54 protein-coding genes and 5 pseudogenes (1 of these 59 cut by a window edge) are annotated in these 57,671 nt (G+C 58.9%); 22 read left to right on the top strand and 37 right to left on the bottom strand.

The genetic code is table 11. The annotated features are described in order from the left end of the window. From RBB80_RS15315 to hfq, 7 genes and pseudogenes are all read right to left on the bottom strand, one after another. A protein-coding gene (locus RBB80_RS15315; protein ID WP_433969162.1) for a F0F1 ATP synthase subunit gamma crosses the window boundary here: on the bottom strand, window positions 1-302 show its beginning. It extends 790 nt beyond the left edge of the window; the window shows 302 of its 1,092 coding nt (coding positions 1-302); the start codon lies at window positions 300-302; its stop codon lies beyond the left edge, outside the window. A 3-nt stretch (window positions 303-305) separates the two neighbouring features. Then, complete coding sequence (gene atpA, locus RBB80_RS15310) at window positions 306-1,853, bottom strand: F0F1 ATP synthase subunit alpha (protein ID WP_433969161.1); 1,548 nt, start codon at window positions 1,851-1,853, stop codon at window positions 306-308. 62 nt (window positions 1,854-1,915) lie between these two features. Beyond that, window positions 1,916-2,454: pseudogene (gene atpH, locus RBB80_RS15305) on the bottom strand (ATP synthase F1 subunit delta). Continuing rightward, window positions 2,454-3,176 carry an ATPase gene (locus tag RBB80_RS15300; protein ID WP_433969160.1) on the bottom strand — a complete coding sequence of 241 codons (723 nt, stop codon included), beginning with the start codon at window positions 3,174-3,176 and terminating at the stop codon, window positions 2,454-2,456. The pseudogene atpH and the gene RBB80_RS15300 overlap by 1 nt, the downstream one beginning before the upstream one ends. Then, a complete protein-coding gene (locus RBB80_RS15295; RefSeq protein WP_433969159.1) occupies window positions 3,173-3,640 on the bottom strand; it encodes a hypothetical protein in 468 nt (155 codons plus the stop codon). Before RBB80_RS15295 ends, RBB80_RS15300 begins: the two co-directional genes overlap by 4 nt. Window positions 3,641-4,009: 369 nt before the next feature. Continuing rightward, the gene (gene hflX / locus RBB80_RS15290) at window positions 4,010-5,389 is read right to left on the bottom strand and encodes a GTPase HflX (RefSeq protein ID WP_433969691.1); all 1,380 of its coding nucleotides are present in this window, start codon (window positions 5,387-5,389) and stop codon (window positions 4,010-4,012) included. Window positions 5,390-5,467: 78 nt separating this feature from the next. After that, the gene (gene hfq / locus RBB80_RS15285; RefSeq protein WP_433969157.1) at window positions 5,468-5,791 is read right to left on the bottom strand and encodes an RNA chaperone Hfq; all 324 of its coding nucleotides are present in this window, start codon (window positions 5,789-5,791) and stop codon (window positions 5,468-5,470) included. Window positions 5,792-6,037: 246 nt separating this feature from the next. Here hfq and RBB80_RS15280 point away from each other — a divergent pair. Next, window positions 6,038-7,203, top strand: a pseudogene (locus RBB80_RS15280) (DegT/DnrJ/EryC1/StrS family aminotransferase). A 176-nt stretch (window positions 7,204-7,379) separates the two neighbouring features. Here RBB80_RS15280 and RBB80_RS15275 read toward each other — a convergent pair. Then, complete coding sequence (locus RBB80_RS15275; RefSeq protein ID WP_433969156.1) at window positions 7,380-8,666, bottom strand: SH3 domain-containing protein; 1,287 nt, start codon at window positions 8,664-8,666, stop codon at window positions 7,380-7,382. 190 nt (window positions 8,667-8,856) lie between these two features. After that, window positions 8,857-9,909 (bottom strand): lactonase family protein, encoded by a 1,053-nt coding sequence (locus tag RBB80_RS15270; protein WP_433969154.1) that lies wholly within the window; start codon window positions 9,907-9,909, stop codon window positions 8,857-8,859. Between the two features lie 247 nt (window positions 9,910-10,156). Here RBB80_RS15270 and RBB80_RS15265 point away from each other — a divergent pair, with 247 nt between their 5' ends. Continuing rightward, window positions 10,157-11,071 carry a M28 family peptidase gene (locus RBB80_RS15265; RefSeq protein WP_433969153.1) on the top strand — a complete coding sequence of 305 codons (915 nt, stop codon included), beginning with the start codon at window positions 10,157-10,159 and terminating at the stop codon, window positions 11,069-11,071. Window positions 11,072-11,350: 279 nt separating this feature from the next. On the opposite strand, the gene RBB80_RS15260 is transcribed toward RBB80_RS15265, so the two are convergent. The 5 genes from RBB80_RS15260 to RBB80_RS15240 all read right to left on the bottom strand — a co-directional run bounded on the left by RBB80_RS15260 (window position 11,351) and on the right by RBB80_RS15240 (window position 14,952). Further along, the gene (locus tag RBB80_RS15260) at window positions 11,351-12,817 is read right to left on the bottom strand and encodes a catalase (protein WP_433969151.1); all 1,467 of its coding nucleotides are present in this window, start codon (window positions 12,815-12,817) and stop codon (window positions 11,351-11,353) included. Window positions 12,818-12,874: 57 nt separating this feature from the next. Further along, window positions 12,875-13,303 carry a Fur family transcriptional regulator gene (locus RBB80_RS15255; protein WP_433969149.1) on the bottom strand — a complete coding sequence of 143 codons (429 nt, stop codon included), beginning with the start codon at window positions 13,301-13,303 and terminating at the stop codon, window positions 12,875-12,877. A 67-nt stretch (window positions 13,304-13,370) separates the two neighbouring features. Then, entirely contained in the window at window positions 13,371-13,802 is a 432-nt protein-coding gene (locus RBB80_RS15250) for a DUF2203 domain-containing protein (RefSeq protein WP_433969147.1), read from the bottom strand. Next, window positions 13,799-14,221: a quinolinate synthase NadA gene (nadA, locus tag RBB80_RS15245; RefSeq protein WP_433969145.1), complete on the bottom strand. Its 423-nt coding sequence runs from the start codon at window positions 14,219-14,221 to the stop codon at window positions 13,799-13,801. The genes RBB80_RS15250 and nadA overlap by 4 nt, the downstream gene beginning before the upstream one ends. Before the next feature lie 53 nt (window positions 14,222-14,274). Further along, complete coding sequence (locus tag RBB80_RS15240; protein WP_433969144.1) at window positions 14,275-14,952, bottom strand: quinolinate synthase NadA; 678 nt, start codon at window positions 14,950-14,952, stop codon at window positions 14,275-14,277. Window positions 14,953-15,297: 345 nt separating this feature from the next. Between RBB80_RS15240 and RBB80_RS15235 the strand changes: the two genes are divergently transcribed. From RBB80_RS15235 to RBB80_RS15225, 3 genes are all read left to right on the top strand, one after another. Continuing rightward, the gene (locus RBB80_RS15235; RefSeq protein ID WP_433969142.1) at window positions 15,298-15,825 is read left to right on the top strand and encodes a Sec-independent protein translocase subunit TatA/TatB; all 528 of its coding nucleotides are present in this window, start codon (window positions 15,298-15,300) and stop codon (window positions 15,823-15,825) included. Next, window positions 15,818-16,606, top strand: coding sequence for a twin-arginine translocase subunit TatC (tatC, locus tag RBB80_RS15230; protein WP_433969140.1), 789 nt, complete (start codon window positions 15,818-15,820; stop codon window positions 16,604-16,606). Before RBB80_RS15235 ends, tatC begins: the two co-directional genes overlap by 8 nt. Before the next feature lie 68 nt (window positions 16,607-16,674). Next, the gene (locus RBB80_RS15225; RefSeq protein WP_433969138.1) at window positions 16,675-17,622 is read left to right on the top strand and encodes a M28 family peptidase; all 948 of its coding nucleotides are present in this window, start codon (window positions 16,675-16,677) and stop codon (window positions 17,620-17,622) included. Between the two features lie 48 nt (window positions 17,623-17,670). Here the strand turns inward: RBB80_RS15225 and RBB80_RS15220 are convergent, their stop codons facing one another. Continuing rightward, window positions 17,671-18,222, bottom strand: coding sequence for a DUF3761 domain-containing protein (locus tag RBB80_RS15220; protein WP_433969136.1), 552 nt, complete (start codon window positions 18,220-18,222; stop codon window positions 17,671-17,673). 207 nt (window positions 18,223-18,429) lie between these two features. Here RBB80_RS15220 and RBB80_RS15215 point away from each other — a divergent pair, with 207 nt between their 5' ends. The 4 genes from RBB80_RS15215 (at window position 18,430) to RBB80_RS15200 (ending at window position 20,293) form a co-directional block, all read left to right on the top strand. Next, window positions 18,430-18,633: a hypothetical protein gene (locus RBB80_RS15215; protein WP_433969134.1), complete on the top strand. Its 204-nt coding sequence runs from the start codon at window positions 18,430-18,432 to the stop codon at window positions 18,631-18,633. A 124-nt stretch (window positions 18,634-18,757) separates the two neighbouring features. Further along, a complete protein-coding gene (locus RBB80_RS15210) occupies window positions 18,758-19,693 on the top strand; it encodes a TerC/Alx family metal homeostasis membrane protein (protein WP_433969132.1) in 936 nt (311 codons plus the stop codon). Between the two features lie 65 nt (window positions 19,694-19,758). Further along, window positions 19,759-20,019, top strand: coding sequence for a hypothetical protein (locus tag RBB80_RS15205; protein WP_433969130.1), 261 nt, complete (start codon window positions 19,759-19,761; stop codon window positions 20,017-20,019). Further along, window positions 19,961-20,293 carry a hypothetical protein gene (locus tag RBB80_RS15200; protein WP_433969129.1) on the top strand — a complete coding sequence of 111 codons (333 nt, stop codon included), beginning with the start codon at window positions 19,961-19,963 and terminating at the stop codon, window positions 20,291-20,293. The genes RBB80_RS15205 and RBB80_RS15200 overlap by 59 nt, the downstream gene beginning before the upstream one ends. Window positions 20,294-20,317: 24 nt before the next feature. Here RBB80_RS15200 and RBB80_RS15195 read toward each other — a convergent pair whose 3' ends face one another. The 3 genes and pseudogenes from RBB80_RS15195 to RBB80_RS15185 form a co-directional block, all read right to left on the bottom strand. Then, window positions 20,318-20,584 (bottom strand): hypothetical protein, encoded by a 267-nt coding sequence (locus tag RBB80_RS15195; RefSeq protein ID WP_433969128.1) that lies wholly within the window; start codon window positions 20,582-20,584, stop codon window positions 20,318-20,320. A gap of 51 nt (window positions 20,585-20,635) precedes the next feature. Beyond that, window positions 20,636-21,709: an L-aspartate oxidase gene (locus RBB80_RS15190; RefSeq protein ID WP_433969689.1), complete on the bottom strand. Its 1,074-nt coding sequence runs from the start codon at window positions 21,707-21,709 to the stop codon at window positions 20,636-20,638. Window positions 21,710-21,735: 26 nt separating this feature from the next. After that, window positions 21,736-22,208, bottom strand: a pseudogene (locus tag RBB80_RS15185) (FAD-dependent oxidoreductase). Between the two features lie 58 nt (window positions 22,209-22,266). Between RBB80_RS15185 and aroB the strand changes: the two are divergent. Continuing rightward, window positions 22,267-23,379, top strand: a complete 1,113-nt coding sequence (gene aroB, locus RBB80_RS15180) for a 3-dehydroquinate synthase (RefSeq protein WP_433969126.1) — start codon at window positions 22,267-22,269, stop codon at window positions 23,377-23,379. A gap of 15 nt (window positions 23,380-23,394) precedes the next feature. After that, entirely contained in the window at window positions 23,395-24,171 is a 777-nt protein-coding gene (ubiE, locus tag RBB80_RS15175) for a bifunctional demethylmenaquinone methyltransferase/2-methoxy-6-polyprenyl-1,4-benzoquinol methylase UbiE (RefSeq protein ID WP_433969125.1), read from the top strand. Between the two features lie 11 nt (window positions 24,172-24,182). Here the strand turns inward: ubiE and RBB80_RS15170 are convergent, their stop codons facing one another. Continuing rightward, window positions 24,183-24,683 (bottom strand): nuclear transport factor 2 family protein, encoded by a 501-nt coding sequence (locus RBB80_RS15170; RefSeq protein ID WP_433969123.1) that lies wholly within the window; start codon window positions 24,681-24,683, stop codon window positions 24,183-24,185. 141 nt (window positions 24,684-24,824) lie between these two features. Between RBB80_RS15170 and RBB80_RS15165 the strand changes: the two genes are divergently transcribed. The 8 genes from RBB80_RS15165 to RBB80_RS15130 all read left to right on the top strand — a co-directional run bounded on the left by RBB80_RS15165 (window position 24,825) and on the right by RBB80_RS15130 (window position 32,672). Then, window positions 24,825-26,207: an MFS transporter gene (locus RBB80_RS15165; protein WP_433969121.1), complete on the top strand. Its 1,383-nt coding sequence runs from the start codon at window positions 24,825-24,827 to the stop codon at window positions 26,205-26,207. Further along, window positions 26,207-27,661, top strand: coding sequence for a cation diffusion facilitator family transporter (locus RBB80_RS15160; RefSeq protein WP_433969120.1), 1,455 nt, complete (start codon window positions 26,207-26,209; stop codon window positions 27,659-27,661). The genes RBB80_RS15165 and RBB80_RS15160 overlap by 1 nt, the downstream gene beginning before the upstream one ends. 407 nt (window positions 27,662-28,068) lie before the next feature. Continuing rightward, window positions 28,069-28,443: a hypothetical protein gene (locus tag RBB80_RS15155; RefSeq protein ID WP_433969118.1), complete on the top strand. Its 375-nt coding sequence runs from the start codon at window positions 28,069-28,071 to the stop codon at window positions 28,441-28,443. A gap of 109 nt (window positions 28,444-28,552) precedes the next feature. Then, complete coding sequence (locus tag RBB80_RS15150) at window positions 28,553-28,828, top strand: carboxypeptidase-like regulatory domain-containing protein (protein WP_433969117.1); 276 nt, start codon at window positions 28,553-28,555, stop codon at window positions 28,826-28,828. Next, window positions 28,714-30,030 (top strand): TonB-dependent receptor plug domain-containing protein, encoded by a 1,317-nt coding sequence (locus RBB80_RS15145; RefSeq protein ID WP_433969687.1) that lies wholly within the window; start codon window positions 28,714-28,716, stop codon window positions 30,028-30,030. The genes RBB80_RS15150 and RBB80_RS15145 overlap by 115 nt, the downstream gene beginning before the upstream one ends. After that, window positions 29,945-30,871, top strand: coding sequence for a TonB-dependent receptor domain-containing protein (locus RBB80_RS15140; RefSeq protein ID WP_433969686.1), 927 nt, complete (start codon window positions 29,945-29,947; stop codon window positions 30,869-30,871). The genes RBB80_RS15145 and RBB80_RS15140 overlap by 86 nt, the downstream gene beginning before the upstream one ends. A 236-nt stretch (window positions 30,872-31,107) precedes the next feature. After that, entirely contained in the window at window positions 31,108-31,944 is an 837-nt protein-coding gene (locus tag RBB80_RS15135; RefSeq protein WP_433969115.1) for a PASTA domain-containing protein, read from the top strand. A 206-nt stretch (window positions 31,945-32,150) separates the two neighbouring features. Continuing rightward, a complete protein-coding gene (locus tag RBB80_RS15130; protein WP_433969113.1) occupies window positions 32,151-32,672 on the top strand; it encodes an ion channel in 522 nt (173 codons plus the stop codon). Between the two features lie 101 nt (window positions 32,673-32,773). Here RBB80_RS15130 and RBB80_RS15125 read toward each other — a convergent pair whose 3' ends face one another. The 5 genes and pseudogenes from RBB80_RS15125 to aroC all read right to left on the bottom strand — a co-directional run bounded on the left by RBB80_RS15125 (window position 32,774) and on the right by aroC (window position 37,090). Then, window positions 32,774-33,034 (bottom strand): hypothetical protein, encoded by a 261-nt coding sequence (locus RBB80_RS15125; RefSeq protein ID WP_433969111.1) that lies wholly within the window; start codon window positions 33,032-33,034, stop codon window positions 32,774-32,776. Next, the gene (locus tag RBB80_RS15120; protein ID WP_433969109.1) at window positions 33,031-34,221 is read right to left on the bottom strand and encodes a transcription antitermination factor NusB; all 1,191 of its coding nucleotides are present in this window, start codon (window positions 34,219-34,221) and stop codon (window positions 33,031-33,033) included. Before RBB80_RS15120 ends, RBB80_RS15125 begins: the two co-directional genes overlap by 4 nt. Next, window positions 34,218-35,326 (bottom strand): annotated as a pseudogene (gene fmt, locus RBB80_RS15115) (methionyl-tRNA formyltransferase). Before fmt ends, RBB80_RS15120 begins: the two are co-directional and overlap by 4 nt. A gap of 48 nt (window positions 35,327-35,374) precedes the next feature. After that, window positions 35,375-35,914, bottom strand: coding sequence for a peptide deformylase (gene def / locus RBB80_RS15110; protein ID WP_433969107.1), 540 nt, complete (start codon window positions 35,912-35,914; stop codon window positions 35,375-35,377). Continuing rightward, on the bottom strand, window positions 35,915-37,090 hold the full coding sequence (aroC, locus tag RBB80_RS15105) for a chorismate synthase (protein ID WP_433969106.1): 1,176 nt from the start codon (window positions 37,088-37,090) through the stop codon (window positions 35,915-35,917). 216 nt (window positions 37,091-37,306) lie between these two features. Between aroC and RBB80_RS15100 the strand changes: the two genes are divergently transcribed. Both RBB80_RS15100 and RBB80_RS15095 read left to right on the top strand, forming a co-directional pair. Next, the gene (locus RBB80_RS15100; RefSeq protein ID WP_433969105.1) at window positions 37,307-37,780 is read left to right on the top strand and encodes a hypothetical protein; all 474 of its coding nucleotides are present in this window, start codon (window positions 37,307-37,309) and stop codon (window positions 37,778-37,780) included. A gap of 688 nt (window positions 37,781-38,468) precedes the next feature. After that, window positions 38,469-39,404 carry a LysR family transcriptional regulator gene (locus RBB80_RS15095; protein WP_433969103.1) on the top strand — a complete coding sequence of 312 codons (936 nt, stop codon included), beginning with the start codon at window positions 38,469-38,471 and terminating at the stop codon, window positions 39,402-39,404. 338 nt (window positions 39,405-39,742) lie between these two features. On the opposite strand, the gene RBB80_RS15090 is transcribed toward RBB80_RS15095, so the two are convergent. The 10 genes and pseudogenes from RBB80_RS15090 to RBB80_RS15045 form a co-directional block, all read right to left on the bottom strand. Beyond that, a complete protein-coding gene (locus RBB80_RS15090) occupies window positions 39,743-40,066 on the bottom strand; it encodes a hypothetical protein (RefSeq protein ID WP_433969102.1) in 324 nt (107 codons plus the stop codon). Window positions 40,067-40,142: 76 nt separating this feature from the next. Continuing rightward, a pseudogene (locus RBB80_RS15085) lies at window positions 40,143-40,414 on the bottom strand (TetR family transcriptional regulator C-terminal domain-containing protein); the annotation flags it as partial. Window positions 40,415-40,428: 14 nt separating this feature from the next. Further along, window positions 40,429-40,797, bottom strand: coding sequence for a TetR/AcrR family transcriptional regulator (locus RBB80_RS15080; protein WP_433969101.1), 369 nt, complete (start codon window positions 40,795-40,797; stop codon window positions 40,429-40,431). 266 nt (window positions 40,798-41,063) lie between these two features. Further along, a complete protein-coding gene (locus tag RBB80_RS15075) occupies window positions 41,064-42,254 on the bottom strand; it encodes a zinc-dependent alcohol dehydrogenase (protein ID WP_433969099.1) in 1,191 nt (396 codons plus the stop codon). Between the two features lie 35 nt (window positions 42,255-42,289). Continuing rightward, window positions 42,290-42,940 (bottom strand): SRPBCC family protein, encoded by a 651-nt coding sequence (locus RBB80_RS15070; RefSeq protein WP_433969097.1) that lies wholly within the window; start codon window positions 42,938-42,940, stop codon window positions 42,290-42,292. Between the two features lie 204 nt (window positions 42,941-43,144). Next, a complete protein-coding gene (locus RBB80_RS15065; RefSeq protein WP_433969096.1) occupies window positions 43,145-45,220 on the bottom strand; it encodes a beta strand repeat-containing protein in 2,076 nt (691 codons plus the stop codon). Between the two features lie 200 nt (window positions 45,221-45,420). Further along, on the bottom strand, window positions 45,421-47,160 hold the full coding sequence (locus tag RBB80_RS15060; RefSeq protein ID WP_433969095.1) for a malectin domain-containing carbohydrate-binding protein: 1,740 nt from the start codon (window positions 47,158-47,160) through the stop codon (window positions 45,421-45,423). Continuing rightward, window positions 47,127-48,164: a hypothetical protein gene (locus RBB80_RS15055; RefSeq protein ID WP_433969094.1), complete on the bottom strand. Its 1,038-nt coding sequence runs from the start codon at window positions 48,162-48,164 to the stop codon at window positions 47,127-47,129. The genes RBB80_RS15060 and RBB80_RS15055 overlap by 34 nt, the downstream gene beginning before the upstream one ends. Before the next feature lie 288 nt (window positions 48,165-48,452). Continuing rightward, window positions 48,453-49,412 carry an IS5 family transposase gene (locus tag RBB80_RS15050; protein WP_433966992.1) on the bottom strand — a complete coding sequence of 320 codons (960 nt, stop codon included), beginning with the start codon at window positions 49,410-49,412 and terminating at the stop codon, window positions 48,453-48,455. Window positions 49,413-49,758: 346 nt separating this feature from the next. Next, window positions 49,759-51,309, bottom strand: coding sequence for a malectin domain-containing carbohydrate-binding protein (locus RBB80_RS15045; protein WP_433969093.1), 1,551 nt, complete (start codon window positions 51,307-51,309; stop codon window positions 49,759-49,761). Between the two features lie 448 nt (window positions 51,310-51,757). On the opposite strand from RBB80_RS15045, the gene RBB80_RS15040 reads away from it, so the two are divergent. Beyond that, on the top strand, window positions 51,758-52,741 hold the full coding sequence (locus RBB80_RS15040; RefSeq protein WP_433964555.1) for a transposase: 984 nt from the start codon (window positions 51,758-51,760) through the stop codon (window positions 52,739-52,741). Between the two features lie 766 nt (window positions 52,742-53,507). Here the strand turns inward: RBB80_RS15040 and RBB80_RS15035 are convergent. The 3 genes from RBB80_RS15035 to RBB80_RS15025 form a co-directional block, all read right to left on the bottom strand. After that, window positions 53,508-53,918, bottom strand: coding sequence for a tetratricopeptide repeat protein (locus RBB80_RS15035; RefSeq protein ID WP_433969091.1), 411 nt, complete (start codon window positions 53,916-53,918; stop codon window positions 53,508-53,510). A gap of 89 nt (window positions 53,919-54,007) precedes the next feature. Beyond that, window positions 54,008-56,407, bottom strand: coding sequence for a protein kinase domain-containing protein (locus RBB80_RS15030; RefSeq protein WP_433969090.1), 2,400 nt, complete (start codon window positions 56,405-56,407; stop codon window positions 54,008-54,010). Between the two features lie 360 nt (window positions 56,408-56,767). After that, a complete protein-coding gene (locus RBB80_RS15025; protein ID WP_433969088.1) occupies window positions 56,768-57,382 on the bottom strand; it encodes a PEP-CTERM sorting domain-containing protein in 615 nt (204 codons plus the stop codon). Window positions 57,383-57,671 lie beyond the last annotated feature (289 nt).

The raw sequence follows: 57,671 nt of genomic DNA, 5'->3' as shown, positions 1-57,671 counted from the left end.
TTGGAGTTGAAGCCGCCCGCAAATCCCTTGTCGCCTGCGATCACGACGACCAGCACGTTCTTCTCTTCGCGCTCGATCAGCAGCGGATGAAAGATCTCGCCAGTCTGCTCGTTATAGATATCGGTGCGACGCACCAGGGACTCCAGCACATTGACAAGCATCTGTTCATAGGGTCGCGCCTGCATGGCACGCTCCTGCGCCCGGCGCAGCTTAGCCGCCGAGACCATCTTCATGGCCTTCGTGATCTGCCGCGTGTTCTTCACACTGCGGATGCGACGCCGTAAATCGAGTACGTTTGCCATGGTTTACTTAGCCGCAGCCGTCTCTTTCTTGTCCTTGCGATCCGCCAGGAAGTTTCCCTTGTACTCTTTGATCGCCGCCGTCAGACGAGCCTTCAAGTCGTCGTCCAGAGCCTTCTTCGTAGCGATGTCGGTAAGAATTGAAACCTGCGCCGACTCGAGGTAAGGATAGAAGCCGTCCTCAAACGCCCGCAGATCGGTCACTTCCACATCATCCAGAAGCCCATTCACACCAGCAAAGAGAATCGCAACCTGTTTCTCCGCAGTCAACGGCTGGAACTGAGGCTGCTTTAGCAACTCCGTCAGACGTTGTCCACGGTTGAGCTGCTGCTGCGTTACCTTATCGAGATCCGATCCAAACTGCGAGAACGCAGCCAGCTCGCGATACTGCGCCAAGTCAAGCTTCAACGTTGCACCCACCTGCTTGGTCGCCTTGATCGCCGCTGAGAAACCCACGCGCGACACGGATAAACCAACGTTGACGGCCGGACGCACGCCCGAGTTGAACAGGTCTGTCTCAAGGAAGATCTGCCCATCCGTGATCGAGATCACGTTGGTCGGAATGTAAGCCGAAACGTCGCCAGCCTGCGTCTCGATGATCGGCAGAGCTGTCAGCGAACCACCTCCAAGCTTGTCCGAAACCTTCGATGAGCGCTCCAGAAGACGCGAGTGGAGATAGAACACGTCACCGGGGTAGGCCTCGCGCCCAGGAGGACGACGAAGCAGCAGAGAAATCTCGCGGTAGCTTGCAGCGTGCTTCGAGAGATCGTCGTAGATCACGAGGGCATGCCTGCCGCTGTCGCGAAAGTACTCACCCATCGCGGTCGCTGCAAAGGGCGCAAGATACTGCATTGGCGCCGGTTCAGAAGCCGTTGCAGCAACGACGATCGTATACGCCATTGCGCCATGCTCTTCGAGCGTCTGCACCACTTGCGCCACCGAAGAACGCTTCTGCCCAACCGCGCAATAGATGCAGATCAGGTTGTTCTTAGCGGAGTTGATGATCGTGTCGAGCGCGATCGCAGTCTTGCCTGTCTGGCGGTCGCCGATCAAAAGTTCGCGCTGGCCACGGCCAATCGGAATCATCGTATCGATCGCCTTGATACCAGTAGCCATCGGCTCACGCACCGATTGACGATCAATGACACCAGGAGCCAGCCGCTCTACCGGCAGATACTTGTCCGTGTTGATCGGACCCTTGTCGTCGATAGGTTGACCCAGCGCATTCACCACGCGGCCGATCAAAGCCTCGCCTACCGGTACGGACATGATTTTGCCGGTACGCTTTACCTGATCGCCTTCACTGATCTCCGTGTAGTCGCCCAGCAGCACCGCCCCGACCTGGTCTTCATCGAGGTTCATTGCAAGTCCGGCAACGCCGTGCGGAAACTCAATCAATTCGCCGGCCATAACTTTATCCAGGCCGTGGACACGCGCGATGCCGTCGCCCAGCGAGATGACCGTTCCAACCTCATCCACCTGGATGCGCTGCTCAAAGTTCTCAATCTGCTGGCGAAGCAGTTCTGTTATCTCATCCGCCTTGATCTGTGCCATGTCTTCCTTCTACTCGATTCGTGTCAAATCTTCAAAAACTTAGCGCCGTCACCGGCAAGTCTCTACGCGTTCACAAGCTTCTGCTTCAACTGCTGCAACTGTCCCCGGATAGACCCGTCATACACGGTGGAACCAAGTCGCACCACAGCTCCACCCAACAGAGTTGCATCCTGGTGATAGGTAGCCCGAACGCGCCCCCTGCAAGCTTCGCAACCTGAGCCTCGAGCTCAGCACGATCCTGGTCGTTCAAAGGCCGTGCACTGGTAATCTCCGCCTCGGCCATGTTGGATTGCTCGTCGGCAAGGACATGGTACTCATTGAGAATCTCATCCAACTCATCGAGACGCTGATGATTCATAATCACGGCAATAAAGTTCCGTACCTGTGGGAACATACCGATTCGTCCGGCAATCGCATCGAGCACCTTCAACTTTTGCTCATTCACGATCGAAGGATTCATCAACACTTCCCGCAGATCATGGCTCCCGGCGAGCGTGCCGCTGAAATCACCGATCTGCTGTTGAGCCGCAGCGGAGTTAAGGTGAGCGGAAGCGGCGACTGAAGCAAAAGCGTGTGCATACCGCAACGAAAGGACAGACATTAGTTTTGCCCTTTCTTCGAATCGTCACTCGTGAGCCGCTGCGCAAAACTCTGCACCAGCAGACGGTCAGTCTCCGCCGTTACTACCAGCTTGCGTGCTGCTTGTTCGATAGCAAGCTCTGCGGCGTATTGCTGAATCTGTCGCTGCGCAAGAGCTGTTGCGGCCGTAATCTCCTGCTCCGCCGCCGCCAAAATCTTCTGCCTCTCCTCTTCCACGCTGGCCGCAATGCGCTGCTCATCAACCGCGGAGTCCTTCTCTGCCTGGGCGCGCATGGCAGCAATTTCACCGTCCAGCTTGCTTAGACGACCTTCCACCCTGCTCAGCCGGGCATTGGCATCTTCGGTCGCCGAACGCGCGTCCACAAGCTGCTTCTGAATCGACGTGTTCCGATCACGAAAGGTCTTTGGCAACGTCTTTGCCAGGAACCACCCCACAAGCCCCGCCAGAACCACAAAGTTGGCAACCGTGAACGCCGTGGCCGCCTGCTCCGCGTTCAAGCCAACCTTCGCGCCGAGAGCACGCACCGTGGCTGAATGGAGATACTTGTCGTTCTCATCTTCTTCTTGCTGATTCTTCTCCGGAGACCGCGCCTCGGGTGCCCGCTGTCCAGCGTTTGTGCTCGGAACACTTGCGTCCTGCGCTTTCACATGGCAGATCGGCGCAAATAGAAAACCAAGCAAAATAACAACAGGCAAAAGCCTCTTCCCAAAAGAAGTTTTCACTGCGCAACCTCCGTTGCATGAACTCCGGCCGGAAGCACCGCATTGAGAATCTGCGAGCTTAATTCTTCGCTCATTCCTGCAATCTGGAGCCGCGCCTCATGGGCGCTCTGCGCAATCTCCTGCTTAGCTCCGTGAACTCGACCCTGTGTCTGCTGACGAACCTGCGCGAGCGCTGCCTCCCGCTCCGCATTCCACTGCTTCAGTTTCTTATCGCGCATCTGAAAGATTTCGATCCTGGCGCTACGCAGCTTTTCTTCGTAGGCCGCAGTCTCCGACTCCGCCGCGGCGATCGACCTCCGAGCCTGCTCGATTGCGCCTGAGGTACGTGCACGCCGCTCAGCCAGCACGCGGTCCAACGGACGCCGGACCAGCAACCCGTAAGCTGCCACCAACAGAATAAATAGAACAATCGTCGGCACGGAGCCGAGCACAAGTCCACCGAGTTGATTCAGTATCTGATCCATGAAATGGGGTCGGCCGGGGCCGCTTGGATGTCCTGTCGTGAGCGGTCTCACACCGCTACTCTGTTCCAGAAACACTGGCGCAGAAGCTGCATGTTAGTTCGAGGTACACCTAGTTTTAGCAAAGCGATTATGAGAGTGTCAACCAAGTCTCCGATGAATATCGGCCATATTGATCGGTATTCGCACGGCTACTCTGGACCGCTCCCTCAACGAATTATTTTCACCTTTCCTTTGACTTCCTGAGGCAAAGGACTAGACTTGAACTTACCACCTGGACCCTAAGCTCTGGGTCACATAGGTCGCGTGATCGAGGACACCACCTCCGCTCCTCGTCAGGCGGCCTATGCTAGTTAACGAGCCTTTTTGCTTTCAACCCACCCGCGCGTGGAATCTTCTGAATCGGTTCAGCAGAGAAGCCGGCCCTCGCGCCGTAATGTACGCCAGATTCCCCTCAAACCGCTTTCCTTCCACCACTGCACCTGCCTCCAGAGCAGCCATCACCGCTCCCTCCGACTGAGGCAGACGAAACTGCATCTCAATCAGTGGGTCCACGACCAACGCAGCATCAATCGCAGCTAATAAGTGATCCAGCCCCAGCTCTTTCAGACCCGAGACAGCGACACTTCCCGGCGCTCCCATGGGCATTCCTTCGTCATTCTGGACCAAGTCAATCTTGTTCAACACCTCGATCACAGGTTTCTTCGAAACGTCCAGCTCGGCCAACACCTTCTCAACCTGCGTCTTCTGTTCATCTACCATCGGACTCGACGCATCGCGAACATGCAGCAGCAGCTCCGCTCGCTCTACCTCCTCCAACGTCGCCCGAAAACTGGTGACCAGCGTGTGCGGCAGATTGCGAATAAACCCTACCGTATCCGACAGCAAAATCTTCCTCCGCGAAGGCAGCGTCAACTGCCGCAGCTTGGGATCGAGGGTAGCAAACATCCGCGAAGACTCCAGCACTCCGGCCTCAGTCAGTGCGTTGAATAATGTGCTCTTCCCTGCGTTGGTATAGCCCACCAGCGCAACCACCGCCACCGGAACCGCCTCTCTCCTCTGCCTCTGCTGCCGGCGGATCCGCCGCACTGACTCCAGTTGCTCCTTAACATGATCGATTCGCAGATTGATCTTCCTTCGATCCGTCTCCAACTGCGTTTCTCCCGGTCCCCGCGTCCCGATACCGCCGCCCAGTTGAGACATCGACTTTCCGCGTCCAGCCAACCGGGGCAACTGATACTCCAGCTGTGCCAGTTCCACCTGTAGCTGACCCTCCCGCGTCCGTGCATGTCTTGCGAAGATGTCCAGAATCAACTGCGTTCGATCGATAACCCGGCACGGCAGCTTTGCCTCCAGATTTCTTAACTGGGAAGGCGACAGATCATGGTCAAACAGCACCAGATCGGCCCCTGTCGAGGCAATCACACCCTCGATCTCCTCGAGCTTTCCTTGCCCCACCAGCGTCGCCGGATCTGGCCTCGGCCGCCGCTGAATCAGAGTCGCGGCCACCTCAGCTCCCGCGCTCCTCGCAAGCTCTTCAAACTCAGCCAGCGAAGCATCGAAATCAAGGTCAATTGCCGATTTAGGCGCCGCGGAAAAATCGACCGCCTCCAGTGCAGTGCCAGCCGAGACGGCAGCTGCGGTCTTTGCTAGCCTCGCCGCGGCGGTCAGCTTGCGGCGCTCACCAGTAAACTCCACGGCAACCAGCACCGCGCGCTCCGCCTGGGGCAGGCTTCCCCGCCCATGGCGCATTGCCGACTCCTGCGCTTCGACCAAGCTGCGCCTCGCAGGCTTCACTCCATCGATCTTCACACCTTCGGTTGTCAACGTCTAACGGCCTTGTGTCCCTGTCGCCTCTGGTACCGGTGCACCTGTTGCAGGGGCCGAACCTACCGCCGCGCGCACGTCTGGCTTGGCATCGGTCCGTACATCACCATGCGCACCCGCTCGCCCGCTCACCACAGTCGAGATCGCATGTTTGAAGATCAGCTGCTCCTGGCTATTGTTCTCCAGCAACACCGAATATTTATCGAACGACCGAATCTTCCCTGTCAGCTTCACGCCGCTTACCAGGTAGATCGTGATCGGACTCTTATCTTTTCGCACTGTGTTGAGAAAAGTATCCTGAATGTTCTGTGCCGGCTTTGATTCCATGGGGCCGATCTCCTTTGTCAAGTGTTCACTGCGGTGAGGTTTTCCGTGACCCATCGGCTTCAGAACAAAACTCAGCGCATCCAACGGCCAAGTCTGAAGCCAAGACTGTCAACAATACGAGCATCCACGGCAATAATCAACCTGCGCCCTCACATTGTAAAGACGAACGCAATACTTCGTTAGACGCATTGCAAGACAGAACGAGAGTCTATCGCACTCTCCACAGCTATATACGAGCGATATACCATGGCAGATGTGACCATCCGCAATCCGCAACCCGTTCCAATGCTTGACTTCTCCCGCCAGTTCGCCATCCTCCGACAAGAAATCCTCGACTCCATCGAAGCCGTTTGTGCCTCGCAGCACTTCATCCTCGGCCCCCAGGTCGCCAGCTTCGAGCACGCCGCCGCCATCGCCTGCGCTGTCCCTCACTCCATTGGTTGCGCTAGCGGCACCGACGCCATCTGGCTCGCCCTCGCAGCAGCAAACATCGGCCCGGGCGAAGCGGTCATCACCACCCCTTCAGCTTCTTCGCCACAGTCAGTGCCATCCTCCGCTGCGGCGCCACACCTCTACTGGCCGACATCGATCCCGCCACGTTTAATCTCTCTCCCGCCTCAGTCGAAGAGGTCCTACACACCATCCCGGGCAAAAATGTCAAAGCCCTCCTTCCCGTTCACCTCTACGGCCAGTGCGCCGACTGGGACAGATTCACTGCGCTCAAACAAAGCCACAACCTTCTGCTCATCGAAGACGCGGCTCAGGCCTTCGGAGCAACATGGAATGGCGTCCCGGCCGGAGCATTAGGTGACGCAGCTGCCTTCAGCTTCTACCCCACGAAAAATCTAAGCGCCATGGGAGACGCCGGCCTCGTCACCACCACCTCCGCCGCAATCGACGACCACGCACGCATCCTCCGAGCCCACGGCATGCGCCGCCGTTACTATCACGAGGAGATCGGCTGGAACTCCCGCCTCGACTCCATCCAGGCCGCCGTCCTCGAGGTAAAACTCCGTTACCTGCCCAAGTGGAACCAGCAGCGCCGCGACCACGCCCTCCGTTACGACCAGCTCTTCCGCGACGCGAACCTGACCGCCGACAGTGTAGACAAAGGCATCGTGCTTCCCATTACCGATGAACGCGCTGGCCACGTCTTCCACCAGTACGTCATCCGCACACCCCGTCGCGACGAACTCCGCCAATATCTCGCAGAGCGCAAGATCGGCAGCGAGATCTACTACCCGGTCCCGCTCCATCTGCAGACCAGCCTCTCTCACCTCGGCTACAAGAAGGGCGACTTCCCGATCAGCGAGGCCGCTGCCCACCAGGTCCTCGCCCTCCCCATGTATCCCGAGCTACGCGAAGACGAGCAGCAGACTGTAGTCGACACCATCGCCACGTTCTACGCTTGAGGCCAAACTTTGTGATTTTTCGGCCGCCAAGATCAGCGATCGCATTCGCCTCGCAAAATTGCCCGCTACTACCTACCAGGGATGCGGAATTTTTCCCCTAGGCCAATAAGTGACAGATCGGAAATGATGAGTCTCTCAGATCCTCCCATTCCGACAGCGCAGAACTCCTGGCCGCCCTACCTCTTCTTTTTCCCCCTGCCGCCCTTGGCAGCCGCGCCCTTCTTCTTGTCCGACACTGGCTCCGGATGAGCCTCTCCCGCCGCAGTCGTCCCCGGCTGAATAACCCGCCGCACCAGGGTGCCCTCCAGCCGATAAGTCTTCAACACCGTCTTACCCGGCACGATCGCACCGGTCACAGGATCAGGAACAACCGGCCCCGCCTCATCCGACAAAACTCGATACGAGAAGGTCGGCGCTGGCGTAGTAGCCGTAGGCGACTTCCCATAGGGATCTGTCGCCATCGTCACCGTAACCGGTAAGTACCCCTCGATATTTCTGTCGCGAAAGCCCGTCTCGTAGCGATGTTTCTTTACATTCCACGTAAACACGCGCACCTGATTAAAGTCATAGGTTAACCCTGCTTTATATGGGCTCAACACCGTCACATAGATCGGAATATTCTTGTCATCCTGCTCAGCCTCCGGGTCATTCACCTTGGTCAGAACATACGAACCGACTATCCGCTGCCCTTCGGAATACCGCGTGATCGCATCGGGAGCATCCACATCCATCATCCTGCTATAGAGCCAACCCGTATCGCCCTTGGAGTCACGAACCAGCCACCAATCTTCCATCGCCGGTGGCGCAGGTTCCTCCGGCGCTGGTGGCGTAGCAGTCGCAACAGCCTTCGCACCCTTCCCCGCAGAACCCGTCGTCGTCGCAGCAGCTGGACTTGGAGCAGGTGCAGCCTTCGCCACCCGCGTTCCCGGCGGCAAAGGCTTGGCCAGCGTAGCTCGAGCGAGCAGCTTCAGCTTCTCGCCCTCCGCCAGCCGGAAGAATCTCTCCGTGTCGCGTCCCGGCTTGGCATGCATATAAACCTCATCCCGCACCACCGCAGAGGCAACCACCGGATCGGCCTTATGATCCTGCTTCAACTTTTCAAACTGGTCGAAGATATCCTGGGTCGCAACGACTTTCTCATCGATCCAACCCTGCTCCCCCTTAGCTGTCTGGACCTTCACAAACCGCCGCCCGCGGTCGAGCACCTCGAGCCGATCCCCATTTTCCACCGTAGCTGTGCGATTGGATACCGCCGCCACGCGGTCGCGCAGAAACGTCTGCTTCGCCGTCACATACACATACTGAGCCGCAGGCTTAGGCCGCAGCCGCGAGCACCCGCTCCCCCAGCCACCAAAAGCACCGAAACCGCCACCACGCTGCAAATCTGCCAAAAGCGCCGCACAAAACCGAATTGTCCAGATGAAGAAACGATAGCCTTGAAACTCCGCGTCACAGCACACCACTTACTCCATACTAACGGCGGCCTCGCCAAATCCATAACATCTCGGGATCAACTCCAACACCTCCGCCCAGGTTGAGAAACCAACTAGTGAGTGAGCGCAATTGCGATAGCCCCTGCAGGATCAGTATCAGTAGCGATACTCGTCGCAAAATCGAGTTTGCCCGGAGTCGTAATGTCAAAGCTGTACATCGTCAGATCGGGACTGCCCCTTGCGACGCCCCCAGCAGATACTTGCCGGTTCTATCAATCCCCAGCGACTGAACCGACGTCCCGCTCTTATAGGGCGAGCCGCTCAGCGGTGTCAACGACAAAGCCGCCGGCGTAGTCCCTGGTGCAATCGTATATCCAGAGATCGTGCCACCGGTACGGTTTGCCGCATAGACGTAAGTTCCGGTACCGTCCAGCACCACAGAAAAGGTTCCGCTCCCCGCAGCGAACGGCGACCCCGTGACCGCATTCAGGGCGCCTCCCGACCCAATGGTGTACACCCCGACTCCCCCGCTGGTCCCACTCCGCGCGATATAGAGATAGGCAGTCTTTGGGTCCACCGCCAGCCCATAATCACCAGTGCTAGCACTCACGTTGGCTAGACTCTGGCTCTGAACAGCCGCGCCCGTGGTTGTGTCAAACGTAAACACGACATCTCCCGCAGTTCCAAGCGCAGCAAAGATCAGCGTCCCGTCCGGCGACACCTGCACCATCGACGGTTGCCAGGTTCCCGCTCCCGAATGAAGCGAATAAGCCGCAGGCGACTGCGCCGCAGCCGTCAACGCCCCAGTCGACGAGTTGATCTCGAAGAGATCAAGTTGCTGCGTAAAACTGTCCAGCGCAATCAACCATTGCCCGTCCGGTGAAATAGCCAGCGAATTCGCAGTCACCGCAACCTGCACAGCGCCGCCCGTCGGTGCGCTCAACGATCCGTTGGCATTGATCAGGTACAAGCTGATTGACCCTTGCCCCGCAATATAAAGAAAGGCATTATTCGGAGATACAGCCTCCGCAAATGGCGATGCCGCAAGCGCTACCGGCGAGCTGTTCACCGCAGTCAAGGTTCCCGTACCCACCACGAATCCACTCACAGACTTCGTCGTCTGATTCAGCACATACACCTGGTTTCCGGTCGCTCCGGTCCCGCCACCAGAGTTATTGACCGGAGGAAAGAATCCCGGACACCCCGTAAAGCCCAGCAACATCATCGCGGCGCCCGCCATCGTCCAGCGCCGCGCGCTTCTCCGTCGTTCCATCGTCACCACAGCCTCTTCTCTATCTTCGCAGCAGCCAAAGCCAACGCAGAATAATTCAATTGGCGTTCCTCTATAATTTTCTCAAATGTATTCCTCGAAGCTCTTATATTTTCTGCCCTGGGCCGCGATTCTGTTGACACAAGCCCTTCCCTCCACATCCAAAGCACTGCAGTCTCACTCCTTCGACGCAGCAACACGGCAAACAGTATCGCTCCCTACCACGCTGCAACAGGAAGTTCACGCAGATATGAACTTTCTCGCCGACGATGAACTTCACGGCCGAGGCTCAGCCACGCGCGACGAGCACATCGCCGCCCTCTTCGTCGCCTCGCAGCTTCAATCCCTGGGACTCGAACCCGGCGGGGACAATGGCACCTTCCTCCAAAAATCGGCCCTGCCCGACCCTCTGCCCGCAAAAACCCAACAGCGCATCGCAAAATTCCAGGACGTCCCGCGCAAAGAAACTTGGAATGCCATCGCCATCCTGCGCGGAACCACCTCACCCAACGAGGTCATTCTTCTCACCGCGCATCTCGACCACCTCGGCATCGGTCCCGCCAACGTCTCGGGCGATACCAACTACAACGGAGCCGATGACGACGCATCCGGCACTACCGCCGTGCTGACCCTTGCCCACATCCTTGCCACCGGACCACGCCCAAAGCGCACCATCGTCTTCGCACTCTTCGGCTCCGAGGAACTCGGCGGCTTCGGCAACCGCGCCTTCCTTGCCCATCCGCCGATACCGCTCACCGGCATCGTCGCCAACCTCGAGTTCGAGATGATCGGTCGACCCGACCCGGCAGTACCCGCTGGAACCCTCTGGATCACCGGCTTCGACCGCTCCAACCTTGGCCCCGAGCTTGCAAAACACGGTGCTCACCTGGTCAACGACCCTCACCCCAAAGAAAACTTCTTCCGCCGTTCCGACAACTACGCGCTGGCCCAGCAAGGAATCATCGCTCAAACCGTCTCCAGCTACGGCCTGCACAAGGACTACCACCAGCCCAGCGACGAGATCCGGACCATCGACTTCACCCACATGACCAATGCAATCGCCTCCATGGTCAATCCCATCCGCTGGCTGGCTGACTCCTCATGGAAGCCCGAATGGAACTCAGGCCGCAGACCCGAAGCCAATCCCACCGGCCCAACACCTTAAAACGTCCTGCCGGACGGGCCTCCTGCGCAGAGGGCGGCCACTTCGTGGCGCGTATACCCTGTGATGGCGAGTGAAGGACAGTGGTCCTCCCGTTGGTCGGAAAGAAAAGTGATGCCGACCAAAAGGGAGGCCCTAATCAAGATCGTCCTGCCCAGAAAAAGTACACGAGTCACGAAGTGACCGCCTCGCGCGCAGCGAGCCCGTCCGGCAGGACATTAGCCATAAAAGGAAAAAGGGCAACCGGCAAGGGTTGCCCTTTTATGTAACTATACCCGTTACTTATGCACCAACCAGCTCTTCCTTCTTCACAATCTCTTCGATCTTGCGTCCGATAGCCTTGGCAACGCCTTCGCCATACTTCGGATCGCACTTGTAGAAGTGATTGATCTGCAGGTCCTGGATCCGCGTCTCGACCTGCCCAAGACCGGCCGCGATATTCCCGCACAGCCGCTCCTGCGCATCGGGTGTCATCAGACGGAACAGGTTCCCCGGCTGCGTGTAGTAGTCGCCATCATGCTCGCGATGGTCGTACCGTCCCACGGTCGCCGTGTTGTAGGTCACCGGACGCTCAAGGTACTTCTTATCCTGCGTCGGTCCGCCAAAGCTGTTCGGCTCGTAGTTCGGTCCGCTGCCGCCGTTCTCGCCAAACCGCATGCTGCCATCACGGTTGTACGTGCTGTACGGGCACTTCGCCTCATTGATCGGAAGCAGGTTGTAGTTCACCCCGATGCGATACCGGTGTGCATCCGGATAGCTGATCAAACGACCCTGCAGCATCTTGTCCGGAGAAAAGCCCATACCCGGAGCAACATTCTTCGGATCGAACGCCGCCTGCTCGACTTCAGCAAAGTAGTTCACCGGATTGCGATTCAACTCCAGCTCGCCGATCTCGATTACAGGGTAGTCCGAGTGAGGCCATACCTTGGTGAGGTCGAACGGGTTGATGTGATAAGTCTCCGCCTCAGCCTCCGCCATAATCTGAATCTGCACCGTCCACTTCGGGAAGTCCCCCTTCTCGATCGAACGGAAGAGATCGCTCTGCGAGTGATCCATATCCACAGACTTCATGTGATCGGCCTCTTCGCGATTGAAGTTTTTGATCCCTTGCTTCGTCTTGAAGTGGTACTTCACATAGAACAGCTCGTTCTTCGCATTGATCAGCGAGAACGTATGGCTGCCATATCCATTCATGTGGCGATAGCCATCGGGAGTACCGCGATCCGAAAACAGAATCGTCACCTGGTGCAGGCTCTCCGGCGAAAGCGACCAGAAATCCCACATCATCTTGGGCGACTTCAGATTCGTCTGCGGATCGCGCTTCTGCGTATGAATGAAATCAGAAAACTTCAAAGGATCGCGGATGAAAAACACTGGCGTATTGTTACCTACCAGGTCCCAGTTGCCCTCTTCCGTGTAGAACTTCAGCGCAAATCCACGGGGATCGCGCTCGGAGTCGGCCGACCCCTTCTCCCCGCCAACGGTCGAGAAGCGCAGGAACGTTGGAGTCTTCTTACCCTTCTCAAATACCTTGGCGGTCGTGTATTTCGCCATATCAGGATTGGTACAGGTAAAGGTGCCGTGCGCCGCGGAACCCTTCGCATGAACCACACGCTCTGGAACACGCTCACGGTTAAAGTGCGCCATCTTTTCAAACAGCAAATAGTCTTCAAAGACTATCGGTCCACGATTACCCACCGTGATGGAGTTCTGGTTATCGCCAACCGGTCGCCCGGCATCGGTAGTCATTTGCTTGCTCTTCAAGTCTTCTGCCATAGTTCACCTCTTACACGTTAAGAAATCGCCCTAAGCCTGCTGGCACTTCGCACAAATGCCAATCACATCCACTGCATACCGCTCCACCAGAAATCCGCCGGGCAGTTTGTCCTGCTTCGACACCAGCCCAAGCTCTTTTTCTCCAATGTCGGTAATCGTCTTACACTTCGAGCACAGCATGTGGTGATGAGGTTCATCGTTCATCTCAAGGCGCAGCGAGCCATGATGCAGGCTCACCTCGCGGAAAACGCCGCTCTCCACAAACAGATATATGTTTTTGTAAACGGTAGCCAGCGAGATTGCCGGAACCTTCTTCTTCACCTGTGCATAGACCTCTTCCGGACTCGGATGGCCGTGCATTGTCTTCATCACTTCGTACAAGACCTGCCGTTGGTGCGTCACCGCGATGCCGTTCTCCTGGCAAAGCTCACGAAACGACCTGGCCTCGTTCACCAACATGAGACGAGTATAAACGATAAAGATTATCGTTTGATAAATTTAGTTATCCACACAGAGCAGGGAAAGTCTAGTTGAGCCGCTCCGTCTTGCCAAATCGCGCGTCCAAAGGCTTTCTGCCATCGAAGCCTTCCTCCTCGGTATGCCAGTGGGTAATTGCCGGTTCGCCAAGCTTCCAGCAAAGCAGAACCGTTCTCCCATCCATCAGATAAGGAAAGTCCAGCAGACCCTCCTCCAGGTCTTTCACCTGAACACCGATCGAGTCGATCTCAGCAAGAGTGTCCTTGGCCAACTGCACGGCTCTATCCCGTTCAGCCCGGCGCCGAGCTGCGACACTGACATCCACGTGCATACCACCAGACAGAAAGATCCTGTGACTCAACTGCTGCATCTCGTACTCGAGTTCCGCAGCCCGGGCATGCCCCTCCCGAGCCTTCCTTAGCAGAGCTTCCACTACTGGCAACAGTGTCTGTGCCTCGCCCAACGTAAACGTCTTACTCAAATCCTGATCTCCAGCATCCTGTCGAGCGCAACGCGCGCCCATTGCTTCACATCATCGTCCACCTTGATGCGATTCACAACCCGTCCGTCGACCAGATTTTCCAGAGCCCACGCCAGATGCTGCGGAGAGATCCTGTACATCGTCGTGCACAAGCAACCCGAGTCATCGAGCGTAATCACCCGCTTGCCCAATGGGTCAAACCGTTTCGCCAACCGATTCACCAGGTGAATCTCAGTCCCAACAGCAAAACTCGAACCTTCCGGCGCCCGCTCAATCGCCTGAATGATGTGTTCGGTCGAACCCACATCATCGGCCTTCTGGCACACCTCCCAGCGGCACTCCGGGTGCACGATCACCTGCATCCCAGGCTCCTCCCGGCGCACTCGATCGATATGCTCCGGCAGAAATCGCTGATGCACTGAGCAGTGTCCCTTCCACAAAATTACCTTAGCCGCCTTCAACCGATCCGGGCTCACCCCCCATTTATTTGATAAGGATCCCAAACCACCATCTCGCTTAGCGGAATCCCCATAGCAAACGCAGTATTCCGTCCAAGATGCTGATCCGGCAGAAATAAAATCTTCCCCGCACGCGTAAACGCCCACTCAAAGGCACCACGAGCATTGGAAGAAGTGCAAACCGACCCACCGCGCTCGCCGCAAAAAGCCTTGATCGCAGCAGCCGAGTTCATATAAGTCAGAGGAATCAACCCACCCGAAGCCTCCTCGGTAAGCCCCGCGCGCTCCAGCGAATCCCAGCAGTCTTCCACCTGCCCGATCTCCGCCATATCGGCCATCGAGCAGCCCGCATTCAAGTCTGGCAAAATCACCTGCTGCCACGGCCGCCCCAATACGTCCGCCGTCTCTGCCATAAAGTGCACGCCGCAAAACAGCATGTACTTCGCATTGGTCTCTGCGGCCACCTTCGAAAGCTTGTAGCTGTCGCCGGTAAAGTCGGCAAACCGAATCACCTCATCCCGCTGATAGTGATGCCCCAGCAGAACTACATCGGTGCCGAGTTTCTCCCGCGCAGCAGCGATCCGGGCATCCATCGTGTGGTCCGGCTGCGCAAGGTAGTTGTCTAGGGAACACAAGTCTGCAACGTTTTCCGCCACGGCCGCAGCCGGTGCGATCTCCAATAGTCCGTTCAAAGTACTCCGCCTTCAGTCTCACAAGGTCGTCTGGCCTCGGCATCAGCCGATACCGTCTTTCGCCTCTGAGACGGGGATGTTGAAAGCATGCACTGCTTGAGTTGCAGTGGATTCACTGTGTCGGCTCCTTCGAACCAGCACCCAACCCACGGGGGTGTTGCAACTCCTCACTTCTTCACTCGCGACCCGTTCGATCGCTCGTTAACAATTAGACGCAACCTGTAATCAGACGATGCGCCTTCCTTCAAACGATCCTGCTGCCCTACACCAGAAATTTTACAACAGTATCAATGCCCTCCATCCATTTGTTCCGTCCACTCGTAAGCCGTATCATGGGACTGACTTATGCCTAGCTTTCAGGACAGCGCCGTCATCTTCTTCCTCGCCCTGCTTCTCTTCGGCCCGAAGAAGTTGCCCGAACTTGCCCGCCAACTCGGTAAGCTCATGGCCGAGTTTCGCCGTGCCTCCAACGAATTCCGCATGCAGATGGAAGACGAGCTCCGCGTCGCCGACCAGGAAGAACAACGCAAGAAGATCGCAGCGATGGAAGCCGCCGCACCGGTCACACCAGCCATCACCGCAGGCGAAAACACTATCGCACCACCCTCCCTGGCCGAAGCCTCCACCTCAGACGTAACCCCCGAGCGCATCGCCCAGCTGACTCAGGAACTGGTAGAAGACCATCCCCACATGCCGCCTCCAACCCTCGCTTCTCTTCCCATCGCAACCTCTGGCGACCTTAATCTCATGCCCCCATCTACCGGCCTCCCGGTCAGCAACTCAGCTCTCTCGCCCGTCCTCGACGCCATCCCCCACACGCCTGAATCCGAGTCGACGGCCGAAGTAGCCAGCGAGGCCACCCACCATGGCTGATCTCGTCGACAGCGTCCGCGCCGCCGTCACCGACCGCGCCGAGCTCCCCGGCATGAGCCTGATGGAGCATCTCACCGAGCTCCGCAAGCGCCTCATCCATTCCACCTTCTACCTGCTCATCGGCTTCTGCATCGCTTACGCCTTCCACGTCCGCCTCTACGGCATCATTCAAAAACCCCTCAACGACCTCCACATCGCTCTCAACTACACCCACCCCACCGACCCTCTCAACCTCTACCTCAAGACCGCTCTCTACGGCGGCATCATCCTCGCCTCGCCCTTCATCCTCTATCAGCTCTGGCTCTTCATCGCACCCGGCATGTACGCCAACGAGAAGCGCTATGTCGTTCCGTTCATGGCCGCCACGATCGTCCTCTTTCTCTCCGGAGCGTGGTTTGGCTACCACTGGGTCTTCCCTGGGGCACTGAAGGTCCTCATCGGTGGCTTTGGCAAAAACTTCAACCCTGTTCTCACCATCGAGGACTACACCAACTTCTTCCTCGCAGTGATCCTCGGCCTCGGCGTCACCTTCGAGCTCCCGATCCTCATCTTCTTTCTCGCCCTCTTCGGCATCGTCGACGCAAAGTTTCTCGTACAGCACATCCGCTACGCCATCCTCGCTATCTTCATCGTCGCAGCCATCATCTGTCCCACACCCGATCCGATCGGCATGTGCCTCTTCGCCAGCCCCATGCTGGTTCTCTATCTCATCGGCGTAGGCATCGCCTTCCTCGTCCACCCCGCCCGCCGCAAAGCCAGAGAGGCCAAAAAAGCCGCATGACCCTCCTACCTTCCCTGGCATCATCTACCTCCCGGAACAGTCATCCCGAGCGAAGTGGTCAGCGGTCTTTGCGAACCACGCACTCGAAGGATCTGCTGCTATTCCTGTCGTTGTACGTTCTCTTTCTGGCCTGCCAGAATCTTCACGCCCAGAAAGCTGCACAAAACCAGTTCAGCGGACAAGCCGCCTACACCCTCACCAAGCAGTTCCTCGACGTAGCCCCCAAGCGCTTCAACGGCTCCCCCGGCCACGCCAAGGCCGAAGAGTTCCTCAAGCAGCACTTCGCCCCCGAAGCCGCCAAAGGCAACTTCATCGCAGACACCTTCACCGCCACCACTCCCGTCGGTCTTCAGACGATGACCAATTACATCGTCAAATATCCCGGCAAAAAAGATGGCATTATCGTCCTGGCCTCTCACTACGAGACTAACTACCCCCTCCGCGATATCAACTTCTACGGAGCCAACGACGGCGCGGCCACGTCAGCCCTTCTCATCGAGATCGGAACTATCCTCCGCGGCCATCCGCCCGAAGGTTACTCCATCTGGCTGGTCTTCGACGACGGTGAAGAAGCTGTCAAGACCTGGAGCCCCTCCGACTCTCTCTACGGCACTCGCCACCTCGCAGCAAAGTGGTCACAGGATGGCACCCTGGCCAAAATCAAGGCCTTCCTCGTCGCCGACATGATCGCCGACAAGGACCTCAATATCGACTACGTAGAAAACTCAACCCCATGGCTGCTCGACCTTCTCAAAATCGCTGCAAAAAATACCGGCCACTCCGCCAACATCTTCAAATACAGCGAAGCCGAAGAAGACGACCATCTCCCCTTCGCGCAACGCGGCGTACCCGTTCTAGACGTCATCGACGCCCACTATGGCCCCGCCACTAACGCCCTGCCCGACGGCTACCACCACACCGACAAGGACACCCTGGACAAGATCAGCGCACACTCCCTCCAGATCTCCGGCGACATCATTCTCGAGATGATCCGCTTAATCAACCAGCGCCCCTGAGCCGATCAGGCCTCAGAAGCGCGGTCGATCCAGCCATCAACTGAGGACTTACTTGGTGCAGCTCTTTCCGTGGTCCCCGTGCGCGCCCTTAGCCTTCGCATCGGCCTCGGACATGTAAGCCCCTTCCTTCGTCTTCCCGTAAAAATCCGTCCCATAACAGTGGTAGACGTTGCTCGATGTATTCACCCACACCAACCCAGGACCGCCGCCCGCAGCCTGTGGACGAGCAGCCGCCTTCTGCGCGGGAGACATCTTCCCCGATGTTCCGCCCGACGAAGCCGGAGCAGAAGCAGAAGCAGAAGCAGAAGCCGTAGCCGGTGCGGACGACGCCGCAGCAGCAGGCGCAGAGGCCGCAGTAGCTGGAGCTGTCTTAGCCGCAGCAGCAGGTGCAGTAGCAGCCGCAGCCGTCGATGCCGTCGCCGCATACCACTCCTTCACCCCCTGGTGGCCTCGACACGCCCCCTGTTTACTCGGAGCCGTCGAGTAGGTTCCGTCCTTGCACATCCCCGTAGATCCCGCCGGTGGCGCTGCCTGGGACACAGCCAACTGTGTACCGGCCAGCCCTGCCGCAACCGCCATCAAACAGATTGCAATCTTCATAAATACTCCCGATGATTTGAATTTAGGTGGCCCGAATACGGCCAAATCCTACCCCATCCTGCCTACCCTGTCATCAAAAACCCCGAAAAACGGTACCATCCCCTCAAAAACAGGTCCAATTGTGACCCAAACGAGTTACAAACTACGGCATTCGAGGGATAGCACCCCGGCTAATGCTCCCCCTAGTCTTGGCCGATAGGAGGGACCATGCAGACACCAACGTACGCAGACATACACAACCGATACAGAGAACTAACCACTCGCACCGCTCGTCAGGACAATGCAGACGGCTTCCTCGAGACCCATCACATAGTCGATATCGCGCGCAGCCTGTTCCTGTCCTCCCTCCTGTGGATGGCGCTCGCAATTATCGTCTACACGGTCTATTCGATGGTCGCTGGCGCACGCTAACCAGCCGTCCATCATGGCAAGGCCGTAAGCTGCGGCAGCCGAAAGCTCGGTCCATCCCTCCCCAGACGAGCCCGGCAACCCCGACGAGCCCCCGACGAGCCCCGCACTGTAGCATCCAAAAGAGATGCTCGACGCGACCCCCATCAGCCACTGGATAGGTTTTCACCTCTTCATCCTCATCCTCCTCGGGGCCGAGCTTCTCTACGTTCGCCGACAGGGCCCTTCCAAAACGCAATCCACCTCCGTAGCCGCCACCATCTTCTGGATCGCCGCCGCCCTGGCCTTCGCCCTCTTCCTCTTTCGCTCGATGGGCGGCCACTCCGCCACCCAATACCTCGCCGGTTACGCCATCGAAGAGTCGCTCTCCATCGACAACCTCTTCCTCTTTCTTCTTCTCTTCCGCGTCTTCAAGATCGAGTCCGCCAACCAGCCCAAAGCCCTCTTCTGGGGCGTCCTCGGTGCCATTCTCATGCGCGGAGCGTTCATCGCCGCCGGCCTCGGCCTCCTATCCCGCTTCGAGTGGGTCAGCTACGTCTTCGCCGCGATCCTGCTCATCGCCGCCATCCGGCTCGTCCTCCCAGGCGCCGAAAAGAAAGAGACCGAGACTCCACGTTGGATCGCCTGGCTCTCTCGCCTCCACCCCGTCAGCCTTCGTCAGGACAAGTTCTTCGTCTTAGAGAGTGGCCAACGCATGATTACAGTCCTCTTCCTGGCCCTCATCGCCATCGAACTCACCGACGTCGTCTTCGCCCTCGACTCCATTCCGGCCGTCCTCTCCATCACTCGCCATCCGTTCCTCGCTTACACCTCGAACATCATGGCCGTCATGGGTCTCCGATCGCTCTACTTCCTCCTCGCTCACCTGCTCGCCAAGCTGCGCTTTCTCCACTATGGCCTCGCCGGAGTCCTCGCCTTCGCAGCCTTCAAGATGCTCGCCGCCCACTGGATTGAGATAGGCCCTCTGGTCTCGCTCGCCACGATAGTAACCATCCTGGCAATCACCATCGCTCTATCACTCCTGACACGGCAGAATACTTCCAACACCGGGAAGCTCTGCTAACGATCCCAGCACAAACGAAATAAGATTAAATTTGTCGCATTTCAATTCTCTGTGTAAAAGACTTAATGTCCTCTTCTCACACCCTCCTGAAATACACTCGCCTTGTCCACCTCTATCTTGGCGTCTTCATCGCGCCAGCTCTACTCTTTTTCGCCTGTACAGGAGCGCTCCAGACCTTCAGCCTCCACGAAACCACGCGCGACAGCAGCTACAAGCCACCCGCCTGGACCGTCACCCTCGGCCAGATCCACAAGAAGCAGACCACGGTTGTCCCCGTCAGAAAACTCCCGCCACCGGCCCAGGTCCACAGACCAGTCGCCCGATAAACTCAAAGACAAACTCACCGACAAATCTCAATCTATTCCCATCACCACAGGGCAGCCAGGGCCCAACTCATCGCAAAAACCCGCAGACGTCTCCACGCCAAAGCCACACAACTCCCTGCCCCTGAAGATTTTCTTCCTTCTCGTCTCCATCGGACTCTTCCTCTCGACCATCTCCGGCATTTACATGTCGTACAAGTACATCCGCAAACGGCTCCTCCTCACAGCCATACTCAGTGCCGGTATCGTCATTCCGATACTCCTGACGATCCTGTAATCAAGCTGTACTTCTACCGACGAGTTACCCGCAGCCTTCATCACGGTTCCACCCCTGGCCCACCCGGCTACTCCCCCACCGCAAAAGAAACACCAGCACCATCACCGCAACGATCCCGCCTCCAAACAATCCTGCCATTGCGGCTGCCAGCGAAGCAGGGCCGCCATGAAAGGCTCCGTTCACCCTCACATCCGCAACCTTGTAATAAATCCCTATCGCAACCACGCAAAAGCTGACCATCGCGCCCCCAACGGATGCAACAAAGCGCTGAAGCCCCCGATCACGACTCAAGCCGAAACCTCCGCCGACTCACAAAGTGCTCCACAATCAAAAACACACACATCAAGCAACAAACTCGAGCCTCCCCTGCTGCATCACCGAGTGCTTCGCGACCTCATCCCGCAACGGAAAGTCATTCCGGAAATGCGCTCCCCGGCTCTCTTCGCGCCCTAGCGCCGAAGCCACGATCAACTCCGCCACAACATGCAGATTCCTCGCCTCCACCGCCCGCCGAGTCAACCCCTTAGGCATAGCCGCCCCCAACGCAGCCAGCCCGCGCTTAGCCTGCTGCAGACCATCTGCATCTCGCAACAGTCCGGCATACTTCCACATCAAATCACGCAGCTCTTTGATCCATCTCTCCGTCGCCGCCTCCGAGGTCACGCGGGCACTCGCAGCCACCGGCGGCGTCGCACTCAAGCCGACTTCATCCCGTGGGGTCTCGGCGACCATCGTCTCCGCCGCCAGTGCTCCAAACACCAGACCCTCCAACAGAGAATTGCTCGCCAGCCGATTCGCTCCATGCACCCCAGTGCACGCCGCCTCACCCGCCGCATACAACCCCGGCAGCGAGGTCCTTCCCTGCACATCCGTCCTAACACCACCCATCAAATAATGCGCCGCAGGCCGCACCGGAATCAGATCCCTCCCCAACTCCAGCCGATACTTCGCCAGAAACTTCGAGATCCCCGGAAACCGCGTCTGCAAATCCTTCTTCACATGCCGCATATCCAGAGACACCGTCCCATCCATCCCCTCCCGCGTAATCGCCCTCGCCACCACATCACGCGGAGCCAGCTCCAGCAGCAGATGATACCGCTCCATGAACCGCTCCCCCTTCGCATTCACCAGATACGCGCCTTCACCCCGTAGCGCCTCACTCAGCAAAAACCGCGGAGCCCCCGGCTCACTGAACGCCGTCGGATGAAACTGATAGAACTCCATATCGCTCACCGCAGCCCCAGCCCGATAAGCCATCGCAATCCCATCCCCGGTAGCCACCGCAGGATTAGTCGTATCGCTGTAGACCTGCCCCGCGCCACCGCTGGCCAGCAACACAGCCCCAGCCCGCACCACCCTCAGCCCGCCCTCCCCATCGAGCAGCGTAGCCCCCACCACGCGCCCACCCTCGACCATTAAATCCACACTCGTCGCCCACTCCATCAACTCGATCGCCCCCCATGGTTGCCAGCCTCCCGCACATGTCGTAGCAGCGACACCGCAATCTCCTTCCCTGTCGCATCACCATTCGCATGCAGAATCCGCGACAGGCTATGCGCCCCTTCCCGCGTCCGCATCAACTCGCCCTCTACCCCGTTCTTACCTCTTGGATATCGATCAAAGGCCGTCCCCCACTCCAGTAACTCGTCCACCCGCTTCGGACCCTCCGTCACCAGGACCGCCGCCGCCTCACGATTCACCAGCCCATCGCCTGCCGCCATCGTGTCCTCAAGATGCAGTGCGACATCTTCCTCGCCCCCATCGCCACCGCAATCCCACCCTGCGCGTAAGCCGTATTCGACTCAGCCAGTTCCTCCTTCGTCACCACCAGCACCGTGCCCGTCTCCGCCAACCGAATCGCCGCACTCAAACCTGCAATCCCTGCCCCAATTACCAAAAAGTCGAACCGTTCCATCTTTCAATGCTACTCCCCTCAAACCCGTCTAAAATGCGTGCGATACGATAGACACACCGTGCCTGTCATCCCTGTCAACACGCCCTCCGCGAACTACGACGTCACCATCGCACCAAACCTCCTCCCCACCCTTCACTCTCGCCTCCTCAAGCTCAATCGCGGCAAACCCTTCCGGCCCTTCATCGTCACCTCGCCCAACATCTGGGCCCTCTGGTCGAAACCCTTTCTCGCCAGCTTCAAAGAACCCCCAACCGTCCTCTTCCACCCGCCCGGCGAATCCCACAAACGCCTCGCCAGCGTCGAGTCCCTCGCCCAGCAACTCTCCACCGCGGGAGCCGACCGCGACGCCCTCCTCCTCGCCTTCGGAGGCGGCGTCATCGGCGACATCACCGGCTTCCTCGCCGCCATCTACATGCGCGGCATCCGCTACGTTCAAATCCCCACCACCCTCCTCGCCCAGGTCGACTCCTCCATCGGCGGCAAGACCGGCGTCAACCTCGCCGCAGGCAAAAACCTCATAGGCAGCTTCCACCATCCGCAAGCCGTCTTCGCCGACACCAACCTGCTCCGCACCCTTGCCCCCGTCGAACTACGTGCCGGCCTCCAAGAGTCCATCAAAGCCGGCGTCATCTACGACGCGAAGCTCTTCCGCTACATGGAACAAAACGCCGAAGCCATCCTCAACACAAAACGAAACGCCGACACCAAAGCCCTGACGAAAGTAGTCGCCGCCTCGGTCCGCGTGAAAGCCGACGTCGTCAGCAAAGACGAAAAAGAATCCGGCCTCCGCATGATCCTCAACTTCGGCCACACCATCGGCCACGCCATCGAAGCCGCCACCAACTACAAGCAGCTCCTCCACGGCGAAGCCGTAGCCTGGGGCTCGATCGCCGCGCTCAACGTAGCCATCGCACGCAAAACCATCAAGCCCAAAGAAGCCGAGCGCATCACCAAACTCATCCTCCGCTACGGCCCGCTCCCCACCTTCAAAGCCACTGCCGAAAAACTAGTAGCCCTAACATCCCGCGACAAGAAAAACCGCAGCGGCATCCGCTCCTTCGTCCTCCCCACCGCCATCGGCAAAGTAGAAATCGTCCGCAACGTAACCGAACCCGAACTCCTCACCGCCACCAACTCCATGCTCACCCTCATGGGCCATCACACGACGTAGGAAACCACCCAACTCATGAGTGATCAAACGACAAAACCCGAACACGAACGTTCCACCGGAGCCCGCCCCGCCGGTGTCACCACCGAGCAATCCGCAGCCACCTCCGTCCAGCAGATGTTCGACACCATAGCCCCCACCTACGACCGCGCCAACCACCTCCTCTCCGTCGGCATCGACCGCTACTGGTGGAGCCGCACCGCCAAACTCTTCCGCCCCATCCTGCAACACCCGGAAGCCATCGCCCTCGACCTCTGCTGCGGCACCGGCGACATGACCATGGCGCTCCACCAACATCGCCCGCACACCCCCGAGGCCGCCCCCATCGTCGCCATAGACTTCTCCCACCAGATGCTCTCCCGCGGCGCAGAAAAATTCGCCCCCCACAATATCCTCCCCATCGAAGCCGACGCCCTCCACCTCCCCATCGCCGATGCCTCGGTCGATCTGGTCACCTCCGCCTTCGGCTTCCGCAATCTTGCCAACTACGAGGCAGGCCTCGCCGAACTCCACCGCATCCTGCGCCCCGGCGGCCAGCTCGGCATCCTCGAGGCCAACCAGCCCGAAGGCCTCATCGGCGCTCTCTACAACCTCTACTTCAAAACCATCCTCCCTAGGCTAGGCGGCCTCATCTCCGGCAAACCCGCCGCCTACAGCTACCTCCCCGCCTCGGTCGAACGCTTCCCTCGCCCCCCGCGTATGCTCCAACTCATCAAAGCCGCCGGCTTCACCAATCCCACTTGGACCAGCTACACCTTCGGCACCGCCGGCCTCTATCACGCCACCAGACCCTGACGGCTCTTCCGCTATCGTTTCGACACACTGGAAGCTGGCAGAGCCGCAGCCACCCGGGTCCTATGCATAAACACGATCTTCCAGACCCCACCCCGTCTCTCAAGAAACGCCGACTCAAGCCAACCCTGCGCCACAGTCCCCCACGCATCCGTCACGCCGCCTTTATTCACGTAGGCAATCCAAGCCGTGTCACCAAGAACATGCACATCGGGCTCCGTAACGTTCCACTCATACTTCCTCCCCTTCGCATGTTCTGCCTTGATCAAAGTCATGATCGCCTCCCCATCAAATCGCGCCCCCGCATCGTAGATGTAAAACCCAGGGGCAACTACCGCATGAAACTTCGCAAGATCATCCAGAGAAGCTGCCGAGAAGATCGCTTTTACCGTATCGACAACCTGCGCCTGATCCGCACTCAAGGCTCTCTGCTGACCGCTGGAGCGACAAACAGCGACGAAAAGCATAAGCGCCAGCACAGTAGCGGCGAGAGTACTTCGAACTTTCATTGACATCGAACCCTCCAGATCCTTTTATCCGATCAGGCGACGATACAACAAGAAACGGGCACTAAGTCCGCTGCTCCAGGCAGTGATATATTTCCCTCAGTCCCCCCAAGAATCGCACGTTCACCCGCACGATGAGATGAAACTCCAATGGCCGCGACTCCGCCTCCCATCCTCGACGGGCCTCCAGTCTCATCAGACGCAGCCATCGGCGCATCCGCTATGCGCAAAGCTACCCGCCACCTGATCCCTCTCATCGCGCTCGGCTACGGCGCAGCCTGCATGGATCGCGTCAACATCAGCTTCGCCTCTCTCCAAATGAACCGCGACCTTCACTTCAGCGCCACAGTCTACGGCCTCGGCGCGGGACTCTTCTTCCTGAGCTACGCCGTCTGCGAGATCCCCTCGAACCTTCTGCTCTACCGCTTCGGCGCGCGTCGCTGGCTCTCCCGCATCATGGTCAGCTGGGGGATCCTTGCCATAGCCATGTTGCTCGTCCGCACCCCCTGGCAGTTCTACACCGCACGTTTCTTCCTTGGAGTTGCCGAAGCCGGATTCTTCCCCGGCGTCATCTTCTATCTCACGCAGTGGTTCCCCCTGCAACTCCGCGCCCGCACCATCAGCCGCTTTTACATCTCCCTGCCCCTCAGCTCCGTCGTCACAGGCCTCGTCGCAGGCCCACTCCTCAGCCTCGACGGTCACCTCGGCCTCCGCGGCTGGCAATGGCTCTTCCTCGTCGAAGGCATCCCCGCTGTTCTCCTCGGCATAGTCTTTCTGTTTGCTCTCCCCGACGGCCCACAGCAAGCGAAGTGGCTCACCGAAGAGGAACGCACCTGGATCATCCGCCACGTCCGCAACGACCCATCGCTCGTCGGCGAGCATAGCCATGCCCTCGGCGCGACCCTTCTCGACCGGCGCATCTGGCAGGTCGGCATCTTCCAGATGCTGATGCTCGGCTCCTCCTACGCCTACACCTTCGTCGCTCCCGATGTCATCCAACGCGCCACGCATCTCAGCACCTCCAGAGTCGGCCTCATCATCGCCGCTCTCAGCCTCCTCGCCGCAGGCGCCATGCTTCTCAACGCCGTCTACTCTGACCGCGTCCAATGCCGCACGCCGGACAGCAACTACCCGCGCTACATGCACATCATCCCCTGGGCCTTTCTCATCTCCGCCGGCTTCTTCGCCTGCAGCCTCTCGACAAATCCAATCAGCGTCGTAGCCTCCATCGGCACAATCATCATCGCCTACAACGCCATGCAGGGACCCTTATGGTCTCTGCCCGGAAGTTTCTTTCAAGGGCGATCCGCCGCAGCCGGCATCGCCACCATCAACATGATCGGCATGATTGGCGGATTTCTCGGACCCTACTTCGTCGGCTTCGCAAAAGACCTCACCGGCGACTATCAGCGCGGTCTTCTCTTCATGAGCATCCCCATGCTCCTCGGCGCGGCCATCATGTTCTACCTCCGCGCCGAAACACGCCTTCGAACCAGAGCCCTGAGCCCCGAAAACCCTGTACCATCGTCCTGATGAGCACAACGGCCCAGCCCGAACAAGCCGCGACCCCTCACAGCGCCAAGCGTTCCGCCGCGCTCTTCTCCGTCCTCGCCGCTTTCGCCGTCACCCTGCTCAAACTACTCACCGGCCTCCTTACCGGCTCTCTCGGCATGCTCTCTGAGGCCGCACACTCCGGCATCGATCTCATCGCCGCCGCCATCACCCTCTTCTCCGTCCAGGTCTCCGACCGCCCTGCCGACGCCGACCACACCTACGGTCACGGCAAGATTGAAAGCCTCTCCGCCGCTATCGAATCCGTCCTCATGCTCGGCTCCTGCGTCTGGATCCTCTCCGAAGCCATCCACCGCATCGCCCACCGCGAACATCTCGCGCTCAGATTCTCCCTCTGGCCCTTCCTCGTCCTCCTGCTCTCCATCACCGTCGACTTCACACGCTCCCGAAAGCTCCACCGCATTGCCGCCGAAACAAAGAGCGAAGCCCTCGAAGCCGACGCCATCCACTTCCACACCGACATCTGGTCTTCCATCGCTGTCCTCCTCGGCCTCACCGCCAGCTACATCGGCAAGCGTTTCCACATCCCGCAACTCGAACTAGCCGACCCCATCGCCGCCATCATCGTCTCCGGCATCATCCTCCACGTGACCTGGAACCTCGCCCGCCGCACCATCGACGCCCTCACCGACGCCACCCCCATCGAAACCCGCGCCCAGGCCCGCGACATGACCCGCGACATCGCCGCCATCGACGGCGTCCTGTCCGTAGACCGCATCCGCACCCGCCGCGCCGGCCCCAACTACTTCGCCGACCTCACCCTCGGCCTCCCCCGCAACCTCACCTTCCAGCGCTCCGAGCAGATCACCATGGCCGCCACCGCCGCCGTTCGCCGCCACCTCCCCGGCGCCGACGTCGTCGTCCACTCCATCCCCACCGCCCACGTCGCCGAAAGCCTCCACGACCGCATCCGCGCCGTCGCCGCCCGCTCAAATCTGGCAATCCACGACGTAGCCGTGCAGGAATACAACCACACCCTCCACGTCGAGCAGCACCTCGAGGTGGACGAGAAAATGTCCCTCAGCGCTGCCCACGCGCTCGTCACGCAGCTCGAGTCCGACATCCGCCGCGAGATCCCCGAGATTTCCACCATCCTCACCCACATCGAGAGCGAACCCGCCACCATCGAGCGTCCCGCCTCCCTCGAGCGCGACCGCCAGCTCGAAGTCCGTCTCCGCCGCTGCGCCCAGGCCTTCCCCGAGATCCTCGACATCCACGAGGTCTTCGTCACCCGCGCCCACAACAACGCAGCCGACCGCATCCAGGTCAACTGCCACTGCACCCTCCCCGACGACCTCCCCATGGCACGCGTCCACGAGATCATCACCGCCCTCGAAAACGCCTTCAAACTCGACTGCCCCGAAGTCTCCCGCCTCCTAATCCACCCCGAACCCGCCACCGACAACCGCCGCTGATATCCACCACACCAGCGCCCTCCACGGAATCGTCATCTCGACCGAAGCACCCAAGAATCGTCATCTCGACCGAAGCAACAGACGGTCCCATCGTCTGTGCGCAGTGGAGAGATCCCCGCATTTCGCCTTTGTCGTTGCCTTTGCCGTTGCCTTTCCTCCAACCCGGCCACCAACCAGAGGGTGCCCCATCCATCGCCGTCTCATCGCGATGGATGGGAATGAACTCCTCTCCCCGCCAGCGTTTTTGCATTTGCCTGTCTTTGAATCGAGCCCACCTGCCCCATCTGCCTGTCATCCTGAGCGCAGCGAAGGATCCCCCATTTCGCCTCTGTCTTTGTCGTTGCACTTTGCGATCGCACCCAACCCGCAATGACGCCCCACCAACAAACCTCCGCTACAATAAAACCGTGCGACGCCTAATCGGCATCACGTTACTTCTCCTCTTCAGCTCACCGCTGATCTCGCCCCTGCTGGCCCTCACAGCCGCCAGCGCAGCAAATCTCCCGGCCTGCTGCAGACGGAACGGCGCACATCACTGCATGGCGAACATGCAGCAGCCAGACTCCTCCGGCATCAACGTCTCGACGATCCCGCAGAAGTGCCCGTCCTACCCAGCCGCCGTCACTCAGATCCAGCACGGAGATCTCTCCTGCAACGCTGCATCCCTCCTCTTCGCCGGGATCGTCAGCCACCCCTCCCTCAAGACCCAGACCCAAGCCCGCGCCCGAGTGGCCCTCGATCGCTCTCGCCAGAAGCGCGGCCCTCCCTCCTTCTCCCTCTAAGCGACCCGACCAGCAGCCGACCCACCTCCCGCAGTAAAACGGGAGCACTGCCGTTCGTTCCAGAGCTCTAACTCCGTCAGCATCTCTGACGAGGGAAGTCCGAAGCCCCATGCGCAAGCTTGCACTACTCTGTCTCCTGTCACTTCTCAGCATCGTCATGGCTCGAGCCACTATCTTCAGCCAGCTTCACGGCGTCGTCCACGATCCCCAGCACCGCCCCATCGCAGGCGCAACCATCGAACTCCACGCCAACAACTCCGCCTTCACCAAATCCACCGACACCGCACAGGACGGGTCCTTCACCATCCCATCTCTCCCCTCGGCGACTACACCATCACCATCTCGCAGAAAGGCTTCGACACAGCCAAGCAGACCCTCACGTTAGCCTCCGAAACCGCCCCCATCCTCCACATCGAACTTCACCTCGGCACCATCGAGCAAACCACCTCTGTCACCACCGACGCGAACACGGCCAACATCAACACCGTAACCCCCACCACCCTCATCAGCCGCGACGAAATCGCACAAACCCCCGGCGCCGACCGCACTAACTCTCTCGCCATGATCACCGACTACGTCCCCGGCGCCTACATCACCCACGACATGCTCCACATGCGCGGCGGCCACCAGGTCTCCTGGCTCCTGGACGGCGTACAAATCCCCAACACCAACATCGCCTCCAACCTCGGCGCCCAGATCGATCCAAAAGACATCGACTACATCGAGATCCAGCGCGGCAGCTACACCTCCGACGTAGGCGACCGCACCTACGGCGTCTTCAACGTCGTCCCCCGCACCGGCTTCGAGCGCAACCGCCAGGCCGAGCTCATCCTCTCCGCCGGCAGCTTCCTCCAGACCAACGACCAACTCAACTTCGGCGACCACACCGAAAAGTTCGCCTACTACGCCAGCCTCACCGGCAATCGCAGCGACTACGGCCTCTCCCCACCCACCGGAGTCGTTATTCATGATGCCACCAACGGCTACGGTGGCTTCGCATCCCTGCTCTACAATCGCACTCCCAAAGACCAGCTCCGTCTCATCACGCAGCTACGCGCCGACTACTTCCAGATCCCCTACGACCCCGACCCCAACAGCCCCGGGAACCAGCAGTTTCAATCCAGCGGCCTCCGCGACGGCCAGCACGAGCTCGACGGCACCGTAGCCTTCTCCTGGCTTCACACCTTCAACCCCGCCACCGTCCTCCAGGTCTCGCCCTTCTTCCACTACAACCGCGCCGACTACGAATCCAATCCCAACGACATCCCCGTGGCCACCACCTCCGACCGAAGCTCCACGTACGCAGGAGCACAAGCCAACATCACCACCGAAGTAGCGCGCAACACCATCCAGGCCGGCTTCTACTCCTTCGGCCAGCGCGACAACTACCTATTCGGCGCAATCTTCAACGACGGCAGCGGCACGCCCCCTTCTCCACCCCCGACTCAGCCTCCGGCGGCGTCATCGAGGAGTACATCTCCGACAACTACAAGGCCACCTCCTGGCTCACCCTCATCGCCGGCCTTCGCCAAACCCACTTTCAGGCCGAGTTCACCGAGAACGAAACCGACCCGCGCTTCGGCGTAGCCCTCCGCATCCCCAAACTCAACTGGGTCTTCCGCGGCTTCTACGGCCGCTTCTATCAGCCCCCGCCTCTGCTCACCTTCGGCTGCACCCCAGCGGCCATCGCCGCCGGTACCTGCAACCTCCAGAACTTCGCTCTCAGCACCGGCACCAGCTTCGCCCCGCTCCACGGCGAACGCGACGAAGAGCATCAGTTCGGCGTTCAAATCCCCTCCGCGGCTGGCTCCTCGACGCCGACACCTTCAAGACCCGCGTCAACAACTTCCTCGACCACTCCAACATCGGCGACTCCAGCATCTACTTCCCCGTCACCGTCGACGGCGCTCTAGTCCGCGCCTGGGAGCTAAGCCTCCGCAGCCCGCGCCTCTGGCACTTCGGCCAGGCCCATCTCGCCTACTCCAACCAGATCGCCCAGCAGCGCGGAGCCATCACCGGCGGTCTCATCTGCTCTCCTCCCACCTCAGCCGAGTGCGACGTCGACCCCGGCTACACCCCCGTCGATCACGACCAGCGCAACACCCTCAACGTTGGCTTCAACGCCACTCTGCCCTGGCGAACCACCGCCTCCACCAACGTCTACTACGGCTCCGGCTTCACCAACGGCGGCTTCGATCCCAACGGCCCACCCGCCGACCCACGCTACCCCAACCCCTATCTCCCCGAGCACACCACCTTCGACCTCTCCATCGGCAAAACCTTCAACGAAAAACTCACCGCGTCCGTCACCGCAACCAACGTAGCCAACCGCCGCGTATTGCTAGACAACAGTCTCACCTTCGGCGGCTTCCACTTCAACGATCCCCGAGAGATCTTCGGCGAACTCCGCTACCGCTTCAAATACTGAGAGAACCCGCAACGCGCAGGGCGGTCACTTCGTGACGCGTATACCCTGTCTCGACCAATCAGCGACCCGAGGCCGAGCAATGCTCGGGAAGAGAGATCTGAAGCCGACCAACGGAGGCCCCAACGCCGATAACCCACCAAGGCAAGGTACACAAGTCACGAAGTGACCGCCCCACGCGGAGTGGGCCCGTCCGGCAAGACAGCCTCTAACCGGCCTCCGCTATACTCTGAAAACGCATGAAGCTAAGGATCCCCAGAAAAGTCACCCGAAGCATCAATCGCTTCTTCAACATCGTTCTGGGCGCCCTCGCGATGCTCACCGTCGCGCTCGTCTCCGCCTTCATCACCATGCGCCTAGCCATCCACGGTCACGAGGTCAAAGTCCCCGACCTCACCAACCTCACCCTCTCCGAAGCCAGCAAAAAAACCAGCTCCCTCGGCCTCGTCCTCAGCTTGGAAAACCGCTTCTACTCCCCCAACACCCCACCCGGCCGCGTCCTCGCACAATCCCCCGCCCCTAACCTCACCGTGCGTCGCGAGTGGCCTGTCCGCGTCACCGAAAGCCTCGGCGCCCAACAAGTCGCCATCCCCGACCTCCTTGGCCAGACCGAACGCACTGCCACCATCAACATCCGCCGCCTCGGCCTCGAACTCGGCGCCGTCTCCCACATCGCCGCCCCCGGCGAACCCGGCGTCATCATCGCCCAAACCCCCACCCCCAACGCAGTCGGCGTCGACCGCCCCCGCGTTAGCCTCCTCCTCAGCGACCCGGAGACCACCAGCTCCGCCCAAGCCTTCGTCATGCCCTCCCTCGCTGGCCTCACACTCACCGCCGCCGCCGCGCGAGCCGCCTCCGCCGGCCTCCACATCGCCAGCGCCGAAGACCTCAACCTTAACTCCACCTCAGACTCCGCCCCACTCACATCTCAATCCCCACCAAGCGCCACCACGCCATCCTTCACCGAACCGATTGCCCACACCGTCTCCTCCATCGGCACCGTCATCGCGCAAACCCCGGCCGCCGGCCACCGCGTCGTCAAAGGCGACCCAGTCCACATCACCCTCACTGACTAAAGGCTCACAATCATCTGAAACTTCGCGTGAGAAACGATTCCGACTATCACAACGACTTTTGTTACGGACTTTTTGCTGAAGACCTGAAGATCTGAAGCCTGAAGATCTGAAGAAAAGTCTGCTCGCATCTTTCAAGCTAAGCGTCCGCCAAGCCCGAAAGGCACTGTATTGACACCATGCGGCGCGTGCAATACTAACTTTATGTAATGGCGCCGTTGCCCGCCCTGTCTATTATCAAGACAGCCAAAGATACCAAGACAAGCCAAATGACCGAGGTTCATCAAGTTTCGATCATCACTCCCTTGGCCGTGGGTGCCGGCGCGGTTCTTTGTACAATCTTCATCCACGCTCTGGCTTTGGGCGCAGTAGTGAACTTCTTTCGTTGGGAGACAAAACTCGGCCGTGCTGGCACGAGGTACCGGATCGATCTCACGATCGTTGTACTGGTAATGTCATTCGCATTCGCGGCACACCTGATTGAAGTCGCCGTCTGGGCGAAGTTATTCATGATTTGCGGGGAATTCCAGCAGTTTGGAGTCGCCTATTATCACTCGGCGGTGAACTATTCAACGCTCGGCTATGGTGATGTGATCATGTCGCCCTCATGGAGGTTGCTGGGACCACTCGAGGCAGCAGATGGATCACTCATGTTCGGGGTATCGACCGCGATGATTTTTGCAGTCATTCTGCGTTTGGTTGAGACTCGATTTGCGGATCTCAAAGACTAAGTAGTCGTTGGCGTAGATGGAACTCCAAACATCTCTTTGCCGGGCGCCCCATATCTCGATTTTGAGATGTGGGCATTCGCGCGGATGCGCGAACCGTCTTCCTAAGCCCGCTCCAACACCACCGCATAAAACCCATCGCCCCCATGCACTCCGGGCAGCGTCCGAAGCGCCCCATCCCGCACCGCCGAAGGCATTCCCGCACTCAAAACCCCACGCTCCGAAAGCTCCACCATCACCCGATCCACCGGAACCCTCAACACCCCGCCACCACCAACAACAGCATCCACCACACCCTCGCACTCCTCCGCCTCCAGCGAGCAAGTCGAATAAACCAGCCGCCCACCCGGAGCCAGCCGCTTCAATGCTCCTTCAAAATCGCCCTCTGCCTCTCCGCCTGCCGAGCAAACTCCTCCACCTTCAGTCGATGCCGAATCTCCGGATTCCCCGCCATCGTCCCCGTCCCCGAGCAAGGCACATCGCAAAGTATCAAATCAAACTCCCCAGCAACACCCTTTCCATCCGCCGCATCCGCAACCGAAAACCCAACGCGCTCCGCATACGCATATCGCCGCAGCCTCGCCTCCGTCTGCGCCAGCCGCTTCGCACTCACATCGCTCGCCACGATCTCCGCGCCACCCATCCGCTTCGCCAGAACCAGCGTCTTCCCGCCCGGAGCAGCGCAGCAATCCCAAACTCTCTTCGCTCCCGGCACAGCAGCAGCAGCAATCTCCGCCACCAGCCGCGACCCGTCATCCATCACCGGCCAATCCCCTCCACGTTCCGCGAACATCCCACCCTCAACCGGCTCCTGCTGATCTGCCTCACAGATCTTCAACGCCGCCTCGCGCCCGTAAGCCGCCACCCATCGCTCCACCAGCCATCGCGGATGCCCCAGCCTCTCCGCAAACGCCGCCGCAGTCTCTGGGAGACCGGCCGCATGAATCCGCACCCCAGGCCTCGGATGCCCCATATCTCGATCTTGAGATGTGGGTTTAGCCGCCAACTTCCGCAGCACCGCATTCACCATCCCCGTCGCATGAGGCTCACCCGCCGCCCTGCACAACTCCACACTCTCACTCAGCGCCGCATGTGCCGGAATCCTCTCCAGATGCAACAACTGAAACGCCCCCATCCGCAGCACAATCGCCACCGGCTCCGCCAGCCTCTGCTCCGGCCTCTGCAACAACCCACGCACCCGAGCATCGAGCGCGATCTGCCATCGCAGCACTCCCATCACCAGCGCCGTCGTCAGATTCCGATCCTCCGGCGACAACCCATCCACCCGCGCCGAATGCAGCAACTCGTCGCTATGCCCCTTGTTCTCCCCCACCAACTTCAAAATCTCAAACGCAGCCAATCGAGCCGGCGTGATCTTTGCTACCGCAGCCTCCACCGAAGCCGTAGGCCCCGCCGACACAGGCCTCTTCCGCGCCACCACCGCCTTACCCGAAACTAACTTCCCACCGCCAGACTTTCCCACACCCAAACTCCGCGCAACGTTCTTACCCGACTTCGGCTTCCCCACTCCCGACCTCGACTCGTCCTTCATATCCCCAACCGTTCGCCGCTCTTCACTTGATACCCATGCAAAAACTCTGCAGCACTCATCCGCTTCTTCCCTTCCATCTGCACCTCAAGCAACTCTGCGACCGTCCCAACGCCGCAACCGACCAACATCAACTCACCATCCACCAGCAACTGCCCCGCAGCAACCGAGCGCCCACTACCGATCCTCATCTTCGACACAATCAGCTTTTTCCCCGCAGCGTCGTATGTGCCCCCGGCCAGGGCTGAAACCCTCTCCACCTGTCATAAACCTGTTTCGCCGAGCGCGAAAAATCCACCAACCCATCCTCTCGCTTCAGAATCGGAGCCAGCGTAGCCAGCGAATGATCCTGCACCTCCGGACAGATCGTCCCTGCCTCAAGTCTCTTCAGCGTCTCCACCATCAACTCCGCCCCCAACGGAGCCAGGCACCCATACACATCCACCGCCGTCTCCTCCAATCCAACCGGGCACACCGCCGCCAGCAGCATATCGCCCGTATCGAGCCCCGCGTCCAACCGCATCGTCGTCACACCGGTCACCAACTCACCGCAAGCCACCGCCCACTGAATCGGAGCCGCTCCGCGATACTTCGGCAGCAGCGACCCATGCAGATTGATATTCCCGAACCGTGGCAGCTCCAGCATCCACTGCGGAATAATCCGCCCATACGCCACCACCAGAATCGCATCCGGCGCAATCCCCTCCAACTGCGCGCGCAACTCCGCATTGTTCTTGATCTTCTCCGGCTGCACCACCGGCAATCCATGCTTCAACGCTGCCTCTTTCACCGGAGGAACATGCACCTCCAGCCCGCGCCCCGCCCCACGATCCGGCTGCGTCACCACCAGCGCAACCCCATGCCCAGCCGCAATCACGGCCTCAAGCGTAGGTACTGCGAACTCCGGCGTCCCACAAAAACTAATTTCATTTTGATAATCCTCTGTCCTGCCGGACGGGCCTCCTACGCGGAGGGCGGTCACTTCGTGACGCGTATACCCTGTCTTGCCAGATCCGCATCCCAGGCCCGAGCGATGCTCGGGAAACAAAATCTTACTCCGACCATCGGGAGGCCCACCACCTCGCGCCCTGCGGCAACCGGTACACATGCCACGAAGTGGCCGCCCCGCGCGCAGGGGCCCGTCCGGCAGGACACATTACCACTCGCCGTTCTTAATCAGCTTCTTAATCTTCCGAATCACCAGATCCCGCTTCAACCTACTCAGCCGATCAATAAACAAGACCCCATCGAGATGATCGATCTCATGCTGCATCGCCCGCGCCAGCAACTCCGTACCTTCAATCTCAAACCACTCGCCCCTAAAATCCTGCGCCTTCACCTTCACCCACTCCGCACGCGAAACCTTCTCGCGAATCTCCGGCAAACTCAGGCACCCTTCCTCTTCCAACTGCTTGCCTTCGCGCTCAATAATCTCCGGATTGATCAGCACAATCTTCTCCTCCGGATTCTTTTTGAAGCTCACATCGATCACCGTAATCCGCTGCGAGATCGCAATCTGCGGCGCCGCCAGCCCAATCCCCTGCGCCGCATACATCGACTCGAACATCTCCTCGGTCAGCTTCTTCAGCTTCGCATCGAACACCGTCACCACCGCACCCGGCTTCGCCAACACCGGATCCGGCCACTTCACCACCTCATGAATCTTCGTCTTCTTCTCAGTCGCCTTTGTCGTCACTCAATACGCTCGAATCTGCTCGCAATAGCCATTGAAATTTCGCTGCATCTCACGCAGCGAGTCACCGCCAAACTTCTCCACCACCAGCCGCGCCACCGTCAGCGCAACCATCGCCTCCGCCGCTACCCCAGCCGCCGGAACCACACAAACATCGCTCCGTTCATACGCAGCCTTCACCGGCTCACGCGTCTCAAAACTCACCGAACCCAGCGGCCTTCTCAACGTCGAAATCGGCTTCAAATACCCCCGCACCACCACATCTTCGCCGTTCGAAATCCCGCCCTCAATCCCGCCAGCATTATTCTGCTCCCTCGAAAACTTCGTGAACGCTTGGTCAGAACCCTCATATCCAATCGCATCATGCACCGCCGAGCCCACCGACTCCGCCGCCGTCACTCCCCGTCCCAACTCCACCGCCTTCACCGCCTGCAAACTCATCACCGCCTGCGCCAACAACCCATCCAAACGCTCATCCCAATTCGCATGCGTCCCCACACCCGGAGGCAGACCATGCACCACCACCTCAAACACCCCGCCCACCGTATCGCCCGTCCGCAACACCGCATCCACCTCAGCCTTCATCGCAGCCTCGGCCTCCGCATCCACGCAGTTCAACAAAACCTCGTCCTTCAACTGCAGCGCCGCAATCTCCTCCCAAGCCGCCGCCCGTCCAAGCTCCGCCTTCCCCACGCGGATCACATGGCTCGCAACCTCCACCCCCAAAGCCCGCAGCAACATCTTCGCCACCGCACCCGCCGCCACCCGCGCTGCACTCTCCCGAGCACTCGCCCGCTCAAGCACGTACCGCGCATCCGGAAAGTCGTACTTCAAACTCCCTGCCAAATCCGCATGCCCCGGCCGCGGCGAAGCAACAGCCTTATGCTTGCCCGGATCACCCGCCTCCACCGGCAAAATCTCCGTCCAGTTCTTCCAATCATTATTCGCAATCACCATCGCAATCGGCGACCCGATCGTCTTCCCATGCCGCACGCCGCTCAGAATATGCGCCGAATCCCGCTCGATCCGCATCCTTCCACCGCGTCCATAACCTTTCTGCCGGCGCCACAGCTCGCGATCAACAAACCCCTGATCCACGGTCACACCCGCGGGCATCCCACTCACCGTCGCCACCAGGCTCTCCCCGTGGCTCTCTCCCGCCGTAGAAAATCGCAACATCCGTATTAATCCCTCGAGAAACAAACGCCCAAACCTAAATTGTAACAACCCGTTCCCCCACTCCGTGATCGCATCCGTAACCGCAGGCGACTACACCGACTACCCTGCTATGAGCAACTCTTCGCCGCCTGATCTTCCAACTCACCAACAAATCGGTGCCGCGAACAACTCACCCCTCTCCTCAGGAATCGAAATAAAGTGATTCAGGAGAAACACATGTACCTAAGCAAGTCGTTCGCCCTCTCTGCTCTCGCCGTTGCGCTGGTGAGCAGCGTCTCCGCAGCACCCGCCCAGATCTCCGTCAGCATCGGAGCCGCTCCTGTATGCCCGTACGGATACTTTGACTACTCTCCATATCCCTGTGCTCCCTATGGCTACTACGGACCCGACTGGTTTACGGGAGGAGTCTTCATCGGCGCCGGTCCCTGGTATCACGGCCACGGCAACTTCTACGGCCACGTCGATAACCGCTACGATCCTCGCCACGGATACGCAGGTCCAATGCCCGAGCGAAACGAGCAGGCCTTCAACCACTTCCACGGCAACGAAGCCCGCGACCCGCAAGGCCACGTAGGCAACGCCGGCCACGAGCCAACCAACGAACACAGCGCCGGATTCCAGGGCGGCGGTCACCCCGGTGGCGGTAGCAGCCACGGCGGAGAAGAACGCGGTGGCGGCGGCCATCACTAAGCCCCAGCCAACCAGGCAATCGTGGCCCGCTTCCACAAGCGGGCCACTTCATTTTCGCGACTCAACGTTCCCAAATCGCCGGACGAGGAAGCCCCTGAACTCAGCTCGCCGCGGCTAAAACTCTCGACCACCTGCTATAACAAGCCAATGCGCAGGGATTACGCTCAGGTCTGCGCACATCAGATGGCTGCTCGGTTCTGAACCGGCCATCCGTTGGCAGGTCATAAGGGACCTCACAGGCGAAGCTCTCAACGTGGTTGCAGCTTAACGGTCGCGCGTCGCAACCGAAGGCTGGGGGAGCCCAGCCTCTCGCGCGCCAATCTCCTGCCGGCGACTGGGGCGGCGGCCGACGTGGGATCTCAGAGAGGAATGAATAAGGAATTCAGCAGGAAAATTGAGCACGGGCTTGCACGCGTGTCGGCTCGCATAGCGGAGCCGATGCTAGCCCTGCTTGACTTGCCGCATGTGGAAGTCCCTAAAGAGACCCGCCGATACGCTACTCGATGGTCTGGCACCCACGCATCGATAGCGACTTGCTACACGCGTGGCTTCGAGGAACCGCGCGTCAGATCTTTCGCCCTCATCCTCGCGAGCAAATTAGTAACGCAAAATCCGCATAGCGGAAGCGATCAAAGATTCCGCGCCTAAGCTTCGCGGCATTTCACTTATAACCGATTAGCATAAGTGCATGAGTTTCGATGACCGCCTTCTGAGTGGCGTGAGCGCCCTTGCAGCTGTGGTGAGGTCGGGCGGCTTCGCGGCTGCGGCGAGATCCTTGAACGTGTCCCAACCGGGCATTAGCCGTGCAGTAGCTCGGCTCGAAGCGCAGGTTGGAATCCGACTCCTGGAGCGGACCACACGCTCCGTCTCCCTCTCGGACGAAGGCAGGCGGTTTTACGAGACCATTGGCCCCATCGTGTCGGCGCTCGAAGACGCTACCTTCGCTCTGGCCGAAGGTAAAGTAACCGTCCGGGGCAGGCTCCGAGTCAACATGGACCCTTACTTCTCGCAGCTCTTTCTCGGACCGCCACTCAGTGGATTTCTCAAAGCATATCCGGAGCTTAAGGTGGACCTGATCACGCGGGAAAGCCTCGGAGATCTGATCTCAGATGGATATGATCTGGGAATTCGTTTCGGAGAGCCGCGCCCATCCACTCTCGTCGCCCGAAGATTGTTGGACACAAGAGTTCTTACCGTAGCCTCGCCCGGCTATTTGAAGAAACACGGACACCCTACCGACCCGCAGCAACTGATCGCGGAACAACATCGGATGATCGATTTTCGAGACCCGGAGACGGGCCGTCCCTTCGAGTGGGCATTCCGTAAAGGTCGAAAGGAAATCAAAGTTGAGACGCAAAGCCAGCTCACGCTGAGTGACGTCGCAACAATGCATGCTGTGTGCCTGGCAGGATATGGGATCGCTCAAGTTCTCGAGCTCGGCGTGGACGCCCATCTCTCGAGTGGACGACTGGTGACCCTTTTTCCGGATTGGGAGGAGGAACTTTTCCCCCTGTATGCCTACTATCCCTCGCGTCAATACCTCGCACCGAAGACGCGCACGTTTCTTGAGTTCCTATCTACGACGGCCCAGGCCTCGCACTCGCGCAAAATAATTCGAGGTTGATTCTGAAACCGCGACCGGAATCCCTGACATCCTGGTAATTGCTTCTCCAGTCCCAATCTTTTCGGCCCGCCTTTGGAGTTGGTACAAGTAGTCGCTTGGTTGCGAATGTCGAGAAAATTCCGGGTCAAGAGTTCCGCGACGACAACATTACGCAACGTCAGCTCTCCTGTTCAGAGGAGAAGACAGACGCAGGCCACCAGATCGTTCATCGGCATGGACGTCCGCACGGCGACCATTTCCATCAGCAGTGCAGAAGACGGCAGGAACGGCTTTGTCCGGTTTCTCAAAGTAATCCCGAACGCGCCCGAGGCGTGATTTCAAGAAACGAGACCTGTTTCCTATTGGCAGAAGGAAAGTATGGCGAAAGCCAGATCGACTGGCTTCTCCAGAAAGATCAGGTGGCCCGAATTGAGTTCGAGTGTCTTTGCGTCAGGAACCAGATGCTCCGAGTAAGGTGGCGGCACGATCTGATCGTGCTTTGCAGTAATCAGCAGCGTTGGAGCCTTGATTCTCGCGGCGTACTCCCGCACATCCACACTAATCTTGTTGGCGGTTCCCTCCGAGCGAAAGCTAGATAGCTCTTCCACTACCCGCGACCAGTCCTCTGATTTTCCCATTGTTCCATGCACGAGCACGATCGGTAGATCTTTGTCATCGATCAAGTAACGTCCCTCCTTCTCTGAATCCATAATTTGTTTTCATCTCGTGCACACTCGTGTTACCTGACAAAGCGTCATCTCAGGAGTCAGTTCTGAGTCTGACTGCAGTCTCCATGTACAGATCGAGGTGCCTTTGAGCGTCGTCTAGAGCCGCGGACCGCTTATTGATCCGTGCTACTACCGTTGCTCCCTCGAGGATGGAGATCATGAGGTTGGCGACCGAATGTGGGTCGATCTCCGGGTTGATCTCTCCGGCTGACTGGCCATCTTCAACAATCTTCGCCAAAAATCCTCCCAACCCTTCAGCGCCTTTCTGACCCTTGTGCGGAGGGCGAGGTTGCCGTCATCGGCATCTACTGCAAAGTTTAAAAGAGGGCATCCCCCGGAAAACTCGGGGTGTTGACATAGTTGTCTACGTGCAGTATCAGTTTGTCTACCGCGTTTGAAACGGTGTCGACGTTCCGAAGTCGTTTGTCACTCGTATCCTTCCACGCATAGTCGAAAGCGAGGAGTGCCAGTTCTTCCTTTGTCGAGAAGTGGCCGTAGAGCGTCCCTTTCTCGAGGCCGGAAGCCGCAACGATGTCCCCCATCGAGCATCCAGTGAATCCCTTTTGGTTGAACAGCACTGCGGCGGTTTCTACGATCTTCTGACGGCTGCGCTCACCCTTCGTGACGGCTGCTTTCGTTTTTGTAGTCACATCAGGAGGCCACAGCCCCTGTGTTCGTGAGGCCACCTCGAGACAGTCGCCACCTTCGACCGCCGTATGCCGACCGGATTTACCGTTTCGCAGACCAATCGCTTCTATGTCAATTTCCAAGGTGGGGTGACGATGTTCCGTTCGCGGTCGCCGAAGTCATCCACGGGAAGGCGGTCGCTTCCCGGATGCTACAGACAACGACTGGCCGGGACGGAAATCAGCTGACCCGACTCATTTTTCATTGTCTCCATGCACTGCGGTGAGCCTGCAACCAGGGGGCGATGTTCGGCAAAGCGATACAGCTATGCTGCGGCTTCTGACCACGGATCGATCACAATCTTCGTCACGTTCTCTTTCTTATCTCTCCAAACCTTGTACATTTCGGGAGCCTGTTCCAGTGTAATGCGATGGGAGATGATGTAGCTTGGATCGATCTGACCCTTCTCGATTCGCTCAAGCAGTGGCTTCATATACGTATGCATGTTGGTCTGACCCATCTTCATAGTGATACCTTTGCCAAATGCCGCACCGAAGGGCACTTTGTCGAGAAGGCCACCGTAAACTCCGGGGATCGAAAGCGTGCCACCCTTACAGACCGCTTGAATAGCCTGACGCAGCACACTCGGCCTATCCGTCTCCATCAACAAAGCGACTTTGATCTTGTCGTAGGTTCCCTGCAGTTGAGCCGAATGTGCCTCCAGACCCACAGCGTCTATGCAAGCATCCGGACCAACACCACCAGTCAGATCCTTGAGCGCATTCAGGACGCTGACATCTTCCTCGGAATAGTCGACAGTAATTGCGCCAAGGCTTCGAGCCATCAAGAGACGTTCCGGAAGTCGATCGATCGCAATCACTCTTCCAGCACCAAGCATGAACGCGCTGGCGATCGCGAACTGACCCACGGGTCCACAGCCCCAAACGGCCACCGTATCTCCAGTCTGAATCTGCGCATTCTCAGCCGCCATGTATCCGGTGGGAAAGATATCGGAGAGGAACAATACCTTTTCATCCGGAAGATCGCTCTCGATCTTCAATGGCCCAATATTCGCGAACGGAACACGCGCATATTGGGCCTGACCTCCGGCGTATCCGCCCATCATATGGGAGTAGCCAAAGAGGCCCGAGCCGGAATATCCATAAGCTGCTTCCATCAGATGTGCATTGGGATTGCTGTTGTCGCAGGCCGCCCAGATCTTCTTTTTACAAAAAAGACAGTTGCCACAAGCGATGGTGAACGGTACGACAACTCGATCGCCTCGGCGAAGATTGCTGACTTCCTTTCCCACTTCTTCGACAATGCCCATGAACTCGTGGCCCAATATGTCTCCCGATTCCATGGTAGGAATAAACCCGTCATAGAGGTGTAAATCCGAGCCGCAGATGGCGGTTCGTGTGATCTTGATAATCGCGTCATGCGGATTCAAGAGCTTGGGATCCGCTACCGTGAGTGTTTCCACTTTGCTCGTTCCCATCCAACAGACAGCCTTCATAAATCCTCCAATTTCGAAACCAGAAGTGGATAACCCTAGCTCGCGATCCGATTCGAGCCCGGCGGAGTCGGGATTGTCTCGCCATAGGTCGACGCCTTCATCTTTCCGATGAGGCCGCGATTCTCATGGGGTTGTCCTTGAGTTCTTGGAATTTCGCCGGTCTCGGCGAGGGCCTTGAAGTGTCGTAGATTTTCGATCACCGCTTGTTTCGGGTTGCGGCCTACGAACGTCTCCCAGACGCTGGCCAGCTTGGCCATACGGAACTCCTGCAGCACTGTGACCATAGTGCCGCGATCTCCGGGAGAATCCTCAAAGATGACCTCACCTGCATTGTTCGAATCGCCGCCGATGGATCGCCACGCGATTCGTTTGCCGGGTTCATCTGCCAAGATTTCCGAATCCCATTCAATGGCTTTCCCCTCGGTCTCCATGACCCAATGCGACGTTCGCTCACCTGTTACTACAACTCGAGTGATTTGCTCTTGCCAGGCTGGCGCGGCCTCGACATTGCGCCACATAGCATAGAGATCGTGAGGGTCCGCTTGAACCAAAGCGGACGTCCTCACCCATAGCTTGCCATCTTTGTCCTCGGGCGGAGGCAGATAACGTCCATCGAGAATCATGGCCGCAGCTCCGATAACGGGCAGCTCTTCCGCATATGGCTTTTCTTTTAAAGCATGGGACATCGCAATCTCCTTTGCGTATCCGTACAAACGCAATGTTCGGGTTCGTCAAGCTTGCTCGCAGACGTACTGACATAGACGCGCAGACTCTTGATTGCGTGGTCTGGCCTTAAATGATCAAGGCCCATCAAAAATGGGCCTCGATCCTGACTTCTATTTTTCGGACTTGTTATTTCTCAGAGTTCGGCTTACGACCTAATCGAAAAACTAGAAGTTGGCGCATTGACCGTGCTTTGAAGCTGCGACATTTGAGCCGCCAGTGATTGACGTGTTGCCCGAGCATTGGAGGTTGCCGCGAACCTGGTTGGTGAAGACCTCGGTGTCGGCAGTGTTGTTCTTGTCGACCAGGTTGCCCTGGAGGGTGTTGCCGTTGACGACCGTGCTGGCGGAGTTGGTTTGCACGGTGAGGTTGTCGCTGATGGTGTTGCCTAGCACGCTGACCAGGGCCGTGTTGCTCTGGACGGTGACGTTGCCCTGGACGGTGTTGCCCGGGCAGGAGGAGCCGTCAGTAGTGCCGACCAGCACTGGGGTGCCGTTATTCTGGAGAGTGAGGTCACCCTTCACTGCGGTGCCGCAGACATGGCTTGTCGCCGAGCTCGCCGGCGTGCCCTGGACCTGGAGATTGCCGGCGATGGTAGTGCCGGACGTGATGGAGAAGGTGCCGCCGCTGATCTGGAGGTCTCCGCCGAGGCGTGTGTGCACGAGTTCGACTGTGCCGTTGGTCAGGTGGAGGTTGCCGCCGACCGAGCCTCCGACAAAGACGCAGATCTGGTTGGCTGAAACGGTGATGTTGCCACTGAAGCTGCCGTTATACGCGCCATTGCATTGCGTACCTGCGGCAGGTACGGAGCCTGTGAAGGTAACGTTATACGTGCCACCTACGAAGCTGAAGATGTAGTTGACCGCGGACAGGGAGCCGGTGCCGATGGTGATCGGATAGGTGCCCGGCAGGCTCAAGGCATTGGCAGTGGTGGCCAAAGCGGGCGCGCCGCTGACGGCGGAGCTGCTATCGCCGTTGACGAAGCCGGTGATTGTGGCTCCCAGCATGGGTGGGGTGCCGAACGGGGCTGAGAGGCTGTTCGCTGTGACGGTGAGGACTGCCGGGTTGACCCGCTGCAGGACCGACGCGTTGGCGGTGGTGTAGTTGGCGATATCAGCGGGGGTGAAGGTGGCCGACAGGGTCTGCGCACCTGCTCCAAGGGCGACCCCTGAAGCCGGAGAGTAGGTGAAGCTGCCCGGAACGGAGGCGGTAGGGTTCAGTTGCGAGGGGCTGAGTGTCGTACCGTAGGTGATGGTCGCGGGTGTCGCCCATGTGATGTTCGGCGTGGCGCGATTGACCTGCAGAACCACGGTGACCGTATTGGTGGCGTAGTTGGCCGTGTCGGTGGGGGTAAACGTGACTGAGAGGGTGTGGGTGCCGGCTGCCAGCGTTCCGGAGGCCGGCGAGTAAGTGAAGGTACCGGGGACGGAGGCCGTCGCGTTTAACTGTGAGGCGCTAAGCGCTGTGCCGTAGGTGATGGCTGCCGGTGTGGCCCAGGTTACCGTGGATGCGGCTTGAGCAACGGTGAAGCTCTGTGAGACCGGGCTGGCTGCCGCGTAGGTGGTGTCGCCTGCCTGATTCGCAGTCACCGTAACCTGTCCGGCGCCGGTGATCGTGAGGACAGAGCCTGAAACTGTGGCGGGTCCGGCGACGGTGAAGCTCAACGGCAGGTTGGACGAGGCGGTGGCCGAGAGGGTGATCGGACCGGTCCCGTAGGTTACTTGAGACAGCGGGCCGAAGGTTATGGTCTGGGGGATGGCGGTGCCGGTTTCGGAGAAGCTCGCCGGAGCGCTGAGGCCGGCGACGTTGGCCGAGATGGTAAGGGTTCCACTGGAGCTTGGCTGCGCGATGACCTGCGCCTGGCCGTTGCTGTCGGTGACCGCGGTAGCGCCAGATGGGAAGGTCAAGCCAGTGCCGACAAAGGTGACGGTCACGCCAGCGACTGGGTTGGACTCTGCGTCCTGCACGGAGACGACCAGCGGGTTGGCGAAGGCTGTGCCAACCTGCGCGGTCTGGTTCGAGCCGGAAACGGCGGTGATGCTACCGGGGCCGCCGGTCTGGGCTGTGACCTGGTTGGACGGCGACGAGCTGCCGTTTGTGTTGGTGGCCTCGACGACATAATAGTAGGCGGTGGCTTCGGTCAGGCCGACGTCGGAGTAACCGGTGGCTGAGGTGGTGATGACCAGATTGGCCGACGAGGGAGTGAAGCCCGGGGTAGTGGAACGAAAGAGCTGATACTGCACGCTGTGGGTGGAGCTTCCGGTCCAAAGGAGGTCGATTTCACGGCTGGAGGCGACGGAAGCCTTGAGCGCGGTGGGAGCGGCCGGCGCGGTGGGCGGCGTAGTGGCAGAACTCTGAGTAGCGGCGGTGGCTTGGTTGGAGGGCAGCGAGGTGAGGATGGAGTTGTTCGCCTCGACGATGTAGTAGTAGGTCGTGCCGGGCGTCAGGGCGGTGTCGGTGAACGAAGTGTTGGCGATGGTGGTGACCAGCGTGCTGGGCGAGGGCTGGAAGCCGGGGTGGTGCTGCGGAAGAGCTCGTAGACGGCGTTGCTGGTAGAGCTCGCGGTCCAGTTGAGGCTGATCTGCGTATCGGAGAGTGCGGACCCGGACAAACCCGAAGGCGCAACCGGCACGGGCACGGTACCGAGTCCGATCTCGATGCCGTTGATCTGGGCATTGTTGGCGGCGCCGTTGGAGAACTGGATGGTGATGATGCCGTTGGTGTCGGCGACGGCGTAGAACGACTGCACGTTGGCGGTGAATTCGCCCCCGGCGGTGGCGAAGATGTCGAAGTTATTCAGTACCTGCGTGCCGTTGATGGCCACGTTGAACTGGCGCTGCTTTGCAGCTGTGGAGAAGTTATCCGAGAAGTGCAGGTCGACGATATAGCTGCCACCCGGCGTGAGTCCGGGAGCGGTGTAGGTGAAGCTGCCGCCGTTGGCCCGGCGATTGGTCTGGTACACGGCTGCCGGGGCGGGGTTGAGGATGGAGGAGGGAATCGTGATGGCGTGCGTGGTCGAGCTCCCAGGCGTGCTGGCACCGGTAAATCCACCATCGGCGGACCAGCCGGCGGGAGGCGCTGTGCCGGTGTATCCGCTATCGATCTTAAGGACGTCCGTGGTGATCTTGCCGCCGTTGGCTACGGTCGTGGCACTGGCCAGATTCGACGGGGACGAGGTTCCGACGGCGCCGGTGGCCTGAACGAGGTAGTAGTAGGTGCTCGATGGGCTCGCTGTCGTGTCGGCGTAGGAGAGGCCCGACACGCCTGTGATGATCTGGTTGGCGGTCGAGGGCGTGAACGAGGAAGTGGTGCTGCGATAAACGCTGTAGAGGACGCCGGGTGTGGAAGTCGCCGTCCACGTGAGATTGATCTGGGTGGGCGAGATGGACGTGGCCGTGAGGACCGTAGGCGCGGCCGGGCAGGTGGTGGAGCAGGGGACGCCCTGGTAGAGGGTGACGTAGCTGGTGATGTTGCCCTGCTGGACTATGGTTCCGGCGGTGTTTACCGTGTGGGTGATAGAGCCGCTGCCGTTGAGGAAGACCGAGACGGCGTCGTTGACGATGACGCCGACCGCGTCCGGCACCGTGATGGCGCTGTCCTCGATGATGGGCAGGCCCTGGTTGAAGAAGGAATAGACGCCGAGACCGTAAGCCGCGTGCGAGGTGACCTGGCTGGAGACGGAATAGGAAGAGTAGCCATTGGCGTTGCCGTTCATCCAGGCGCCCTGGTTGGGCACGTCATAGGGCAGCTCACTCTGATAGAAGATGGTTTCGCCGCCGTTGCCGTTCCAGACGACCTGGTTCTGTTCGAAGTGTTCGACCGCGAGGCCGAGTGCGGTGACGTTGTCGCCATTGACGACGAGGCCGTGGTTTGCGACGTTCACAGTCCAGCCGACCGGGGTCTGGCCGTGGTCGGCACGCCAGATCCAGGTGTTGTCTAAGATGACGTCGCTGCTGTCGATCTCAAGACTGGTGTCAGCCAGGCCGGTCGTTGCGCCGCCGATTCGAAAAGAAACATCACTGATCCAGGTTGGATTGTCGTGGTGGCTGGCCCCCGGCGCCCCGGGCGTTCCAACCTGCACCAGCACCGGCGAGGAGATTGGGCCCGCGTCGATCATGAGGCCGGCGATCTGGACGCCATCCACATCGGCTACGGTGATGGCGGGGGTGCCGTTCTGGGGCACGAGGGTTGCGTAGCCCAGGCCGAGGAGGATGGTGTTGGGGTTGGTGATGTTGATGGAGCCGGCGTACTGGTAGATGCCGGGGTCAGGATGAGGTTCTGGCCGAGAAGCAGGGCGTTGTTGATGTCCGCCAGCGCGGTGGAGGGCTTGGCGATGAAGAACGTGTTGATGGGCAGTGAGTAGCCGTTCTGGTTGCCGTTGGCCCAGGTAATGCCGGAGGAGTTGCGCTGGGCGTCGGGGACGAAGACGTTAAAGGCGCTGTTGCCATCGACGTAGAGAAAGGCCTTCTCGCGGCTGACTGGGGTGGTAGGCAGTACGGTGTAGCGGTTGCCGGTGGGGTACTGCGGGATAGGCGCGCCCTGCACGCCGGAGAAGACCATGTTCCACACGCCGCCCGACCAGCTGCCGATGGTGCTGTTGCGGGTGTACCACTGCTGCTGGGAGCAGGGGTTGACGTTGCCGGTGACGAGGGTGTCGGAGATGAAGCCGCCGCTGGCAAAACCGCAGTTCGTGTTAGTGAGCTGCAACGGGCCGTTGATGTTCATGCGCCGGAAGTCGGCTCCCTGGGAGACAGCCCACTGCAGGACCGTCGGGGCGTTAATGGTCATGTTTTCGAGCGATCGCCAGAAATTATCCGTGACATTGCCGTTGCTGTCGGTGAGATTGGCAGTGAGAAAACCGTTAATGGTCACCGACTGGGGGCTCTGGCCCAAGCCGGCGACGCCTTCGTAATAACCTACCTGCGCTTGCGTGCTATAGGTCCCGGGCATAAAGAACACCTGGTACCGGTTTGTGCTGAACTGCGCCTCGGCGTTGACCGAGTTCAATGTGTTCTGGATATCGGCAGCCGACATGCTGGGATCGATGATCTTTACGTTCGGACCGAAGTCGGGCGTCTGAGCGAGAACGGGGGCTGTGAAGGAAGCTGCAACGCAAATGCCGAGCAGGGCCACGTTGAAACGAGACTTGAATATTCCGGAGATCGACTTGGGGATATGGCACATCATCTTGGCTTGCTCCTCGGGCCTTCACAAAAGTGTTCACGTTCGGAGACTGGCCTCAGCGCTGGCTGGAGGCTGTTCGCTTGCCATTCGACCTTCGGCAGAGCAGCCGGAGGAATTTGGGGCTAAGAGGTATCCGACGTGACGCCCGAACCTAGGGAACCTCTGCGTAGGCGTCTGACTTTCTGGGGTCAGGGAGTGGGCATGGAAGATGCGCGGGTTTTGGTTGGTTTGATGCTGTTGGAGGGCTAATTGGAACGCGCATCCGCCCGTTTTCCGGGGCTTCCAGGCGCACTACTGCCCAAGGACTGCCAGACGTTTGCGGTGCAGGTACAGGTTCACCAGCGCGAAGTTCGCGCACAGGCGGTGATGGTTCTTCGCGATGCCTCTGTATCTCACTTTGTCGAAGCCGAAGATGCGCTTCAGGATCCGGAACGGATGTTCTACCTTGGCCCGCACCCTCGACTTACTCCGGTTCTTCTTTTTCTGTAACTCGTCGACATAGTTTTTGAACTTCGTCCGCTTGCAGGTCATGTCCTGTGCCTTCGGAGCGGCCTCTTGGATGGCGTCGGTCTGGCCCTGATAGCCGCCGTCGCCCCACACCTTACGCTCTTGGCCGTGCAGCAGTTCCGGTAACATGTGGCAGTCCGCCACGCTGGCTGCGCTCGTCGCCACAGAGTGGACGATGCCCTCCCTCGCGTCCACGCCGATATGCGCCTTCAGGCCGAAGTACCACTGGTTGCCCTTCCTGGTCTGGTGCATCGCCGGGTCGCGCTCGCCACTCGCGTTCTGGGTCGACGAAGGCGCATGCAGGATGGTCGCATCGACAATCGTGCCCGTCGCGATCTGGATGCCCCTGGCATCCAGATGCACGTTCACCGCATCCAGCATCAACCCGCCCAGCTCGTGCCTCTCCAGCAGATGACGGAACCGCAGGATGGTCGTCTCATCCGGCGCAGGCGCAATCCCAAGGTCCACGCCAACGAACCGCCGCAGCGCCGCAGACTCGTACAACGCCTCTTCCACCCCAGGGTCCGACAGATTGAACCACTGCTGCACAAAGTAAGTCCGCAGCATGATCGCCAACCCTACCGGCTGCCGTCCCTTGCCCGCCTTCGCATAGTGCGGTCGTACCAGGGCTTCCAGCGCAGACCATGGAACCACCTGCTCCATCTCGTCCAGAAACAACTCCCGCCGACTCTTCCGCCCGTACTTCTCAAACACACCCTGACTCGACAGACTCTGCTGCTTCATCGCAATCTCCTCGCAGCTATCAGATTAATCAATCAGGCAAGCGATGCAGAACTTGTGCAGACTCTCCCTAGCACTTTCATAGAAAGCCCGTCTTGTTACATCACGTGAACGTTCTAAGACTGCCTGTTACAGATTGTTACTGGGGCTTTTTGATCTTTGTAGATCTGAGATTTCGGAGGGTGATATGCGGGTGTTACAGAATTTGTGAGGGCGCTTGCAGGAGCATCACCCTCAGCGCCATGTGCCGGGGGAGGGAATGCGACGAGTATATTCAGACGAATTGGTAGAAACGATGACGGGCGGGAATCCGGAACCGGTGCTTTCGCATCATGCGGGGACGTCGGATCTAATCTTCGGGAATCACTTCGATCGCGTTGACAACCGCGTAGTTCACAACGGGCAGGAAGGATAGCTCGATTCTGCCGTCAGCGCTCGCCTGTATGCCTTCGAAAGTTTTCACGACCGGCGCTGAGCCGCCTTCGCGGAGAATATCGAAGTCTTTGAGCAGCATGTTTCCGTTACAGGCTACGTCGAAGACTCTGCTGCCTAATCCGCCGATGCCGCCGTTCTCGCGGCCAAACCATGGCTCCCGGAAGTACAGCCGTAGTCGATATTTTGCGAACGGTACCGCCGGTATGTTGTAGCGGAATCGGCCGATGCGGTCGAATGCGTACATCCCGAGGTTCGAAAGCCGCGCCTGTTGGGGAGTCTGTCCACGCCGTCCCCCACTGAAGTATCGATCGGAGAGCCAGAACTGTTTATTGCTATCAAGCGTTGAGGCCGGGCCGGCCAAAAGCCGCACGAGAACCTGCTTGCCGGAAGGCTCAGGCAGGATTTCGACCGCGTTCAGCAGCGACACCTCACTGATGTAGTCGAGGTGGATTGCCCCGTCATTCTCTGGTGTCACCCCGGTCACGATAGTGGAGGTTGCGATGCCGTCGCCACCTGCTTCGCTCACGACGTCGAAGCCGATGTTGGGTCCAGCATTGATCGAAAAAGTGGCGGGCCGGGTTGCCGCTTCAAGGTCCGAAGCTTCGGCAAAATGAAGATGAATCTCATACGTGCCCTGTTTGACCGGGAAGATGCAATGGGCGATTCCACGCACTCCGCTCTGGTAAAGGTACGGATCTTCGGTGCCGCCAACTCGCAGATTCGACAACTGGGTGTTTGTTCCACCCTGACAGTACCGCGCAAAAGACCAGGTTAAGCCCGAGTGATCGGTGTATGGTTTGCGCTCTACTCCCATGAGGGCGCGGAGTTGATCGGGCGGAGGTCCAGATGGCGCCAAGGCTCCAGCACTGTGGACAAGTCCCCGCATTTTCGGGAAGTGCGTGTGTGAGGCCCATGTCGTATAGCAGACGATGACGGTGAGAATCACTCCAATCCACCGGCCAACCTTTGCGCGGTTTCCCGGATGATATTCGGGATCAGCAGGCGGAGCAAAGATTGTAGGCTGCGCCGACCGCGATTGGACGATTTCAACCGGATCTTTCGCTTCCGGCGGATGGGCTTCTGTAGCAGGGACGGCCACGGGAACGAAGGTCGGTACGTAGCGTCCTGGAGGCATGACGACTCGGAATGGCCGCGACACACCTGTTGTCTGGTAGATATCGTTCAGTCGTTTTCTAAGCGAATGAACCGTGACCCGCACGATTGTGTCGGTCTGTGGGTCGAAACTCGGCCGGCGGCCCAGTGCTTCTACTGCAATGTTGTATTCCTTGATCTGGTCGGCTCTGCCAGCAAATCGCTCTTCGCAGACGTACTTCAGCACACGCGCGATGTTCGCCGAGCGGCCAAGGACGCCAGAAGTCAATAGCCAGTCCAGTTCCGCACGCTCGAGTACTAAATCATCGCCGAGCGCATGCTCCGATTCGAAGATGGTTCCGCCTGTTGCCACAGCCCGCCATTCTACACAGAACGCCTCGTTTTTGGGCTCTTCTTTGTAAGTTACTGCTGATAGGGCTGTTACACTCGATCGCTAACAAACGCTAACGTCATTCTGGGCGAAGGCTTACGTCGGAAGTCTCACTCGCACGATTTAAAGCACCCCCTTACCTAAGCGGAATCCCGGATGTGATCCAACAAAACACCTGGCAAATCCAACCCACTACGTTCTCCGCTCGACAGAGGATTTTACAGAGGCTAGGCGTCTGACTGGTATGTTCAATTGTTGCTAATCGCCAATGCACGCAATATAAAAGGCGCCCACTTTGCTGTAGGTTGTGGTTATTCGTATCACCACCTACCGAAAGGAGCGGCGTTATGAGCCAAGAGAAATATATCGGCATGGACGTCCACCAAGCAACGATCTCGGCTGCAGTCACAGATTCCCGGGGAAGTTGATCATGGAAAGTATTCTGGAGACGAAAGCGGCCACGATCCTTGAGTTCCTCCAAGGGCTACACGGAAGTTTATCGGTGACCTTCGAAGAAGGAGTCTCTGCGGCCTGGTTACATGACCTGCTGAAACCTCACGTCACCCATCTCGTGGTCTGCGATCCGCGCAAGAACGCCCTGTTGAAAGACGGCAGCAAGAGTGACCGAATCGATGCGCGAAAGCTGGCGGAGCTGCTGCGTGGCAACCAGCTCACGTCGGTTTACCATGGCGAGCACGGGATGCGCACCATAAAAGAATTAGGTCGCAGCTACCTAACCATTACGAAGGATCTCACACGAGTCATGAATCGGATCAAAGCCCTCTACCGAAGCTGGGCCATTCCCTGTAGCGGTACCAGCGTCTATGCACCGCGGCATCGCACAGAATGGTTAGACAAGATCCCGGAACCCGGAGTTCGTCTCCGGGCCGAACGGCTCTATCAGCAACTGGATCTGCTGCAACCAGTGCGTCAGCAAGCGCGACGCGACTTGCTGACCGAGAGCCGCAAGCATCATGCCGTGAAATTGCTTCGCCAGATTCCTTCGATCGGTCCGATTCGTGCAGCCTTGCTGGTTGCGCAGCTGCAGACGCCCCACCGTTTCCGTAGCAAGCGCCAGCTGTGGGCTTACAGTGGTTTCGCGCTGGAGACCCACGACAGCGGCGAGTATCGCTACGTCCGAGGGAAACTGCAACGAAACCGGGAGCGCATGACCGTGCGTGGCCTGAGTAACAACCATAATCCCGATGTGAAGAATCTCTTCAAAGGGGCTGCGATCTCCGCTAGCACTCACCCTGGCCCCCTGTACGATTTCTATGTTGCTCTTCTTGAAAAAGGAATGCGACCGACGATGGCGCGTCTCACCCTGGCACGCAAGATTGCCAGCATCACTCTAACGATTTGGAAGAAAGGAGTGGATTTCGACGCCACACAATTGCATCGGCAAGAAGCTTGAGCGTCTCTGATAAGGAGGCCTTTCCATCTCCGGCCATTCTCTTAGGTGGTGGTCGGTCGGGTTCTCGAGACGCTCGGTTCGAGGTGAGTATCAGTCAATGAGTTCGGCCTTGTGTGCTTCGGCACCGAGTCACTAATGCACGCTATGCCTCCTCGGATAACCAGAAATAGCGATAGGCCACGAGCCTCAAATAGAACCATGGTTGACATTCAAATACCAGGTCCGCTTGCCCAAGTCTAAGACTCGATTGGCGTCGTCACCACCGGAAGATGCAAGCCACGGAATGGCAAACAAGCCAAGACAAACCTCTCGAGCGAATCGAGGGGCACGTTCACAGGCAGTGGGCTGGATCTCGAGACAAAAATCTTCTCGGCGTCCGGTCGAGGGAGAAACTTTTTCTTGACATCCCTTTTTATAGAACTCATCGAGCGTTCGAGATACTCATGGAGGGCCTTCAATCTTCCGGGTTCCCGGCTGCGCGTGGGCTGAGGCGACACGAAGCCGTTGGCCTGAGGATTGATGACCTACAGCAACGCGAAGAACACTGGGCAATTGTCGATTTGGTGGGCGAGGCAGGACACGTCCAAACGATTCCGATCCCGAGAAAGGGCAGTTGGACGAGTGGCTGAGGGCGGCTAGAATTGACCGCGGTAGGATCGTTCGCAGGGTTCACCAGGATGGGGCGGGAGGTTCTGGCACGTTAGCCGACTAACCGGCACCACGCAGGAAACCCTACTTCCGCGTGAATAGCACATTTTTCCTTTGGTTATTGCAGCTTCGCATATTCCGACTTAGCTGCAATAAAGATCGGGATGTCGGGATTGGCGTCTTTCCAGAGCGTGAAGAAATTCTGGTAGGCGGCACGCGCTTTTACTTTGTCGCCCGACAGGATATACGCCCTACCCAGCTCGAGATGCGCCAGTGACCCAATCGGCTGATTCATACTAATGCCCGGATGATCGATCAGCTTCTGAAACTCAGCGGCAGCCGCTACTCCGTTTTGTGTTGCCAGATACGCATGTCCCCGAACCCACACTGGGTAGAGATAGGGAAACGTTAGTGGTCCACCCAGTTCATATGGCGCCACTGTTTCCAGATCCAGAATTCCCTGCGAGGGATTGTGCTTACTGATTTCGATCGCACCATGAACGGTTGGCAGGCAGTAAAGTTTTAACATCGTATCTGTGGAGGCGGTTCTCTCCCTCTCCAGTTGCTCGACAAGCCTCTTCGCTTTCGCCGTGTCCCCCAACCGAGCAAGTGTTAGCGCTACGAGCAATTTGACATCGCTTCCAGACTGCAGTGATAGCGCTGCATCAGCGTTTTCCCTCGCTGCGGCCGTGTTCCCGAACTCGGCTTCGCGCAACCCTGCGAACGCCCGCCATATCGCCGCAGTCTCCTTCGAGCCGACCCGAACCGCGGACTCCACCGCCCGTCGCGAATCATCCCGTGCCCGCACGAGCCTCCCGTAATAGGCATCGGTGTCTGCCTGGCCGGAGAGCATTGCATCTTCATCTCCCGTTCGCCCCGCCGCCCAGGCGAGCTGTTGCTCCATCCCCTTACTGTCACCTTGCCGAAAGGCCAGGAGATAGAGATTCCCCCGAATGTCGAGTCCGTCAAAACCCTTCCCCGGGCCTCTCGCAATATCTTCTCCGCATCATCCAACCTGTCCAGCGCAATGTACTCAAAGGCAAGGTTGCCGTAAACCGTTGTCCTTGACGCGAGCCGAAGCGCCTCTTGCGTCTCGACCACTGCTTTGTCGTATTGCCCAAGCTGTTGGTAAATGACACCGAGATTTAAAGGCGGCGTGCCATCCCTGGGATAGCTCCTCGACCACAGGACGTACTCTTCAATCGCTTTCTCCAACTCTCCCGTAACGGCGTGATAGTAAGTGGTCGAGATTCGGTATCTTTCGCGCTCGCTTACCCGATCCCGCAGCTCATACGCTCTGGTCGCATTCTCCGCCGCCAAATCTCTCTGATTCAGATTGAAGTACGAGGCGCCAAGTGCCGCATACGCCATTGCAAAATTTGGATCGAGTTCAATCGCACGCTTAAAGAAGGGAATTCCGTCCGCATCACCGGTCCGGCGTGCCACCCTATTCCCCTCGCTATACGCCTTCAATGCCTCCAGCGAAGGCGTGGTTGCCTCCACCGGCACATCGAACTTCTCCACAGTGGCCATCGACTCGCCCAGCTTCGTCCGTAGTTTCCCTGTTGTCTTTCCCAGAGTCTTCAGCACGTCCCGCTTGCCCGCCGCTGTCCCTTGCTCACTCGAAAGGATGTCTCCGCCACCGCAACTGACCGCGTTCAGCCCGATCACGTACTCCCCGCCCAGATTGGAGATCGATCCAAGGACCGTCGCCTTGCTGCCCGTCCTAATGCAAACTGCCCGTGCCAGCTCCGGCGTTATACGTTGCGCCGCCGGCTGGCCCATCAACCGCAGCGTCTCCTCGATCTTGCGATCGGAGACAATATTCAGGAAGGGCGATTGGTTGAGTCCAATCGTCAGAGCTTGCTTCAGCGCATCGTCAAAGACCGGATCGCCGGTCTTGTTGTCGAAGTCCGCCAGCAGCACACTGTCTTTATCGGTGAGCGGCACCGCCTTCGCCGAATTAGCTGATAGGCGCGATCGCAGGGCGAGCGCTCCGGTCACCACGGCGATCAGCGTCAGAGCCGTCACCGCAAGAGGCTTCCGGGCAGATACGATCCGGGAGCCCAGCCGCAAACCGGAAGGCGCCTCCGGATCCGCAGCGCTCAAGCTTGCCTTTGCGACGCGGTCCGTGTCCATGTCCCGCTTCAGCCGCTGCAGGTCAGACCGCATCTCTGCCGCGCTCTGATAACGCAGTGTCCGGTCCTTCTCGAGCGCCTTGTTGACGATTCTCTCCAACTCCGCTGGTAAATTGGGATTCAATCGGACCGGAGCCACCGGAGCGCGATTCAGTATGGCGTCGAAGACTTCCGCGGCGCTGCCTCCTCGAAATGGCACCTGTCCCGTCGCCATTTCATAGAGAACCCCTCCAAACGAGAACAAATCGCTACGCGCATCCAGTTCCCTGGCTCGTGCCTGTTCCGGCGACATGTAAGCAATGGTTCCCACTATATTGCCGGAACTTGTTAAATCGTTGAGGTGCGGATCTTTGCTTGCCGTGATCTCCTCGTCATTGGTTACTTTCGGCGCTGGAGCAAGCTTAGCGAGACTGAAATCCAAAACCTTCGCATGGCCTCGCTCCGTCACGAAGATGTTCGCAGGTTTGATGTCCCGGTGAAGGACGCCGGCACTATGAGCTGCGTCCAGAGCATCGGCAATCTCTATCGCGAAAGACAGCACCGGCTCCGTATCCAGTGGTCGTCCCGCGATCAGAGACTTTAGCGTCGTCCCCTCTAAATACTCCATAGCGATGAAGGATTGGCCTTCATGTTTGCCTACCTCATAGATAGTGCAGATGTTGGCATGATTCAGCGCGGATGCAGCACGGGCCTCGCGGTCGAAACGGTTCAGTGCTTCCAGGTCTGAGGCGAACCCGTCAGAGAGGAACTTCAGGGCCACAAAGCGGCGCAGCGTAGCGTCCTCCGCTTTATAGACGATGCCCATACCACCACTGCCGAGCTTATCAACGATGTGGTAATGAGAGATGGTCCGGCCGATAAGAGAAGACGAGTCTGCCATCAGGTGGTCATCTTAGGTTGGGTCAAGAAGCAAGTCAACGAGGCGAGATGGATGCCACAACTTTCTACGTGGATCTTAAGTTCCTGCGAGGATGGGAATCCCGGCACGCCTAGGAGTCGAAGACAACGCGTTGAACGGTCAGGCCTGCCGCAGCACATCAAGTTCAAGAAACAGTTCAAACCGATGGGATTTGCCGACAGAGACGACCACGGTTCGGTCTACCGCACCTGAGGGCTGAAGCGCACGCGAAATTGAGATAGTCTTCGGCAGGCGCGGGCTAAAACTCAACAACGAATGGTGAACTTCTACGCTCTCCCGAGATGCAGAGCTTCAATAATCTTTTACCAGAATAACTCGTGATCATTGAGATAGGAGTCTGCGACGCATCATCGCGGCAATGCCGAAGATGCCCGAACCGAGCAAAGCAAGCGTTGAAGGTTCAGGGGTTACTCCGACGCGACTCGTAATGTCCAAGTATTCGTAGGTGTAGCCATGAGCACCATCGATCGCTACTACGTCACCTAAAGAGTTGATCAGCCCATCAATGCCATTCTCTGTTGAAATCTGCACCAGATCAGTGGGGGTTCCCGTCAAAAGTTGTCCGGGGCCGCTGATCTCAGGAGCGGTGAATAGTTCTCTCCCGTTATTGCATCTTGGCGTAAGGTCTGGTCCAACGATTGCGCCCGAAATCGAGCACGGTGTCCCGTTATCGTATGCCAGAAGGGGAGCAGTACTTGAAACGTCCACAAGTTGGCCTGACACGTACGTGTCGAAGCAGGGATTGTGTCCGCCGCAATTGACCGTGAAGTCCTCCAGGACTACATCGCCTGAGTCATCGATTCCGTATGGAATCGGCCGATCTGAGTTTAGCTGGACTACTTGGTACCTGTCTGCGCGGGCAGTAACGCTAGCAAACATGCATAGTGCGAGCGCGATCGGACCGGACAGGGCTTTGAAGATGCGCATATGTTTCATCAGATTTACCTCCAGGAGAATTACGGTGCCTTGATAGTGCCCCCACGTTGTTTGCGTTTCAAAGGGAGGGGTTCAACTGCGGGGCGAAAATTTCACCGCAGAGGCCGATTGAAATTTCCGAACTAATTGATTCGGCAAGAATCCTATTCATCTGACCGAACTCTTGCAATGGTTTAGCCTGTCTGCACCACAGCGAAAGCACGTAGTAAAGCCGCACATCCAACCCCGCCACTCGGACCACCGCAGACAGGGTGATCGCTGAGCAATCTGATTCAGAATGGAAGATTCA

Origin of the sequence: Tunturiibacter gelidiferens, assembly GCF_051013345.1 — a bacterium.
GTDB lineage: Bacteria > Acidobacteriota > Terriglobia > Terriglobales > Acidobacteriaceae > Edaphobacter > Edaphobacter gelidiferens_A.
Note: the sequence above shows the minus strand (reverse complement) of the source record. Positions and strands in the feature narration are given on the sequence as shown.

Bases quoted from the DNA above. Each gene is read 5' to 3' on its own strand.
- RBB80_RS15215 (WP_433969134.1), top strand. From the start codon at position 18,430: ATGCAGACACCAACGTACGCAGACATACACAACCGATACAGAGAACTA.
- RBB80_RS15130 (WP_433969113.1), top strand. From the start codon at position 32,151: ATGGCGCCGTTGCCCGCCCTGTCTATTATCAAGACAGCCAAAGATACC.
- RBB80_RS15190 (WP_433969689.1), bottom strand. From the start codon at position 21,709: ATGGTCGAGGGTGGGCGCGTGGTGGGGGCTACGCTGCTCGATGGGGAG.
- hflX (WP_433969691.1), bottom strand. From the start codon at position 5,389: ATGCGCCATGGGCGGGGAAGCCTGCCCCAGGCGGAGCGCGCGGTGCTG.
- RBB80_RS15205 (WP_433969130.1), top strand. From the start codon at position 19,759: ATGTCCTCTTCTCACACCCTCCTGAAATACACTCGCCTTGTCCACCTC.
- RBB80_RS15120 (WP_433969109.1), bottom strand. From the start codon at position 34,221: ATGAAGGACGAGTCGAGGTCGGGAGTGGGGAAGCCGAAGTCGGGTAAG.
- atpA (WP_433969161.1), bottom strand. From the start codon at position 1,853: ATGGCACAGATCAAGGCGGATGAGATAACAGAACTGCTTCGCCAGCAG.
- RBB80_RS15055 (WP_433969094.1), bottom strand. From the start codon at position 48,164: ATGATGTGCCATATCCCCAAGTCGATCTCCGGAATATTCAAGTCTCGT.
- ubiE (WP_433969125.1), top strand. From the start codon at position 23,395: ATGAGTGATCAAACGACAAAACCCGAACACGAACGTTCCACCGGAGCC.
- RBB80_RS15260 (WP_433969151.1), bottom strand. From the start codon at position 12,817: ATGACTACCGATGCCGGGCGACCGGTTGGCGATAACCAGAACTCCATC.
- RBB80_RS15075 (WP_433969099.1), bottom strand. From the start codon at position 42,254: ATGAAGGCTGTCTGTTGGATGGGAACGAGCAAAGTGGAAACACTCACG.
- RBB80_RS15135 (WP_433969115.1), top strand. From the start codon at position 31,108: ATGAAGCTAAGGATCCCCAGAAAAGTCACCCGAAGCATCAATCGCTTC.
- RBB80_RS15165 (WP_433969121.1), top strand. From the start codon at position 24,825: ATGGCCGCGACTCCGCCTCCCATCCTCGACGGGCCTCCAGTCTCATCA.
- tatC (WP_433969140.1), top strand. From the start codon at position 15,818: ATGGCTGATCTCGTCGACAGCGTCCGCGCCGCCGTCACCGACCGCGCC.
- RBB80_RS15150 (WP_433969117.1), top strand. From the start codon at position 28,553: ATGCGCAAGCTTGCACTACTCTGTCTCCTGTCACTTCTCAGCATCGTC.
- RBB80_RS15160 (WP_433969120.1), top strand. From the start codon at position 26,207: ATGAGCACAACGGCCCAGCCCGAACAAGCCGCGACCCCTCACAGCGCC.
- RBB80_RS15050 (WP_433966992.1), bottom strand. From the start codon at position 49,412: ATGAAGCAGCAGAGTCTGTCGAGTCAGGGTGTGTTTGAGAAGTACGGG.
- RBB80_RS15025 (WP_433969088.1), bottom strand. From the start codon at position 57,382: ATGAAACATATGCGCATCTTCAAAGCCCTGTCCGGTCCGATCGCGCTC.
- RBB80_RS15210 (WP_433969132.1), top strand. From the start codon at position 18,758: ATGCTCGACGCGACCCCCATCAGCCACTGGATAGGTTTTCACCTCTTC.
- hfq (WP_433969157.1), bottom strand. From the start codon at position 5,791: ATGGAATCAAAGCCGGCACAGAACATTCAGGATACTTTTCTCAACACA.
- RBB80_RS15095 (WP_433969103.1), top strand. From the start codon at position 38,469: ATGAGTTTCGATGACCGCCTTCTGAGTGGCGTGAGCGCCCTTGCAGCT.
- RBB80_RS15030 (WP_433969090.1), bottom strand. From the start codon at position 56,407: ATGGCAGACTCGTCTTCTCTTATCGGCCGGACCATCTCTCATTACCAC.
- RBB80_RS15170 (WP_433969123.1), bottom strand. From the start codon at position 24,683: ATGTCAATGAAAGTTCGAAGTACTCTCGCCGCTACTGTGCTGGCGCTT.
- aroC (WP_433969106.1), bottom strand. From the start codon at position 37,090: ATGTTGCGATTTTCTACGGCGGGAGAGAGCCACGGGGAGAGCCTGGTG.
- RBB80_RS15035 (WP_433969091.1), bottom strand. From the start codon at position 53,918: ATGTTAAAACTTTACTGCCTGCCAACCGTTCATGGTGCGATCGAAATC.
- RBB80_RS15040 (WP_433964555.1), top strand. From the start codon at position 51,758: ATGGAAAGTATTCTGGAGACGAAAGCGGCCACGATCCTTGAGTTCCTC.
- RBB80_RS15255 (WP_433969149.1), bottom strand. From the start codon at position 13,303: ATGTTGGTGAACGAGGCCAGGTCGTTTCGTGAGCTTTGCCAGGAGAAC.
- RBB80_RS15265 (WP_433969153.1), top strand. From the start codon at position 10,157: ATGAACTTTCTCGCCGACGATGAACTTCACGGCCGAGGCTCAGCCACG.
- RBB80_RS15295 (WP_433969159.1), bottom strand. From the start codon at position 3,640: ATGGATCAGATACTGAATCAACTCGGTGGACTTGTGCTCGGCTCCGTG.
- RBB80_RS15220 (WP_433969136.1), bottom strand. From the start codon at position 18,222: ATGAAGATTGCAATCTGTTTGATGGCGGTTGCGGCAGGGCTGGCCGGT.
- RBB80_RS15270 (WP_433969154.1), bottom strand. From the start codon at position 9,909: ATGGAACGACGGAGAAGCGCGCGGCGCTGGACGATGGCGGGCGCCGCG.
- RBB80_RS15100 (WP_433969105.1), top strand. From the start codon at position 37,307: ATGTACCTAAGCAAGTCGTTCGCCCTCTCTGCTCTCGCCGTTGCGCTG.
- RBB80_RS15070 (WP_433969097.1), bottom strand. From the start codon at position 42,940: ATGTCCCATGCTTTAAAAGAAAAGCCATATGCGGAAGAGCTGCCCGTT.
- RBB80_RS15235 (WP_433969142.1), top strand. From the start codon at position 15,298: ATGCCTAGCTTTCAGGACAGCGCCGTCATCTTCTTCCTCGCCCTGCTT.